At 71.9% G+C, this 57,671-nt stretch carries 46 protein-coding genes and 1 pseudogene (2 of these 47 running past the window's edge); 26 read left to right on the top strand and 21 right to left on the bottom strand.

Going from position 1 to position 57,671, the window contains the following annotated elements; translation table 11 throughout:
* On the bottom strand, positions 1 to 502 hold the 5' portion of the coding sequence (locus ACIBG6_RS02330; RefSeq protein ID WP_399220588.1) for a flavin reductase family protein. The gene continues 5 nt to the left of window position 1, outside the view; the window shows 502 of its 507 coding nt (coding positions 1-502); its start codon is at positions 500 to 502; its stop codon lies off the left edge, out of view.
* A 272-nt stretch (positions 503 to 774) separates the two neighbouring features.
* Between ACIBG6_RS02330 and ACIBG6_RS02325 the strand changes: the two genes are divergently transcribed.
* Both ACIBG6_RS02325 and ACIBG6_RS02320 read left to right on the top strand, forming a co-directional pair.
* Positions 775 to 1,872 (top strand): prephenate dehydrogenase, encoded by a 1,098-nt coding sequence (locus tag ACIBG6_RS02325; protein WP_399220587.1) that lies wholly within the window; start codon positions 775 to 777, stop codon positions 1,870 to 1,872.
* A 104-nt stretch (positions 1,873 to 1,976) separates the two neighbouring features.
* Complete coding sequence (locus ACIBG6_RS02320) at positions 1,977 to 3,071, top strand: phosphotransferase (protein ID WP_399220586.1); 1,095 nt, start codon at positions 1,977 to 1,979, stop codon at positions 3,069 to 3,071.
* 46 nt (positions 3,072 to 3,117) lie between these two features.
* Here the strand turns inward: ACIBG6_RS02320 and ACIBG6_RS02315 are convergent, their stop codons facing one another.
* Entirely contained in the window at positions 3,118 to 4,203 is a 1,086-nt protein-coding gene (locus tag ACIBG6_RS02315; RefSeq protein WP_399220585.1) for an LLM class flavin-dependent oxidoreductase, read from the bottom strand.
* Positions 4,204 to 4,534: 331 nt separating this feature from the next.
* Between ACIBG6_RS02315 and ACIBG6_RS02310 the strand changes: the two genes are divergently transcribed.
* The 12 genes from ACIBG6_RS02310 (at position 4,535) to ACIBG6_RS02255 (ending at position 22,862) form a co-directional block, all read left to right on the top strand.
* Positions 4,535 to 5,134 carry an RNA polymerase sigma factor gene (locus ACIBG6_RS02310; protein WP_399220584.1) on the top strand — a complete coding sequence of 200 codons (600 nt, stop codon included), beginning with the start codon at positions 4,535 to 4,537 and terminating at the stop codon, positions 5,132 to 5,134.
* Between the two features lie 83 nt (positions 5,135 to 5,217).
* Positions 5,218 to 5,493: a hypothetical protein gene (locus tag ACIBG6_RS02305; RefSeq protein WP_399221160.1), complete on the top strand. Its 276-nt coding sequence runs from the start codon at positions 5,218 to 5,220 to the stop codon at positions 5,491 to 5,493.
* 183 nt (positions 5,494 to 5,676) lie between these two features.
* Positions 5,677 to 6,438 (top strand): thioesterase II family protein, encoded by a 762-nt coding sequence (locus ACIBG6_RS02300; protein ID WP_399220583.1) that lies wholly within the window; start codon positions 5,677 to 5,679, stop codon positions 6,436 to 6,438.
* Positions 6,439 to 6,484: 46 nt separating this feature from the next.
* Complete coding sequence (locus ACIBG6_RS02295) at positions 6,485 to 7,276, top strand: class I SAM-dependent methyltransferase (protein WP_399220582.1); 792 nt, start codon at positions 6,485 to 6,487, stop codon at positions 7,274 to 7,276.
* Complete coding sequence (locus ACIBG6_RS02290) at positions 7,273 to 13,284, top strand: amino acid adenylation domain-containing protein (RefSeq protein ID WP_399220581.1); 6,012 nt, start codon at positions 7,273 to 7,275, stop codon at positions 13,282 to 13,284. Before ACIBG6_RS02295 ends, ACIBG6_RS02290 begins: the two co-directional genes overlap by 4 nt.
* 189 nt (positions 13,285 to 13,473) lie before the next feature.
* The gene (locus tag ACIBG6_RS02285; protein ID WP_399220580.1) at positions 13,474 to 14,097 is read left to right on the top strand and encodes a hypothetical protein; all 624 of its coding nucleotides are present in this window, start codon (positions 13,474 to 13,476) and stop codon (positions 14,095 to 14,097) included.
* Positions 14,098 to 14,253: 156 nt separating this feature from the next.
* Positions 14,254 to 16,542 carry an ADP-ribosyltransferase domain-containing protein gene (locus ACIBG6_RS02280; RefSeq protein ID WP_399220579.1) on the top strand — a complete coding sequence of 763 codons (2,289 nt, stop codon included), beginning with the start codon at positions 14,254 to 14,256 and terminating at the stop codon, positions 16,540 to 16,542.
* 236 nt (positions 16,543 to 16,778) lie between these two features.
* Positions 16,779 to 19,496, top strand: a complete 2,718-nt coding sequence (lanL, locus tag ACIBG6_RS02275; RefSeq protein ID WP_399220578.1) for a class IV lanthionine synthetase LanL — start codon at positions 16,779 to 16,781, stop codon at positions 19,494 to 19,496.
* 56 nt (positions 19,497 to 19,552) lie between these two features.
* Positions 19,553 to 19,708, top strand: a complete 156-nt coding sequence (locus ACIBG6_RS02270; protein WP_384153012.1) for a VenA family class IV lanthipeptide — start codon at positions 19,553 to 19,555, stop codon at positions 19,706 to 19,708.
* Between the two features lie 121 nt (positions 19,709 to 19,829).
* Complete coding sequence (locus ACIBG6_RS02265; RefSeq protein WP_399220577.1) at positions 19,830 to 20,897, top strand: ATP-binding cassette domain-containing protein; 1,068 nt, start codon at positions 19,830 to 19,832, stop codon at positions 20,895 to 20,897.
* Between the two features lie 65 nt (positions 20,898 to 20,962).
* A complete protein-coding gene (locus tag ACIBG6_RS02260; RefSeq protein WP_399220576.1) occupies positions 20,963 to 21,811 on the top strand; it encodes an ABC transporter permease in 849 nt (282 codons plus the stop codon).
* A 199-nt stretch (positions 21,812 to 22,010) separates the two neighbouring features.
* The gene (locus ACIBG6_RS02255) at positions 22,011 to 22,862 is read left to right on the top strand and encodes an MBL fold metallo-hydrolase (protein WP_399220575.1); all 852 of its coding nucleotides are present in this window, start codon (positions 22,011 to 22,013) and stop codon (positions 22,860 to 22,862) included.
* Positions 22,863 to 22,986: 124 nt separating this feature from the next.
* Here the strand turns inward: ACIBG6_RS02255 and ACIBG6_RS02250 are convergent, their stop codons facing one another.
* From ACIBG6_RS02250 to ACIBG6_RS02240, 3 genes are all read right to left on the bottom strand, one after another.
* Positions 22,987 to 23,484, bottom strand: a complete 498-nt coding sequence (locus tag ACIBG6_RS02250) for a GNAT family N-acetyltransferase (RefSeq protein ID WP_399220574.1) — start codon at positions 23,482 to 23,484, stop codon at positions 22,987 to 22,989.
* Between the two features lie 114 nt (positions 23,485 to 23,598).
* The gene (locus ACIBG6_RS02245; protein WP_399221159.1) at positions 23,599 to 24,204 is read right to left on the bottom strand and encodes a maleylpyruvate isomerase family mycothiol-dependent enzyme; all 606 of its coding nucleotides are present in this window, start codon (positions 24,202 to 24,204) and stop codon (positions 23,599 to 23,601) included.
* 123 nt (positions 24,205 to 24,327) lie between these two features.
* Positions 24,328 to 24,732, bottom strand: a complete 405-nt coding sequence (locus ACIBG6_RS02240; RefSeq protein WP_399220573.1) for a winged helix-turn-helix transcriptional regulator — start codon at positions 24,730 to 24,732, stop codon at positions 24,328 to 24,330.
* A gap of 102 nt (positions 24,733 to 24,834) precedes the next feature.
* Between ACIBG6_RS02240 and ACIBG6_RS02235 the strand changes: the two genes are divergently transcribed.
* The 4 genes from ACIBG6_RS02235 to ACIBG6_RS02220 all read left to right on the top strand — a co-directional run bounded on the left by ACIBG6_RS02235 (position 24,835) and on the right by ACIBG6_RS02220 (position 26,506).
* On the top strand, positions 24,835 to 25,242 hold the full coding sequence (locus ACIBG6_RS02235; RefSeq protein ID WP_399220572.1) for a RidA family protein: 408 nt from the start codon (positions 24,835 to 24,837) through the stop codon (positions 25,240 to 25,242).
* A 177-nt stretch (positions 25,243 to 25,419) separates the two neighbouring features.
* Positions 25,420 to 25,785 carry a DUF2089 domain-containing protein gene (locus ACIBG6_RS02230; RefSeq protein WP_399220571.1) on the top strand — a complete coding sequence of 122 codons (366 nt, stop codon included), beginning with the start codon at positions 25,420 to 25,422 and terminating at the stop codon, positions 25,783 to 25,785.
* Positions 25,782 to 26,042, top strand: a complete 261-nt coding sequence (locus ACIBG6_RS02225; RefSeq protein WP_399220570.1) for a hypothetical protein — start codon at positions 25,782 to 25,784, stop codon at positions 26,040 to 26,042. Before ACIBG6_RS02230 ends, ACIBG6_RS02225 begins: the two co-directional genes overlap by 4 nt.
* 32 nt (positions 26,043 to 26,074) lie before the next feature.
* Complete coding sequence (locus ACIBG6_RS02220) at positions 26,075 to 26,506, top strand: SHOCT-like domain-containing protein (RefSeq protein ID WP_399220569.1); 432 nt, start codon at positions 26,075 to 26,077, stop codon at positions 26,504 to 26,506.
* A gap of 103 nt (positions 26,507 to 26,609) precedes the next feature.
* Here the strand turns inward: ACIBG6_RS02220 and ACIBG6_RS02215 are convergent, their stop codons facing one another.
* Positions 26,610 to 27,377, bottom strand: coding sequence for an alpha/beta fold hydrolase (locus ACIBG6_RS02215; RefSeq protein ID WP_399220568.1), 768 nt, complete (start codon positions 27,375 to 27,377; stop codon positions 26,610 to 26,612).
* 104 nt (positions 27,378 to 27,481) lie between these two features.
* Here ACIBG6_RS02215 and ACIBG6_RS02210 point away from each other — a divergent pair, with 104 nt between their 5' ends.
* Positions 27,482 to 28,027 (top strand): PadR family transcriptional regulator, encoded by a 546-nt coding sequence (locus ACIBG6_RS02210; RefSeq protein WP_399220567.1) that lies wholly within the window; start codon positions 27,482 to 27,484, stop codon positions 28,025 to 28,027.
* Positions 28,028 to 28,141: 114 nt separating this feature from the next.
* Here the strand turns inward: ACIBG6_RS02210 and atzF are convergent, their stop codons facing one another.
* The 4 genes from atzF to ACIBG6_RS02190 are packed head-to-tail and all read right to left on the bottom strand — an operon-like array spanning position 28,142 to position 34,951.
* A complete protein-coding gene (gene atzF, locus ACIBG6_RS02205) occupies positions 28,142 to 29,836 on the bottom strand; it encodes an allophanate hydrolase (RefSeq protein WP_399220565.1) in 1,695 nt (564 codons plus the stop codon).
* Complete coding sequence (gene uca / locus ACIBG6_RS02200) at positions 29,833 to 33,420, bottom strand: urea carboxylase (protein WP_399220564.1); 3,588 nt, start codon at positions 33,418 to 33,420, stop codon at positions 29,833 to 29,835. Before uca ends, atzF begins: the two co-directional genes overlap by 4 nt.
* Positions 33,417 to 34,091, bottom strand: a complete 675-nt coding sequence (locus ACIBG6_RS02195) for an urea amidolyase associated protein UAAP2 (RefSeq protein WP_399220562.1) — start codon at positions 34,089 to 34,091, stop codon at positions 33,417 to 33,419. The genes uca and ACIBG6_RS02195 overlap by 4 nt, the downstream gene beginning before the upstream one ends.
* The gene (locus ACIBG6_RS02190; RefSeq protein ID WP_399220560.1) at positions 34,088 to 34,951 is read right to left on the bottom strand and encodes an urea amidolyase associated protein UAAP1; all 864 of its coding nucleotides are present in this window, start codon (positions 34,949 to 34,951) and stop codon (positions 34,088 to 34,090) included. The genes ACIBG6_RS02195 and ACIBG6_RS02190 overlap by 4 nt, the downstream gene beginning before the upstream one ends.
* Positions 34,952 to 35,107: 156 nt before the next feature.
* Between ACIBG6_RS02190 and ACIBG6_RS02185 the strand changes: the two genes are divergently transcribed.
* Positions 35,108 to 35,794 (top strand): TetR/AcrR family transcriptional regulator, encoded by a 687-nt coding sequence (locus ACIBG6_RS02185; protein WP_399220559.1) that lies wholly within the window; start codon positions 35,108 to 35,110, stop codon positions 35,792 to 35,794.
* Between the two features lie 65 nt (positions 35,795 to 35,859).
* Here ACIBG6_RS02185 and ACIBG6_RS02180 read toward each other — a convergent pair whose 3' ends face one another.
* Together ACIBG6_RS02180 and ACIBG6_RS02175 are read right to left on the bottom strand one after the other, a co-directional pair.
* Complete coding sequence (locus ACIBG6_RS02180; RefSeq protein WP_399220558.1) at positions 35,860 to 37,440, bottom strand: amino acid permease; 1,581 nt, start codon at positions 37,438 to 37,440, stop codon at positions 35,860 to 35,862.
* A 149-nt stretch (positions 37,441 to 37,589) separates the two neighbouring features.
* Positions 37,590 to 38,141: a DM13 domain-containing protein gene (locus ACIBG6_RS02175; protein WP_399220557.1), complete on the bottom strand. Its 552-nt coding sequence runs from the start codon at positions 38,139 to 38,141 to the stop codon at positions 37,590 to 37,592.
* A gap of 282 nt (positions 38,142 to 38,423) precedes the next feature.
* Here ACIBG6_RS02175 and ACIBG6_RS02170 point away from each other — a divergent pair, with 282 nt between their 5' ends.
* From ACIBG6_RS02170 to ACIBG6_RS02155, 4 genes and pseudogenes are all read left to right on the top strand, one after another.
* Positions 38,424 to 39,152: a tRNA-dependent cyclodipeptide synthase gene (locus tag ACIBG6_RS02170; protein ID WP_399220556.1), complete on the top strand. Its 729-nt coding sequence runs from the start codon at positions 38,424 to 38,426 to the stop codon at positions 39,150 to 39,152.
* A complete protein-coding gene (locus ACIBG6_RS02165) occupies positions 39,142 to 40,362 on the top strand; it encodes a cytochrome P450 (RefSeq protein WP_399220555.1) in 1,221 nt (406 codons plus the stop codon). Before ACIBG6_RS02170 ends, ACIBG6_RS02165 begins: the two co-directional genes overlap by 11 nt.
* Positions 40,363 to 40,654: 292 nt before the next feature.
* Positions 40,655 to 42,511, top strand: a complete 1,857-nt coding sequence (locus ACIBG6_RS02160) for a potassium channel family protein (RefSeq protein WP_399220554.1) — start codon at positions 40,655 to 40,657, stop codon at positions 42,509 to 42,511.
* A gap of 88 nt (positions 42,512 to 42,599) precedes the next feature.
* Positions 42,600 to 43,079, top strand: a pseudogene (locus tag ACIBG6_RS02155) (RNA polymerase subunit sigma-70); the annotation flags it as partial.
* An 18-nt stretch (positions 43,080 to 43,097) separates the two neighbouring features.
* Here the strand turns inward: ACIBG6_RS02155 and ACIBG6_RS02150 are convergent.
* From ACIBG6_RS02150 to ACIBG6_RS02115, 8 genes are all read right to left on the bottom strand, one after another.
* The gene (locus tag ACIBG6_RS02150; RefSeq protein ID WP_399220553.1) at positions 43,098 to 44,138 is read right to left on the bottom strand and encodes an ABC transporter permease; all 1,041 of its coding nucleotides are present in this window, start codon (positions 44,136 to 44,138) and stop codon (positions 43,098 to 43,100) included.
* On the bottom strand, positions 44,135 to 45,727 hold the full coding sequence (locus ACIBG6_RS02145; RefSeq protein ID WP_399220552.1) for a sugar ABC transporter ATP-binding protein: 1,593 nt from the start codon (positions 45,725 to 45,727) through the stop codon (positions 44,135 to 44,137). The genes ACIBG6_RS02150 and ACIBG6_RS02145 overlap by 4 nt, the downstream gene beginning before the upstream one ends.
* 92 nt (positions 45,728 to 45,819) lie before the next feature.
* Positions 45,820 to 46,863 (bottom strand): substrate-binding domain-containing protein, encoded by a 1,044-nt coding sequence (locus ACIBG6_RS02140; RefSeq protein ID WP_399220551.1) that lies wholly within the window; start codon positions 46,861 to 46,863, stop codon positions 45,820 to 45,822.
* A gap of 389 nt (positions 46,864 to 47,252) precedes the next feature.
* Positions 47,253 to 48,593 (bottom strand): ABC transporter substrate-binding protein, encoded by a 1,341-nt coding sequence (locus tag ACIBG6_RS02135; protein ID WP_399220550.1) that lies wholly within the window; start codon positions 48,591 to 48,593, stop codon positions 47,253 to 47,255.
* Between the two features lie 107 nt (positions 48,594 to 48,700).
* The gene (locus tag ACIBG6_RS02130; RefSeq protein ID WP_399221158.1) at positions 48,701 to 49,561 is read right to left on the bottom strand and encodes a carbohydrate ABC transporter permease; all 861 of its coding nucleotides are present in this window, start codon (positions 49,559 to 49,561) and stop codon (positions 48,701 to 48,703) included.
* Positions 49,562 to 49,706: 145 nt separating this feature from the next.
* Positions 49,707 to 50,633, bottom strand: coding sequence for a carbohydrate ABC transporter permease (locus ACIBG6_RS02125; protein ID WP_399220549.1), 927 nt, complete (start codon positions 50,631 to 50,633; stop codon positions 49,707 to 49,709).
* A gap of 315 nt (positions 50,634 to 50,948) precedes the next feature.
* On the bottom strand, positions 50,949 to 51,314 hold the full coding sequence (locus ACIBG6_RS02120; protein WP_399220548.1) for an iron chaperone: 366 nt from the start codon (positions 51,312 to 51,314) through the stop codon (positions 50,949 to 50,951).
* A gap of 70 nt (positions 51,315 to 51,384) precedes the next feature.
* Positions 51,385 to 52,368 carry a LacI family DNA-binding transcriptional regulator gene (locus tag ACIBG6_RS02115; protein WP_399221157.1) on the bottom strand — a complete coding sequence of 328 codons (984 nt, stop codon included), beginning with the start codon at positions 52,366 to 52,368 and terminating at the stop codon, positions 51,385 to 51,387.
* A gap of 376 nt (positions 52,369 to 52,744) precedes the next feature.
* Here ACIBG6_RS02115 and ACIBG6_RS02110 point away from each other — a divergent pair, with 376 nt between their 5' ends.
* Complete coding sequence (locus ACIBG6_RS02110; RefSeq protein ID WP_399220547.1) at positions 52,745 to 54,181, top strand: RICIN domain-containing protein; 1,437 nt, start codon at positions 52,745 to 52,747, stop codon at positions 54,179 to 54,181.
* A gap of 176 nt (positions 54,182 to 54,357) precedes the next feature.
* Positions 54,358 to 56,790 carry an RICIN domain-containing protein gene (locus ACIBG6_RS02105; RefSeq protein WP_399220546.1) on the top strand — a complete coding sequence of 811 codons (2,433 nt, stop codon included), beginning with the start codon at positions 54,358 to 54,360 and terminating at the stop codon, positions 56,788 to 56,790.
* Between the two features lie 104 nt (positions 56,791 to 56,894).
* Here the strand turns inward: ACIBG6_RS02105 and ACIBG6_RS02100 are convergent, their stop codons facing one another.
* Positions 56,895 to 57,671, bottom strand: the 3' end of a protein-coding gene (locus tag ACIBG6_RS02100) for a beta-galactosidase family protein (protein WP_399220545.1). The gene runs 975 nt beyond the window's last position; the window shows 777 of its 1,752 coding nt (coding positions 976-1,752); its start codon lies off the right edge, out of view — the gene reads right to left on this strand; its stop codon occupies positions 56,895 to 56,897.

Genomic DNA, 57,671 nt, shown 5'->3' with positions numbered 1-57,671 from the left:
GGCCGGGGGCGGGGGTGAGCGCCCCGTGCAGGAACACCAGGGGGTCCTGCGGTGCGCGCACTCCGGTGGCCAGCACGGTGCCGATGACCATGAGGTGGTCGCCGACGGTGAACGAGTCGGCGAGCGCGCACTCCAGCCAGCCGGACCCCTCGAAGAGCAGCGCTCCGGTGCGCGGTCCCGGCGCTGCCGGCAGGGCGGCCAGCGCCTCCGTCCGGCTCTCCCGGGAGCCGGCGAGGCGGCGGGCGGTGTCCGCGCCGTCCGCGGCCAGGATGGACACGCCCCACCGCCCGGAGGCGAGGAGGTCGGCGAGGAAGGCCGATCCGTGGCGCAGGGAGAGCGACACGAGCGGGGGGTCGTAGGAGACGGGGACGAGCGAGTTGACCGTGATGGCGTCGTGGCGACGCCCGTCGGGGCCGGGGCCGTCCGGTGCCTCGGTCCAGGTGCTCACCACTCCGACGCCGGTGGCGAAGTGCCGCATCACCGTGCGCAGATCGAGTTCCACGGCGTTCCTCCTTCGTTCGCTGTCGGCCCTTGGCGAGAGCAAGTTAAGGGGCGGCCGCCGGGCGACTGTGCTGTCCCCGCGCATGCGCTCTGTCGCGTTCGCGTATGCCCGAAGTGCGCTGATGCGGCACTTGCCGTGCGCGGTCGGCCGAGTACGGGGCACCCGGTTGCGGTCAGACTGCGACGGTCGCGGAGGTGGAGCGGCCGCCGGTGGGCGTGGAGCCGGGGCGGGCGCTCCCGCGCACCGATGATCCGGCCATGAGGGGGGAACCAGTGATTCGCACTGCGGCAGTGGTGGGGACCGGGCTGATCGGCACGTCCATGGGACTCGCGCTGACCCGCCGCGGCGTCCATGTGCACCTGCTGGACGCGGACGAGTCGGCGGCGCGGGTGGCCGCGGCGCGGGGGGCCGGGGTCTTCGGCGCACCTCCCGGCCCGGTCGACCTGGCCGTCGTCGCCGTACCGCCGACGCGGGTGGCGCAGGTGCTGGCGGACCAGCAGGGCCGCGGTCTGGCCCACGCGTACACCGATGTGGCGAGCGTCAAGTCCGCGACGGCGCTGGCGGTCTCGCACACGGGAGTGCACCGGCCGAGCTATGTGGGCGGCCATCCCATGGCGGGGAGCGAGCGGTCCGGCCCGCTGGCCGCCCGTGCCGACCTGTTCGAGGGCCGTACCTGGGTCCTGACCCCCGACCCGGAGACCTCGTCGGGCACGCTCAACCGGGTGCTCGCCGCGGTCGCGCTGTGCGGTGCCGTGCCCTTGGTGATGGAGCCGGGCGTGCACGACCGGGCGGTGGCCCTCGTCTCCCACGCGCCGCACCTCGTGGCGGCGTTGATGGCGGCGCGCCTCGGCGGGGCGTCCCGGGAGGCGCTCGCCCTGGCCGGGCAGGGCGTACGGGACGTGATCCGGGTCGCCGGCGGCGCTCCGACGCTGTGGACGGACATCGTCCGGTCCAACGGTCCGGCGATCGCGGAGATCCTCGGCGACCTGCGCAAGGACCTGGAGGCGCTGACGCGCGCGCTGAACGCGCTGGAGGTGTCGGGGCCGGAGTCGGAGGAGGCCCTGGCCTCGCTCGAGGACCTGCTGGAGCGGGGCAGGGAGGGCTGGGAGTCGGTGTACGAGCCGGGCGGCCGGGTCCCCGTGGAGCGGGTGACGCTGACGGTCCCGCTCGGCGGCGGACCCGGCGAGGTGGACCGGCTGATCGACGCGGCGGAGGGCTCCGGCATCGACGCGGACGGCATCAGCCTGAGCTGGTCCGACACGGACACGGAACTCTCGGCCCTCCTCGCGGCCCCCGCCCCCACGGCCGAGGCGGTCCGCCGCCGCCTCGCCGACGACGGCTGGCGGGTCACGGTCGCGGCGGGTTCATGACGACGCCGCGGCCGTAGCCGCACTTTCCGGAAACGGCCTGGGCGGACTTCGGCCGGGCCAGGGTGCTCGCTCGCGCGTGCGACGCTCCGGCTACGCTCGTCGGCATGCCGAACCGTGTTCCGTTCCATGAGGCGCTGCTCTCCACCGTGGGCACCCCCGAGCAGGCCGAACTCCTGGACAGCAGCCCCCGGTCACGGGTGTGGCGGGTGCGGCTGGCCGACCGGCGGCTCGTGATCGTCAAGCAGATCACCGACGACGGGGACGCAGGCGCCGACGCGCAGACTCGCTTCGCGCGGGAGGTCGCCGGGCTGCGCCTGGCGGGGCGGCCCTCCGGGCCCGCCGTGGCCTCCGGGCCCGCCGTGGCTCCCGGGCCTGGTGTGGCTCCCGCGGTGCTCGCCACGGACCCGTCCTCGCGGGTGATGGTCATGGAGCACCTGGACGACCTCGGCAGGACGGACGACTGGATGCCGGGGTACGCCGAGTCGCTCGCCCGGCTGCACGCCCTGACCGGGCCCGCCGACGCGGGCGCGCTGCCGGTCGCGTCGGGGCCCACGGCCGCCGACGCGGAGTCGTTCCTCGCCCTGGCCAGGGCGCTCGACGTGCCCGTACCGTCCACGGTTCCCGATGAACTCGACGGTCTCCTCGAGCGGTTGGACCCCACCCCGCACCATGCGCTGCTGCACGGCGACCCCTGCCCCGGCAATGATCTGCGCACCGCCGACGGCGTGCGCTTCGTCGACTTCGAGCGGGCCTCCCTCGGCAACGGCCTGACCGAGCTGGCCTACTTCCGCATCGGTTTCCCCACCTGCTGGTGTGCCATGTCGGTCACCGCGACCCCGCTCACGGAGGTCGAGGACGTCTACCGGTCCACCTGGCGCGGCCTCACCGGGAAGGACGTGCCGGGTGACCTCGCCGACGCGTGCGCGGGCTGGCTGATCCAGGGCGACGCGCTCGTCGAGCGGGCCCACCGCGGGACGGCCGACCAGCTCGCCCGGGTGCCCGCCGAGGACTTCGAGTGGGGCAACGCCTCCGCCCGCGAGCGGCTCGTCCACCGCCTGGGCGTGGTCGCCGACATGACCCGCGACCACGACCACCTCCACGCCGTCGGCCGCCTCAGCTCCGCCTTGGCCGACCGCCTGCTCGTACGCTGGCCGAAGCTCCGTCCGCTGCCCACGCACGACGCCCGCCCCTGGTACTAGGGGGTGTCGTGACGCCGGGCCGGCGCACCGGCCCGGCGTCGGCGCGTCAGCCCGCCGCCGTCGTGTCGGCCGGCAGGCCGTATGCGTCGGCTATGAGCTCGTAGGAGCGCACGCGGAAGTCGGGGCCGTGCGAGTTCATGGCGAGCATCAGCTCGTCCGCTTCGGTCCGCTTCTGCAGCTCGTCCAGGCCGGCCCTGACCTCGTCGGCCGTGCCGTACAGGGCGTTGTCGAGCCAGGTGCCGAGGACCGCGCGATCCTGCTCGGTGAAGACGTGCCGCTCGGCCTCCTCGGGCGTCGGGACGAGACCCGCCCGGCCGCTGCGCAGCCGTACCGTGGCGAGCGCCCCGGTGAGCGCCTGGCGTCGCGCCTCCGCCGCGTCGTCCCCGGCGAAGGCGAAGACGCCGAGCACCACGTACGGCTCGGCCAGGGTCGCGGAGGGCCGGAAGCTCGACCGGTACAGCTCCAGCGCGGGGAGGGTGTTCCGCGCGGAGAAGTGGTGGGCGAAGGCGAACGGCAGGCCCAGCCGGCCCGCGAGGCGGGCGGAGAAGCCGGAGGAGCCGAGCAGCCACACCTGCGGCTGTCCCACCTCGCCCTGCACGGGCCCGGGCACCGCGTGGATGCGCCGGTAGGGGTGTCCGTCGGGGAAGTCGTCGCGGAGGAAGCGGAGGAGCTCGGCCACCTCGGCCGGGAAGTCGTCGCTCTCCGGTCCGCCGGCCCGCCGCAGCGCCGCCGCGGTGGCGCCGTCGGTGCCGGGGGCCCGCCCGAGGCCGAGGTCGATGCGGCCCGGCGCGAGCGCCTCCAGCGTGCCGAACTGCTCGGCGACCACGAGCGGGGCGTGGTTGGGCAGCATCACTCCGCCGGAGCCGAGCCGCAGGGTCCGGGTCTGGGCCGCCAGGTGCGCGAGGATGACGGCCGGGCTGCTGCTGGAGATCCCCGGCATCGAGTGGTGTTCGGCCACCCAGTACCGGAGTAAGCCGCGGGCTTCGGCCAGTCGGGCCAGCCGCGCCGAGGCCTGGAGCGCCTCCCGGGCCGTGGTGCCCTCGCCGACGGCCGCCAGGTCGAGTACGGACAGGGGGACGGGCGCCGTGCCCCGCGCGGTGCCACGGATGAATTCGCTGTTGGACGCAGTCATGCCCGCGACAACGGAAAGCCGGTCGGCAACATTCCCGAGTCACATGGTAGGGAAGAAAATTCGACCGACCACTGCCCATCAGGTCCCGGAGATCCCGGAGATCCCGGAGATCCCGGAACGATGGTGAATCCTTTCCAGGCTTCCCCGCCTCCTATGTGCGTACCGGTCGAACGGGCCGGCGGAACCAGGAGGAGACACCCATGATGGTCACCGGAATCGTCGTGATCGGAGCCCTGCTCGTGGGCGCGTGCAGCTGGCATCTGATGCGCCGCTACCGGAGCCGAGGCTGACCGGCGCGCGCCACGGGGGGCCTTCCGAGTATGAGTAACCCATGAACCGACGCTTCTCCTGGCCGGACGAACGGCTGATCAAGGCCGCTCAGGACGGCGACGTCGCCTCGCTCACCACCGTCGTCGTGCAATCCCAGCCGCACGTGCGCAAGTTCGCCGCGTCCCTGTGCGCTTCGCCTCAGGACGCGGAGGACGCGGCGCAGGAGGCGCTGATCATCCTCTACCGGAAGATCGGCACCTTGCGGGCCACCGGAGCGCTCGCCTCCTGGATGTTCCGGATCGTGCGCAACGAATGCCTCCGGCAGGTCCGGGTGCTCGCCTCGCGGCGAGGCGAGCACCCGGACGAACCGGAGGCCGCCGCGGAACGGTCCGCCGAGGAAGCGGTGCTGCACAGGCTGGAGGTGGAGCGGATCGCGGCGGCGGTCAGCGCCCTGCCCCGTGACCAGCGGCAGGTCCTGATCATGCGGGACATCCAGGGCCTGCCCGGCAGGACCGTCGCCGCTTCGCTCGGTCTGAGCGGCGCCGCGATGAAGTCACGGCTGCACAGAGCACGCACGACCTTGCGTCACTCACTGGCAACGACCGGCCAGGCGCCCGGTCGAGCCGCCGACCGACCCACCGGAGGAGACCCGCGACCGTGAACGCAGTGAGCACAGAAAGCACAAGGGACACCGAGCACACCACACACACCACACACACCACGGAGGCCACCCAACCCACACCACTGGTAAGGGACTTCGCCAGCACGTCCGTCCCGCGGCATCTGGCGCGCGGCGCCGTCGGCTTCGGGCTGATCATCGGCTCGATCGCCCTCGTGCCGGTCGCCGGCCCGGCCACCCTGCTGGCGGCGCCGTTGGCCCTGATCGCCTTCCGCGGCTGCCCCACCTGCTGGCTGGTCGGTCTTGCGCAGACCGTCTCGCGCGGCCGGCTGGAGCGTCAGTGCGCGGACGGCGTCTGCACCCTCGCCAAGGCGCACCCGGCGGCGAAGGCCACGCAGTAACCGCGGCCGACACCGGCGTCCCGGCTTCCACGAACACCAGGTGGAGGCCGGGACGCCCGTGACGTATCACCGCCATCGAGGTCGCACGTGCGACCGGACGGATATCCGTTTCTTTCGGCCCGAGTGATCGTTGCACCCAAAGATCCATTGGGGTGACGCAGCGTCACCGGTGAACGAAAGTGCGTGCAATCCGTGAGTGTCCTCTCCGAGAACCTGTGGCTTCCCCCCGAACGTCCAGGAGCGCCCCGGCTCGATGCCCGGCTCTTCTGTCTCCCGCACGGCGGCGCGGACGGGTCGGCGTTCCGGCACTGGCAGGGCGCGGTGGGCCCGGGAATCGAGGTCGTGCCGGTTCGACTCCCGGGCCGCGGGGTCCGTATGGCGGAGCCTGCCGAGAGGTCGATCGTGCGGCTCGGCGAGCTGCTCGCCGGGCCGATCGCCGGCCGGGCCGACGACCTTCCTTATGTGCTGTTCGGCCACAGCATGGGGGCTCTGCTCGCCTACGAACTCGCCCTTGCCCTCCAGGACGGGCCCAACCCCCCGGCGGCGGTGGTCGTTTCGGGCAGTGTTCCGCCCCACGTACCCCGCAGCACCCCCGCGATGCACCGGCTCGCGGACGAGGAGTTCATCCGCCGCCTCGGCGCGCTGGGCGGTATTCCAACGGAGTTGCTCGCCGAGGAGGAGTGGCTGGAGCTCTTCCTTCCGGTGCTGCGCGCCGACTTCGAGGCGGCCGAGACCTACCGGAGCCGCGGCACGCTGTCGGCCGGTGTGCGGCTGATCGCCCTCGGCGGCTCCGACGACCCGGCGGCCCCGCCCACGGAGGTCGAGCGCTGGCGGGAGCTGGGCACCGACGTCACGGTCCGGACCTTCACCGGCGGCCACTTCTTCCCCTTCGAGTCGAGCGACCAGGTCCTCGCCCTCGTATCGGCCGCCTGCCGTGCCCGCTGATCCGCACCCCCTCCGTACGGACATCGCGAATCAAGGATTGTCTTTCATGAGCAACACATCGTTACGACGACAAGGGCGCTACGGCGTCGACGCCCCGAACTGGCTGCTGGCGTTCGGCGCCGGGGTCGTGGCACCGCTCGCGGCGGTCGCCGCGGGCGGGCCCCGCCGGCTGCTGCGGATCCCGCCGGTTCTGGCCGTCGCGGGAGGGCTGTTCCTGCACGCTTCGGTACGGGGCAAGTTCCTTGTCTGGGAAGAGCAGTTGGACGCGCTCGACCTGCAGGGCGACGAGCGGGTACTGGACCTGGGCTGCGGGCGCGGAGCGGTGCTGACCGCGGTGGCGCGCCGGGTGCCGAAGGGCCGGGTCACCGGGGTCGACATCTGGCGTTCGGTCGACCAGTCCGGCAACGACGAGCGGACCGCGGCCGACAACGCCGAGCTCGAGCGGGTCGCCGACCAGGTCGACCTGGTCACGGCGGACATGCGGCGACTCCCCCTCGCCGACGACCGGTTCGATGTCGTGGTGTCGAGCATGGCCATCCACAACATCACCAGCGCGCGAGGCCGCGAGGAGGCCGTGCGCGAGGCCTATCGGGTCCTCAGGCCGGGCGGTCGGCTGCTCATCGCCGACATCTTCCACGCCCGCCGCTACGTCGAGATCCTGCGCGCGGCGGGCGCGGTCGACACGACCTGCACCGACGCCGGCCCCCGGATGTGGTGGAGCGGCCCCTGGGTCCCGACCCTGCTGGTGAGCGCGACGAAGCCGGCCGACCGCACGGCCGACAGCGACAGCGACAGCGACGCCGACAACGACGACCGAGACGGGACCCAGGAGTCATGAACCTCTCCGCACCCTTCCCGCAGGTGTTCGGCCGACGGCCGAGCAGCTTCGTCGAGCTGCTGCGGTCACGGGCCGCGCACCAGCCCGACCGCCTCGCGTACGTCCTCCTCGACAGCCACGGCGAAGAGGAGGCCCGCCTCACCTACGCGCAACTCGACCACCGCGCACGGGTGGTGGCGGCGACCCTCCAGGAGGACGGAAAGACCGGCGACCGGGTGCTGATCCTGCACCCGCCGGGCCCCGACTACCTGAGCGCGTACTTCGGCTGCTTGTACGCGGGGGCGATCGCCGTACCGTGCTACCCGCCGCACGCGCGCAACCTGGCCCGGCTCCGGGCCGTCGCCGCGGACGCGGCGCCCACCGCCGTACTGACCGGTGACCGGATCACGGCCCGCGTCCGCGAGCAGCTGCTCGACGCGCCCGAACTGCGGGACGTCACGTGGCTGCCGGGCAGCGCCGTCACCGCCGACGCCGAGGAGTGGACCGATCCGCTCGTCGGCACCGACTCCCTCGCGTTCCTGCAGTACACCTCGGGCAGCACCGCCGCACCGAAGGGTGTGATGGTCTCCCACGGCAACCTCCTGTACAACTCCGCCCAGATCCAGGCCCGCACGCGGACCTCGGAGGACTCCCGCATCGTGAGCTGGCTGCCGCCGTTCCACGACATGGGGCTCATCGGCGGCATCCTGCAGCCCCTCGTCGCCGGCTGCACCGCCGTCCTGATGGCGCCGGGCACCTTCGTCCTCGACCCCCTCCAGTGGCTGCGCGCGATCTCCGCCTACGGTGCCACCTCGTCCCCGACGCCCCCCTTCGCCCTGGACCTCTGCGTCGACCGGGTCGATCCCGCGGACCACCAGCCCCTGGACCTGAGCACGCTGGACACCGTGATCGTCGGAGCGGAACCCGTACGGGCCGCGACGCTGGACCGGTTCGCCGACCACTTCTCCCGCTGGGGGCTGCGCAGGGAAGCGCTGCGGCCCAGTTTCGGTCTTGCCGAGGGCACCCTGATGGTGTCCTGCGGGGAGTACCTCACCCCCTCGTCGGCGATCACCGTCGACGCCCCCGCTCTGGAGGCGCACCGCGTCGTCCCCGGCACCGCCGACGCGGGGCCCGGCCGGAGGCGGGAGGTCGTCGGGTGCGGCTCAGCCGTCGGCGGGCAACGGCTGCTCGTCGTCGATCCGGCCACCGCGACCGTCTGCGGCCCCGAGCGGGTCGGTGAGATCTGGGTGGGCGGCCCGAACGTCGCCCACGGGTACTGGGGGCGCCCGGACGAGAGCGCGGCGGCCTTCGAGGCCGAACTGTCCACCGGAGAGGGCCCGTTCCTCCGGACCGGCGATCTGGGATTCCTCCGCGACGGCGAACTGTTCGTCACCGGCCGCAGCAAGGACCTGATCATCATCAGGGGCCGCAACCTCTACCCGCAGGACGTCGAGCGCCGCGCCGAGCAGAGCCATCCCGCCCTCCAGGCCAACTCCTCGGCCGCCGTGGCCGTGGACGACGGCGGCGCGGAGCACCTGGTACTCGTCGCCGAGCTGCGGCGCGGGGCGGAGCTGCCGCCCGTGGCCGAGGTCGCGCGGGACGTCGGCCGGGCGATCGCCGCGGAGTTCGACGTCCGCCTCCACGGCCTGGTGCTCGTGCGTACGGGCACCATCCCCAAGACCTCCAGCGGGAAGATCCAGCGGCGGGCCATCCGGCAGGCCCTCCTCGACGGCACCCTCGCCGTCGTCGGAGAGTGGACCGCCGGAGCGTGGAGCGCCGGAGCGCGGACCGCCGGGGATACGGGCACCCTCCCGGAGCGGCCCCTCGCCGACCGACCCCACGGCGCCGTCGAGGCCTATCTGAGCAGCCTGGTGGCGACCCTGGTGCCGGAGTGCGCGGACGCACCCGACCGGGAGCGGCCGCTGCTCGACCTGGGCCTGGACTCGCTGGCCACGCTGCGGCTCGTCGGCCGGATCGAGCGCGACCTCGGCGTGGACATCGCCGACGACGTGTTCGACGGCGATCCGACCATCACCGCGCTCGCGGCCACCGTCCTCCGGCAGCGCCCGTCCGGACTCCCCCTCACCGCCGAAGGCCAGCTGATCCCGGCCGAGACGCCGCTCACCGCCGTCTCCGCCACCGAGCCGGCGGACTCCTCCGGCGGCTCCTCCGCCTTCGCCCCCTTCCCCCAGACGGACACCCAGCAGGCGTACTGCCTCGGCCGCACGGGCGCCTTCGAGCTGGGCAACGTCTCCACCCACGTCTATCTGGAGTTCGACGCCCCCGCTCTCGACCTGCCCCGGTTCGAGCACGCCTGGCGGCGCGTGATCGACCGGCACGAGATGCTGCGCGCCGTCATGCTGCCCGACAGCAACGAGCAGCGGATCCTCGCCGACGTACCCCCGTACGAGATCGGGGTGACCGATCTGCGCGGCCGCGCACCGCACGAGGCCGAGGCGGCGCTGACGGCCACCCGGGACCGGCTGTCGCACGAGGTGCGTCCCGCCGACCAGTGGCCGCTCTTCGAGGTCGCCGCCACCCGGCTGGACAGTGGCCTGCGCATCCACCTCAGCGTCGATTCGCTGATCGCGGACTTCTCCTCCGGGCGGTTGCTCTTCGACGACCTGTCCCGGTTCTACGACGCACCGGACTCCCAGCCGGCGGCGCCGGAGAGGACCTTCCGCGACCACGTACGGGCCGAGGCGGAGCGGCACGAGGGGGCCGCGTACCGGCGTGCGCGGGACTACTGGTGGCGCAGGCTGCCGGAGCTGCCCCCGGCTCCGCAGCTGCCCGCCGCCGCCCGGGCCGGATCGATCGACCGGCCGCGGTTCACCCGGCGGGAGACGACCCTGCCCGCCGAGCTCTGGCAGGGCCTGAAGGAACGGGCCGGCCGGGCCGGGCTGACCCCGACGGGACTGCTGCTCGCCGCGTACGCCGAGACCATGGCCACCTGGAGCACCAGCCGGCACTTCACGCTCAACGTGCCGCGCCTCACCCGGCCCGTGCACGACCCCGCGTACCACGAGGTGTTCGGCCAGTTCGCGTCGTTCACCCTGCTGGAGGTCGACTTCCGCACCGATGCCACCTTCCGGGACCGGGCACGCGGCCTCCAGCGGCAGCTCAGGTCCGACCTGCGGCACCAGGACGTCAGCGGAGTGGAGGTGCTGCGCGAGCTGATGCGGCTCCAGGGCGGATTCGACCAGGCGCTCATGCCGGTCGTCATGACCAGCAACCTCGCCTTCGCCACCGCGGCGAAGACGCCGCTGGAGCGGCTGCTCACCCCCGTCTTCGCCGTCTCGCAGACCCCGCAGGTCTCCCTCGACGAGCAGGTCCACGAGGAGGAGGGCGCGCTCCTCCTGAACTGGGACACCGTCGACGACCTGTTCCCGGCCGGGCTCCTCGACGACATGTTCGCCGCGCACACGGCCCTGCTGCACCGGCTCGCGACCGACGAGGACGCCTGGTCGCGGAGCGGGCCGCTCGCCCTGCCCCCGGCGCAGGCCGAGCGGCGCCGGGAGAGCGCGGGCCCGACCCGGGCCGTACCGGACATCCAGGTGCAGCACCTCTTCGAGCGGCACGTGGCCGCCCGCCCCGACGCGCCCGCGCTGATCGCCCCGGACCGGACGCTGTCCTACGCCCGACTCGACACCGACGCCCGCCAGGTGGCGGCCTGGCTCCGCGCGCACGGTGCCCGGCCCGGCCGGCTGGTCGCCATCGTCATGGACAAGGGCTGGGAGCAGATCGTCGCCGCCTACGGCGTGCTGTTCTCGGGCGCCGCGTACCTGCCGATCGACCCGGAACTGCCCGGCGCACGTCTCCGCCACCTGCTCGACAAGGGCGAGGTCGACCTCGTCCTCACCCAGTCGCGGCTCGACGACCGGCTGGACTGGCCGGCCGGACCGCTGCGGCTCAGCGTGGACATGCCGCTGCCCGCCGTCACCGACGCGCCGCTGCCCATCGGCGGCAGCCCGGCGGACCTCGTGTACACGATGTTCACCTCCGGCTCGACGGGCGAGCCGAAGGGCGTGATGGTCAGTCACCGGGCGCTCGTCAACTGCCTGGTGGAGACCATCGAGTCGTACGGTATCGGCGAGGGCGACCGCGGTCTCGGGGTCACCGCGCTCCACCACGACCTGTCCGCCTTCGACGTCTTCGGCGTGCTGGGCGCGGGCGGCACACTGGTCGTGCCCGCCGCCGCCGACCGCCGCGACCCGGTGCACTGGAGCGAGCTGATCGCCACCCATCGGGTCACGCTGTGGAACTCGGTGCCGGCGATGATGGAGATGCTCCTGGAGAGCGGGGGCGAAGGCGACCGGCTCGCCTCGCTCCGACTGGCCGTGCTCGGCGGCGACTGGATCCCGCTGGCAGTGCCGCCCCGGCTCGCGCAGGCAGCGCCCGGCGTCGAGGTGCTCGCCATCGGCGGACCGACCGAGACGACCGTGTGGAGCATCTGGCACCGCGTCGCCGAGGTCGATCCGGCCTGGCGGAGCATCCCGTACGGCACTCCCCTCGCCAACGTCCTCTACTACGTGCTCGACGAGCGGCTCCAGGAGTGCCCGGACTGGGTCACCGGCGAGATGTACGTCTCCGGTGTGTGCCTCGCCGACGGCTACTGGCGCGACGCCGCGCGCACCGACGCGGTGTTCGTCCCCCACCCCGTCACCGGGGAGCGGATGTACCGCACCGGGGATCTCGGCAGGTGGCGCCCCGACGGCACCATCGAGTTCATGGGACGGGCCGACTTCCAGGTCAAGATCCGCGGCCAGCGCATCGAACTCGGCGAGATCGAGGCGGCGTTGCTCGCCCACCCCGCCGTCGCATCGGCCGTCGTCACCGCGACCGGCCGGCCCGACCGGCCCGGCCACGACGGCCTGGTCGCGTACGTCGTCACCGGCCCGGACGCGGCCGACGTCGAGGAGGCTCGCCGCAGCGGCGTCACCGTGCTCGACCCGCTGAGCCGGGCCGCGTTCAAGCTCGCCCGGCACGGCCTGCGCCGGGAGCCCGAACGCCCCCGGGTCGTCCTCCCGCGCGTGCCGGACGAGCCGTCGCGGCGGCGCAGCGACCGGGACTTCCTCACCGAGCCGGTCAGTCTCGCCGAACTGGCCGACTGCCTCGGCGTGTTGCGACAGGACGAGTCGGACGGGCTGGCCAAGTGCCGCTATCCGTCCGCCGGCGGCCTCTACCCGGTACAGACGTACGCGTACGTGAAGGCCGGTGCCGTGGCGGGGCTCCCGGCGGGAACGTACTACCTCGACCCGACGGAGAACGCGCTCGTCACCCTCGACGAGGACGCGACGGTCGACGCCGCGATCCACGCCCCGCACAACCGCGCCCTCTTCGAGGCGTCCGGTTTCAGCGTGTTCCTCGTCGCCGACCTCGACGCGATCGAGCCCATGTACGGCTCGATCGCCCGCGACATGTGCCTGCTGGAAGCCGGATACATGGGCCAGCTCCTCATGGACAAGGCGGCGCGCACCGACATCGGCCTCTGCCCCATCGGCGCGCTCTCCTTCGACCCGGTCAGGCCGCTGCTCGCGCTCGGCGAGCGCCACGTGCTGGTCCACTCCCTGCTCGGCGGTCGTGTGGACCGCGACGCGCCCGCCCGACCCGCCGAACCGGCCGAGCCGCTCACCGAACGGCTCCGGGTCTGGCTCGGCGACCGGCTGCCGGCGCACATGGTCCCCGACCACGTACTGGCGCTGGACAGCTGGCCGCTCAGCGCCAACGGCAAGCTCGACCGGCGCGCGCTGCCAGCCCCCAGGCAGGCCGGTGACGCGCCGGGGTTCGTCGCACCGCGCACCGAGACCGAGGAACGGCTCGCCGCGCTCTGGTGCGAGGTCCTGGACCTGACCCGGGTCGGAGTGAGCGACAACTTCTTCGAGCTCGGCGGGAACTCCCTGGCCGCGACCCGGCTGGTCGCCCGGATCCGCGACGGGTTCCGGGTGGCGATCGGCCTGCGGGAGATGTTCACGTCGCGGACGATCGCGGAGCTGGCGGTCACGGTCGACAAGCTCAGGAGCAAGGGGTGAGGGAACGAGAGGGGTGAACAAGGAGGCAGGTAGGCGGACGATCCGGTAGTCGGGTCGTCGCCAGTGACGGGATCCGTTGTCCGGCGCTGTCGGATCCCGTCGCAGGTCGCCGTCCCCAGCCCGAGGGAGCCGCCGGGGTGTCCTCGGCGGGCTGCGTAGAGTACCCGTGGTCATCGAACGGAGAAGACGTTGGACACGGTCGAGTTCCCTCTCAGTGCCCGGGTACGCCGGGCCCGGCGCGGGCTCGTGGCCACCACCGCGGCGGGTGCCGTACTCGTGGGAGCCACCGTGGCATCACTGGTCGCCGACGCCTCCGGCTGGATGCCGGTGCCGCGGGCGGTCCAGGTGCTCCTGGTGCTGGTGGTGATCCTCGCGCTGCCCGGCGCATGGGTGGGAGCCCACGCCGTGTGGGCACTGCGCGGGCGGGCCGAGCTGTTCGCCGCCGCCGAGAAGCATGCCCGGCGACGTCCCATCGACCGCCAGATGCTCGACCACCTGCGCGACGAGCACCCGCTCACCCCGCTGTGGTGGATCGTGGCCGTACTCGGCGGCCTCGGCACTCTCTGCCTCGGGTTCGCGTTGCCGTTCACCCTGGCAGACGGCGCCGTTCGTGCGGGTGTCCTCCTCGGCGCCGGTCTGGCCACCTCCCTGGTCGCCCTGGCCCTCGCCGTGCCCGGGATCCGTCGCGCCGAACGCCAGGGCCTGGAGGACCGGAAGCGGCGCACCGCACTGTGGTCCCCGCCCCAGGCCCTCGAACGCAAGCTCACCGTCCCCGTCCTCGGCGCGGGCGACGGGGGACACACCGGCGTCTGAGCACAGCTCGCCGCCGCCTGCCGCACTCTCCGCGCCGTCCACTCCGCGGACGCCCACCCGACGGCCGACCGGCCCTGACGCGGGGCCTCGGCGGGTTGTCAGTGGGGCGCTGTAGCTTCGGAATTGTTCGAGAGCGTGTGCGAGAGAGGTGGATTCGTGGGTGTCGAGCGTGCGTTGAGGGTCGTTCTGGTCGATGTCAACGACGAGGTGGTGGCGGCCTGGCGGTCCGCTTTCGCGGACACGCCCGCGGTCGAGATCCGGAGAGGTTCCCTTCTCGATGTGGACGTCGACGCCTGGGTGTCGCCGACGAACGCACGGGGCCGGATGGACGGCGGTGTCGACGCGCTCGTCAAGCGGCACTTGGGTGCCGGGATCCAGGTGCGGGTGCAGCGGGCGATCCGCGACGGGTTCGGCGGAAGCCTGCCCGTGGGCAGCGCGGTGTGCGTTCCGTCCGGGGCGGCCGTACCGCGGTATCTGATCTCGACGCCGACCATGTGGCAGTCCTCGCAGAACGTCAGCGACACGATGAACGTGGCGCTCGCGTGCGCGGCCGCGTTCCAGGCGGTGCACCTGCAGAACCGGGCCAAGCCCGGCAGCATCCGGTCCGTGGCGCTCGTCGGGATGGGCGCGCGGACGGGGCGCGTGCCCGCGACGGTGTGCGCGAATCTGATGTGGACGGGCTACACCCTGTTCCACGACCACGGGTTCGCGGACTACGACGCGCTGCGGGCGGCGGTGCTCGGGCAGCTCGACGACATCGAGGGCGCCGGGCCGGCACAGCGGGTGCGGATCAACGTACCGGAGGGGCCTTCGGGGCCTTCCCCCTCCGCCGGGGACCCGTTGGGGCTGGCCGAGCTGTTCGCCGGCGGCGGTGAGCCGTGGCTGCCGTTGCTCGGTCCGGTGATCGAGGCGCAGCCGGGAGCGGCCGACTTCATCGGTCCGAAGCGGAGCCCGGAGGTCGTTCCCATACGGGAGTTGACGTTCCAGGCGTTGAAGCCGCATCCGCCGCAGAAGTGGAAGGTCGTCGCCTTCGGACAGAACCCGTACCCGCGGGCGGAGAGCGCGACCGGCATCGCGATGTTCGACAACACCTTCGGCGACTGGAAGGACAGCCAGTTCGGCCGGGTGGTCAGCATGCGCTGCATCATCAAGGCGGCCGCGATGTGGAAGTACGGCGTCGCCAAGAAGACGCCGATCGCGGACATCCGAGCCCTGCTGAAGAAGGAGGACACGGTCCAGCCGCCGGAGTGGTTCCAGGCGATGCTCACCCAGGGCGTGCTCCTGCTGAACGCGTCCCTGACGGCGAGTGCGGACGGGGCGGTGCCGACCGATCGGCACACGTCGTTCTGGCGGCCCGTGGCCGAGCAGATCGTCGAGGAGATCCTTCGGGCGAAGCAGGCTGCCGCGGAGGAGGACCGGGGTGTGGTCTTCGCCTGGTGGGGCGCGCACGCCCGGAGCCTGAAGCGGGTCGTCCAGCGGCTGGAGAAGAAGTACCCGGGGGTCGAGGTCCGGCACCTGGACCACGCGAACCCGGCGGCGCAGGGTGACATCTTCTGCGAGGGAGACCACTTCGCCCAGGTGAACGACGCCCTGGCCGCGGTCGGGGCCGAGCCGGTCGACTGGTTGCCCCGGAAGGGCTGGGACCAGGACGCGGCGGGGACGGGCGGGACGGCGGGCGGTGGCGTCTCGGAGCGGATGGGGGCGTTCATCGCGTCGACGATGGAGCTGCACCAGCTCTATCTGGAGCGGCTCACGAGCGTCAAGGACGAGGGCCTCGTCCTGCCGCCGATCACCGGGGTGTTCGACACACCGGTGATGGACTTCCGGAAGGCCGTCGAGCCGGTGTCGCAGGTGCTCGCGAACCTGGACCGGCACATCGAGCGGTCGAGTCGGTTCGCGGAGGCCAAGGTCGCCGAGGCCCAGGCCGCGGTGGAGACGGGGGTACCGTCCGCGGCCGGGTTGTCCGCCGACGCGATCTCCGCGCTGTACCTGTACACGTGCGAGTCGGCCTTCTACCGCGAGATCAACGCCGTGCTGCGGTCCCCTGACCGGGAGCGGCTGGTGCCGTATCTGCCGTACCTGCGCCTGCTGTTCTCGGCGGTGGCGGGGCTGCCGGCGAGGACGGAGCCGTTGTGGCGCGGTGTGGCACTGGACCTGCGGTCCCAGTACCCGCTGGGGCGGACGGTGACGTGGTGGGGCGTGTCGTCGTGCACGTCCGAGTTGGGCGTGGCCCGGGCGTTCCTCGGCAACCGCGGCAAGCGGACGTTGTTCGAGGTGACACCCGTACGTGCCGTGGGGATCCGTCGGTTCTCCGCGTTCACGGGCGAGGAGGAGTACCTCCTCACTCCGGGCACGCAGCTGACGGTGACCGAAGTGAAGGCGGAGCGTGGGGGGTTGTGCACGGTGCGGCTGACCGAGCTGGAGGGGCAGGGGCTGGTGTCGTAAAGCGGGGGTGAGGGGCGGGGGCCGCGGGGCGCGGGGCGGGTAAGCCCGGTTGGGCGCTCGGTGGCGGACGGCGGGGCCGGTATCGTGCGCCGCCGGCCGCGCCGGGCGCGCCCGCGGAGGGTTCGGCAGCGCTGTGCGCTCGCCGGATCAAGTGAATCCGGGCGCCTGTGTGTTGGTCCGCTCATGTCACCGGGCACGTTCCGACCAGCGGTTCTCACCGTTGAGAGGGACAGTCAATGACGAGCCACGTGACCGAAGTCGAGCTGGAAGACCTCCTCCGCCAGGCCCTGCACGCCGCGGATGCCGACGCGCGCTGGACGTCCGGTACGGACGAGATGTGGTGCCGTGTCGCGCCCCTGACCGGGGTGCGACGCGAGCAGGGATGGAAGCTGCACGTGTCGGCGACGGCCGCCTCCGCGCCGGCCGTCCTCGGGAAGGCCCTGGAGGTGTTGCTGCGGGAGGAGTCGGCGTTCAAGTTCGCCCGGTCGCTGGATCAGGTGAGCGCGCTCAACTCCCGCGCCACGCCGAGGGGAAGCTCGGGCAAGTTCATCACCGTCTACCCGCGCTCCGACGCCGACGCGGCTCGGCTCGCCCGGGACCTGCACCGGGCGACGGCGGGGCTGACCGGCCCCCGGATCCTGTCCGACCAGCCCTACGCCGCGCACTCCCTGGTGCACTACCGGTACGGCTCCTTCGTCGGCCGGCGCCGGCTGTCGGACGACGGCCTGCTCGTGTGGTTCATCGAGGACCCCGACGGCAATCCCGTAGAGGACAAGCGCACCGGCCAGTATTCCCCGCCGTCCTGGGCGGTCTGCCCGTTCCCCCCTTCCGTGCCCGTCGCGCCACGGTCCGCGGACACGAGGGATCCGGAGGCCACGGCGAATACCGCGGGCTTGGCGGGCACGGCAGGCACGGCGAGCGGACCGGTGCTGCTCGGCGGTCGCTTCGCCGTACGGGAGGCGATCCGGCACACGAACAAAGGCGGCGTGTACCGGGGCAGCGACGTCCGCACCGGCGCACCCGTGGTGATCAAGGAAGCCCGCCCGCACGTGGAGGCCGACGCTTCGGGCCGCGACGTCCGCGACTGGCTGCGCGCCGAGGCCCGGACGCTGGACAAGCTGCAGGGCACGGGGCTGGCTCCGGAGCCGCTTGCCCTGTTCGAGCACGGCGGACACCTGTTCCTGGCCCAGGTCGAGGTGCCGGGCGTGACCTTGCGTACCTGGGTCGCCGAGCACTTCCGCGACGCCGGAGCCGAGCGCTACCGCGCCGACGCGCCGGCTCAGGTCCTGCGCCTGGTCGAACTCGTCGCGGCGGTCCACGCCCGCGGCTGTGTCCTGCGGGACTTCACCCCCGCCAACATCATGGTCCGCCCGGACGGCGAGCTGCGCCTCGTCGACCTGGAGCTCGCCGTCATGGAGGACGAGCCCGCTCTGCCGACCCGCGTGGGAACGCCCGGCTTCAGCGCCCCCGAGCGTCTGACCGACGCACCCGTCCATCCGACGGGCGACTACTACAGCCTCGGCGCCACCGCGTGCTTCGTCCTCGCGGGCAAGGTGCCGAACCTGCTGCCCGAGGAGCCTGCCGCGAGAGCAGCGGAGCAGCGGCTCGCCGGGTGGCTGGCTTCCTGTACGGGTCCGCTCGGTCTGCCGGACGGCCTGGCGGAGATGGTCCTCGGGCTGATGAAGGACGATCCCGCCGAGCGATGGGATCCCGCCAGGGCGCGCGAGGCTCTCCGGCGGGCGGCGTCGGTGCGACCGGGGAACCGCGCCGTCCCTCACTCCGCACACAACGACGGGCCCCATGATGCGGTGACCGGCCTGGTGGACCACCTGGTCGATTCGATGACTCCGGCGGACGACGGGCGGCTGTGGCCCGTGTCCACCATGGCCGGGGAGAGCGATCCGTGCACCGTCCAGCAGGGCGCGGCCGGTGTCCTGGCCGTCCTGACGCGGTACTGGGAACTCACCGGCGACGCACGCCTGCCCGGCCTGATCTCCACGGCGGGTCACTGGATCGCGGCCCGCACCGATCTCCACTCCCCACGCCCCGGCCTGCACTTCGGCGGCCGTGGCACCGCCTGGGCGCTGTACGACGCCGGGCGGGCCGTCGACGACCGCGGGCTCACGGACCACGCGCTGGCCCTGGCGCTGGCCCCGCAGCAGGTGACGCCCCATCACGACATCACCCATGGCACGGCGGGCAGTGGGCTCGCCGCCCTCCACCTGTGGCACCGCACCGGCGATCCGCGCTTCGCCGAGCTGGCCGTCGGCGCGGCCGACCGGCTGACCGCCGCCGTACAGCGTGCGGCGACGGGCGTGAGCTGGCCGGTTCCCGCGGAGGCCGCTTCCTCCGAGGGCGGCAAGCGGTACCTCGGCTTCGCTCACGGAACGGCCGGCATCGGCTGCTTCCTCCTGGCCGCTTCGGCCGTCTCACAGCGCCCGGAGCACAGGGAACTGGCCCTGGAGGCCGGCGAGCAGTTGCTGGCCCACGCCGTGCTCGCCGGCGAGGCCGCCCAGTGGCCCGCCCAGGGCTCGGACGTGCCCACGGCCCCGTACTGGTGTCATGGTGCGGCAGGAATCGGAGCGTTCCTCGTCCGGCTGTGGCAGGCGACGGGCGACGACAGGTTCGGCGACCTCGCCCGCCGCAGTACCCACGCCGTCATGGAACGTGCCTCCCGCGCCGCCCTCACCCAGTGCCACGGACTGGCGGGCAACGGCGACTTCCTCCTCGACGTGGCCGACGCCACGGGAGACCCCGTCTACCGCGCCATGGCCGAGGACGTGTCCCGCCTCCTCCTCGGTGAGCGCGCCGAACGGCACGGCCACGTGGTCTTCCCCAACGAGTACGGGGACGTCTCGACCAGCTGGAGCGACGGATCCGCCGGAATCCTGGCCTTCCTCGTACGGCTCCGGCACAACGACCCCCGGCACTGGATGGTCCAGGTGCCGGACTGAGCGACGGGAAGTCCGCCGCTCCCCCCACAGGAAAGAACAAAAAGAAGGAGAAAATCATGGAGAACAAGGACCTCGAACTGCTGGCCCGGCTCCACGCCCTTCCGGAGACCGACCCCGTCGGCGTCGACGGAGCCCCGTTCGCCGCGACGTGCGAGTGCGTCGGCCTGCTGACCCTCCTCAACACCGTCTGTATCGGCATCAGCTGCGCCTAGGACAGCCGGCAACATCCGGCCGGCGGCTGTCCCGGGACAGCCGCCGGCCGGAGCGACGGCCTGAAGCGCCGCGTACGCCGGGAGGCCGCGGTGGGCGTATCCCGACGAGAGGACCGGACCCATGCAGCTCCCCGCAGGCGATGACGCCGTGGCCCCGGCAGCACTCACGACGACGACCGTCACCGACACGCACGCCACCCCACACACCCCCGAGCCCGCCCAGGCCATCAGCACGCGCGGCCTGGTCAAGAGCTACCCCGGCCCGCAGGGCACCACGACCCGTGCCGTACGCGGCCTGGACCTGGACGTGGCGCAAGGCGAGACCTTCGCCTTCCTCGGTCCCAACGGAGCGGGGAAGTCCACGACCATCGCCCTCCTGTGTGCCCTGGCCCGCCCCACCGCCGGGCACGCCACGGTCGCCGGCGCGGACGTGCTCACCGAACCGGACCAGGTACGGCGCCACGTCGGCATGCTCTTCCAGCACAGCACGCTGGACGCGGACTTCACGGCCGACCAGAACCTCCACATCCATGCGCGTCTCTACGGAATGCCCCGCCGCCGAGCCCGCCGACGCGCCGCGGAAGTACTCGAGACGGCCGGCCTCACCGACCGGCGACACGCCCCGGTACGCACCCTCTCCGGCGGCATGCGACGACGGCTGGAGATCGCCCGTGCCCTGCTGCACTCCCCCCGGGTGCTGTTCCTCGACGAACCGACGACGGGCCTCGACCCCCACGCCCGCGCCCAGGTCTGGGAACACCTGCGCGCGCTCCGCGACCGGCACGGCAGCACCCTCTTCGTCACCACCCACTACCTGGAGGAGGCGGAGAACTGCGATCGCATCGGCATCATCGATCGCGGCCGCCTGGTGGCACAGGGAACGCCCCTCGCGCTGAAGGCCGCGATCGGAGACGACCGGGTGGTACTGCGTACGAGCGACGACCCGACGGCACGGCGGGTCGTGCGCGGCATCGCGCCGCCGGGCAGTGCCGTCACCGTGGACAGCGGCGGAATCTGCCTGCGGGTGCCGGACGGCAGCGCGTGGATTCCCCGGCTCTGCGCGACGCTGGAGCACCACGGCATCGCCGTCCACGCCGCATCCGCGTCCCGGCCCACGCTCGACGACGTCTTCTTCCATCACACGGGCCGCAGCCTGACCACAACCGCGGGAACCGGCGGCAGCCAATGACCAGTTCAGCCCAGCGAGTCCCGGACACCGCTCACGCCACGCACGCCATGCACGCCGTGCACGCCATGCACGCCACTGAGGCTTCTGGCATCTCCCGCCACGGACGGCGGGCCCGCCTCCGGCACGAACTACGCGCGATCCACGCCCTGGTCCACCGCGACCTGCTGCGTCTGGCCGGCCAGCGCGCCCACACCGCGCTGATGCTGCTCCACCCCGTGCTCTATCTGCTGATCCTCGGGGGCGGACTGGCCGCCCTCATCCCCCGGTCCTCCCTGGGCGTCGGCTACCAGACCTACCTCTTCCCGGGCATGCTGATGATGACAGTGCAGACACCGGCCATCATGGTCGGCATCCGCCTGATCACCGACCGGCAGAGCGGCTACCTGCGAGAACTCCTCATGGCCCCCGTCAGCCGCTCGACCCTCCTCCTGGGCAACTGCGCCGGCGGCACGCTGACCGCCACGGCCCAGGGCGCCGTCCTGCTCGGCCTCGCCGGAGCGGTCGGCCTGCCCTACGACCCGCTCCTCCTGGCCACGCTCCTCGCCGGCATGATCCTGGCGTCCTTCACGATCACCGCCCTGGCGCTGGCTCTGGCCGTGACCCTCCGCAGGGCCGAGACGTTCCACACGCTCCTCGGCCTGGTGATGATGCCGCTGTTGTTCCTCTCCGGCGGCTTCTTCCCTCTGGACGCGCTGCCCGGCTGGGCCCGCACACTCGCCAACGCCAACCCTCTCGCGTACGCGGTGGACCTCCTCCGGCGCTGCATCGCCCACCACGTACCCTCGGGGCAGGCCGTCCCCGGCATCGAGTGGGCAGGCCGGCAACCCCCGCTCCTCCTCGAAGCGGCCGTCCTCCTGGCAAGCGGCGCCCTCGCACTGCTGTGGGCCTCGCGGCGCTTCAACCGCCCGGAATGACCCACCGCTTCGGGGACTGCCCGAAACCCCACAGGATCTTCTGACCACGGGCCGGGACGGCCGGCGCCGACCGTGCACGCCTCGTCGCTCACCGAAGCCGACCGGCACGGGTTCCGCGTTCTGCGTTTGACGACAGCCCGGCCCGGGGCTGCACTGGAATCATGGACGCTGCGGCGACTCCGTCCTAGGGAGAGCAGCGATGACAACCATGGAGAGTTTCGACCTTCTGCAGCCGTACAAGATCGCCGAGGAGACGTTCGTCATCCCGTGGGCCCTTGAGGCTCCGCCGGTCGGCCACTTCCCGATGAATTCGATGGTGATCCGAGGAACCGAACCGGTCCTCGTCGACACCGGGGCGCCCGCGGTGCGCGCCCAGTGGCTTGAGGCAGCCTGGTCCGTCGTGGATCCCCTGGACGTACGGTGGATCTTCCTCACCCACGACGACCGCGACCACGCCGGCAACCTCCTGGCGGTCCTCGCCGAATGCCCGAACGCGACCCTGCTGACGACATGGTTCTCCATCGGCCGCATGGCCGAGGAATGGGAGACCCCCATCAACCGGTGCCGCTTCATGACCGACGGCGACACGATCGACGTGGGCGACCGCACCCTGGTCGCCAAGCGACCGCCCCTGTACGACAACCCCACGACCCGCGCCCTCTTCGACTCGAAGGCCAAGGTCCTGTGGGCCGTGGACACCTTCGCCACGAACGTGCCGACGCCCATGCCCGAAATCGCGGCGCTGTCGCCGGACGAATTCCGCGACGGCCAGTTCTTCGGCGGAAGCCTGGTCTCCCCGTGGGTCGCCCTGCTGGACGCCGAAAAGTTCGGGACGGTCGTCACCGACTTCCAACACCTGGACGCCGAGGTCATCGCCGGCTGCCACTGCCCGGTCCTCCGCGGAGCCCGGATCCCCGAGGCCTACGACCTCCTCCGCCGGCTCCCCGGAATCCCACCGTGGACAGAGTTCACGCAGACCGACCTGGACCAGTGGATGGCGGTTGCCGAGAGCTCGGTTCCGCCGGAGCAGCCGCGGCCGTCGGCGACGTGAGCGGCGCTGCCGCGCGGCGTTGGGGTCTGCTGCCTTCCGGCGCCAACGACCACTGAGACCGGCATCGACGAGATCGCCCGTGACCTCACGATCTGGATGGCCGCCCGCGACTCCCCCGGACGGATCACCCAGCGCCCGGGACGTCCAGGACCATCGTGTCCGAGCCGCCGTTGCGCCCGGCGCGGGTGAATCCGAGGGAGGTGTAGAGGCGCACGGCGGGGTTGCCGTCCTCGACGCTGAGGCTGAGTCGGGTGACCGGTTCCGGCTGTTCGGCGGCGGCCCGGATCAACGCCTCCATGAGTGTTCGGCCGTGGCCGCGGCCGCGGTGTCCGGGCAACACGCCGAGGGTCAGCTCGGGGACGTCCGTCGCGACGAATCCGTACCCGGGCTCGTCCTCGGGCAGGCGCCGCGCCCACGCCGCGCCGATCGGTTCGCCGGCATCGGTCTCGGCGACGACCCCGAAGTCGTCGGTGCGGGGCCAGCCGGCGAGGTAGCGCACGGCGTGCGGGTCCGCGGCGAGTTCTTCGACGGTGAACCGTTGCTCGCCGTTCCAGTTGTACGCCTCCCGCAGGATGTCCCACAGGAAGTCGGCATCGCGAGCGGCGGCGGGGCGGACAGGCACGGGCGGTCTCCCAGGCAGCAGCGGGGCACGAGCGGTGCGGGACCGGCCGACGGTAGACCGTCGTCGACGGCACGGGCAAACAGGAATTGGCGCCGGGAAAGACCTATCGCGGCGTCAGCCGTCCTCCCCCAGCGCGGCGACTCCCGGCCCGCTGAGGTCGTCCAACGCCACCCGGCGCCCGGATACGGCCAGGAGCAGGGAGAGTGCGGGGCCGCTCGCCTCCGGGCCGGTCCCCACCGTCAGGTCGGCGTCCGTCGCCGTGAGCCGGACGCGGGCCATCAGCTCCTTGGCGCCGCCGAACGAAGCCGGGGTCCGGGTCTGCAGGCGAAGTGACCTGGCCACGGCGTCCGCCGGGTAGGTACGGGTGAGGCCCAAGGGGCGCCGGATGTCCTCACCGTGGACGACCTCCTCGACGAGCCGACTGTCGAGGGGCGCCGGCGGGGTCGATGTCCGCGAGGCCACCCGGCGAAGACGGTCCAGGGTCTCCTGCGGTGTGGTCCCGCGCTCACGGGCCACACCTACGGAGTTCTGGCGGTCGAAGTCGAACCGCGCCCGGGCGAGGCCGACGACGAAGCCCAGGCGTGTCGTCCGGTACGTGTCGACCAGGTGGGCGACCACGTCGTGGACCGTCCACCCGGCACAGAGCGAGGGCTGCTCCCACTGCCGGTCGTCGAGGTGCGAGAGGTCCTCGATGAGCGCCGCACGCTCCGCATGGACCATCGACCAGACGTCATCCGTCACGACTTCTCCTTCATCGGCCACAGCGCCCTTCCGATCATCGGTCCGCAGTACCCATCCTGCGGGATGGCGATACCTGCGACGGGCCGCATCACGATCATGCGCTCAGGTTCGGCCTCGTGGAGCGATCGCCGCGTCGTCGAAGTCGCGACGCGCCGTCTCGATGTGCCCGAGGTGTCGGTGCGTCCAGTCGCACAGGCCGTCGATCGTGACCCGTAGGGCCTGACCCGGCTCGGTGAGCGCGTACTCGACCCGCGGCGGCACGACCGGGTGCACCGTCCGCACGAGCAGCCCGTAGCGCTCCAGCATGCGCAGGTTCTGGGTGAGCATCTTGTGGCTGATGCCCTCGATCTCGTCACGCAGCTCGCTGAAACGCAAGGTGCCGTCACCCAGCGCCTCGATGATCAGGAGCGCCCACTTGTTGGCGACGTCCGAGAAGATCTCCCGCGCCAGGGAGTCCGCGCGCCGGACGTCCGCGTCGTCGGGCGAGCCGCTGAACTGCTTGGTCACCGCTTGGTTCCCCCGTCACCGAAAAGTGCGTTCTTCCCTGCCGGCAGCCACTCTCCTACGGTTCCTCAGTCACCACAAGAGAGTGCAACGAAGGGCGGGAACATGACCATCAGCCTGGTGAACCCCAGCGGACTTCCGGAGATCCCGGTGTACCGGCAGGTGTCGGTCGCGACCGGAACGAAGCTGGTCTTCGTCGCCGGCCAGGTCTCATGGGACGCCGACGGAGTCACCGTCGGCGCAGGCGACCTCGCCGCACAGGTCGAGCGCTGCTACCTCAACGTCGGCACCGCGCTGGCCGAGGGCGGCGCCTCCTTCGCGGACGTGGCGAAACTGACCGTCTACGTCGTCGACTGGACCCCCGACAAGATGCCACTGGTCCTGGACGGCATCGCCCGGGCGTCCGCGCGGCTGGGCATCACCCCGCAGGCGCCCGCCACGCTGATCGGCGTGGCAGCACTGCACGTACCCGACCATCTCGTCGAGCTCGAAGCGACCGCCGTCATCGACTGACCGGCGGCTCCGAACGGTCCGCCGGAGGATCACGCCTCCCCACCGCGAGTGCGGCGCGCAGTCGAGGATCAGCCATTCGAAGGCTGGATTGAGAATCTTAACGTTTGAGCGTTGTCATCTTAAGAATCTCAAAGTACAACTGAACGACAGGCTCGCATCGAGAGTAAGGAGCCGAGCGTGGACTGGCAGGAACTGACGGACCTGACACAAGGGCAGCCGTTCGTGGTCGAGCGGGTCCGTCTCGCCGGCAGCGGAATCGCCATCGAGGGGCAGTTCGAGCCGCCCCAGCTGGCTCAACTCGGCATCGACGACCAGGTGTTCGTCGCCGCCTTCGTACGGTCCCACGGTTCGATCAAGGAGATGGAGCGGATCTTCGGGGTGAGCTACCCGACGGTCAAGTCCCGGCTCAAGCGGATCGCCGAGCACCTCGACTTCGTCGACACCGACCCCGCGCCCACCCGCGCCGCCGACATCGTCGACCGCCTGCGACGAGGGGACATCAGCGCCCAAGAGGCGCTGGCCGAGCTGGAGGAGACCCGATGATCCCGCAGCTGGTGACGGTGCGCTACCACCGCCCCAGCGGCCGCCCACGGCGGCTGTACGTCCCGCTGTTGCCGGTCGCGCTCGCGCTGTCACCGTTACTCCTGCTCGCCGCACTGGCCGGACTGATCGCCTGCCTCGCCACCCGGGTCGACCCCGTGGGCGCGCTGCGCGGCACCGGGCGACTGCTGTGGGCGCTGCCCGGCACCCTGTTCGAGCTCGAGCAGGGCCGAACCGCCGTACTCGTAAGCGTCAAATGAGGCAGAACCGCCAGAGGAGCGAGGAGTTTCCCATGAACGAGCAACGCCGACAGGTCCTGCAGATGCTGGCCGAGGGCAGCATCACCGCCGACGAGGCCGAGCGGCTGATCGACGCCCTCGAACGCGACCGGCCCGAGCCGCCGCCGCGCGCCTCGTCCGCCCCGAAAGCGCGCCCCAAGTACTTGCGCGTCGTGGTGGACGCGGCGGACGAAACAGGCGGCGACGGCGCGAGCCGGGTCAACATCCGGGTCCCGCTCCAGCTGCTGCGCGCCGGCGTCCGGCTCACCAGCCTCCTCCCTCCGCAGGCGGTCGCCAAGGTCAACGCGGAGCTGAACAGGTCCGGCGTACCGATCGACCTCACCGAGCTCAAGCCGCAGCACCTCGAGGAGCTCATCGAGCACCTCGACGACATCGTCGTCGACGTCGAGGACACCGACGCCAAGGTGCAAGTGTTCTGCGAGTGACACCGCCACGGCGCCGGCCACCCGCCCCCGACCACGAGGGCGGACGGCCGGCGTCGAAGCATCCAGAGCGGAACGCCTGCCGCGGGTCCTACCGCGGCCCGCGTCAGCCGCCGTTCAGTGCGTCGGCGGCCGCGTGCGCGAACGCCTCGGGGTTGTCGAACATGATGTTGTGGCCGCAGTCCGGGATCGCCCGTACGGTCACGCCCGAGGCCCGCAGTCCCGCCGCGTCGGCCGGCTCGCCGTCGGCCTCCGGGTGCAGGCAGGTGCGGGGGACGGACAGGCCCGCCAGGTGCTCCCGCAGGGACGGGGCGGTTCCCCGCGACCGATGGACCGTGGTGCGGTACAGGGCCTCGCGTCCCGCGAGCCGCATCGTGGACCACCAGAGCGGACCGACCCGCTCCTCGGTCCGCTGCCAGCCGTCGGTCAGGAACTCCTCCTCCGTGTACGCCGTGATGCCGCTGCTGCCGTGCGCGGGCACCGGCGGGGCCGGGTCCAGGACGGAGTCCACGAGGAGCAGCTTCGCGACCAGGCGCGGATGCCGGGCCGCGAGCAGGATCGCCACCGCCCCGCCCAGACTGTGCGCGACGACCTCGGCGCCCGTCACGTCGGCGGCATCCAGTGCCGCCGCCACGGCGTCCGCGTGCGCCTCCAGCGTGTAGGTGAAGTCCGTGGGCCGGTCGCTGATACCGAAGCCCAACAGGTCGAGCAGCAGTGAACGGCGACCGGCCAGCAGAGGGTGCGCGGCAGCGGCGGCCCAGTACACCGGCGAGGTGGCGCCGAGTCCGTGCAGGTAGAGCCTGGTGGGCTCGGTGCCGGGGATCTCCACCCATCGGATCCGGTCGCCGTTCGGGGTGACGGGGGCATGGCGCATGGCCGACTCCTTGCTCGCGGGATGACACCCGACGATACCTCGGAGTCGAGGTATCGCGGAACCGATATATCTCGACCGCATGGAGGACCTGACAGCATGGGGCCATGCTCAAGCTCGCGATTCTCGGGTTCCTTCGGGACCGGCCCATGCACGGCTACGAACTGCGCCGGCACCTGTCCGCCCTGACCGGCCACATCCGCCCGCTCAGTGACGGCACCCTCTATCCGGCGATCAAGCGCCTCGAAGCCGACGGGCTGCTGGTCCGCGAGACCGAGCCCGGATCGACCGCCGCGCCCCGGCACACCCTGCACCTCACTCCGGCCGGGCGGTCGGCGCTGCTCGAACGGCTGCGTACGCCCGAGCAGCTGGACATCAGCGACGAGAACCGCTGGTTCACCGTGCTGGCCTTCCTCCGCCACCTCGACGACTCCGCCGAGCAGGCCGCCGTGCTCCGCCGTCGGCTCGCCTTCCTCGAAGAGCCCGCCAGCTTCTTCTACGACGAGGCACGGCCGCTCGGCGCCGAGGAGGTCACCGACCCGTTCCGCAGCGGCATCCTGCTGATCGCCCGGGCCACGTCCCGGGCCGAACTCGCCTGGCTGCACGACATGATCGCCACCCTGGACCACCGATCCGGCCCGCCGGCGCCGTAGGAAGCGCGGTCGGCCTCGTCGAGCGCCCCTCCGCGGGGCGCACAGGGCGCGCTCGGACGGGGACCCGCGGCCTCGATCGCCGCCCACGACCACGACGCGTCCTGGCGCCGGGTCCTACGTCGGGAGGCGACGCGGGTCCTCAGCGCGGGGGACGGCGGCGGGCGCCGCGAGCGCGGCGCGCCAGCCACCGTACGACGTGATCTCGCGGGCGCCGTCCAGCGCCTCCGGCTCGCAGAGGAAGCCGGGTACGGACGTTCCGTCCGCGAGTTCGACGCTGCCCAGCGCCATCGGGCGGGGCAGCGCGGCGAGGAGCGCGCCGAGCCCCTCGGCCGGCAGCTGCCACACCTCGGCCTCGATCGCGGCGCCGCCGTCGCGGGCCCGGACGAGGCCCGGCTTGGGCGGGACCGTGTCGAGCGCGTACAGCCGATAGGCGGGCGCCGTCGTGGTCGGGCGCACCAGTCGCCCGCCGAGACCGAGCAGTTGCCCGTTCAACGGCTGCCCGGACAGGTGCGCGCCGACCACCGCGAGAGGCAACGGCGGGGTGGTGAGCAGACCGGCGACGCGCGCGAGCCGCTCGTCCGTGAACGCCGGGCCGATCAGCATGACGCCGAACGGCAGCCCGTTCACCTCGCCGGCCGGGACGGCGACCGCCGCCAGGTCGAACAGGTTCGTCGAGTTGGTGAACCGGCCCAGCCGGGCGTTCGTGCCCAGGGGGTCGGCCGCGACCTCCGCGAGGGTCGGGTGGCCCGGGGTCGTCGGCAGGAGCAGCGCGTCCGCGTCGCCCAGCGCGGCCAGGGCTCTCGTACGGAGGGTGGACAGCTTCTCCCGGTCCGCGTACAGCCGGTGGGCGGGGATGTCCCGGGCGCGGGAGATGATGCCGGCCACCGTCGGGTCGAGGTCCGCCGAGCCCGCACGTGCGTCGACGAAGGTGCCGACGGCGGTGTAGCGCTCGGCGACGAACGCGCCCTCGTACAGCATCGCGGCCGCCTCGGTGAACGGCGTCAGGTCGACGGGCAGGATCTCGGCGCCCGCGTCGGCGAGCCGGGTCGCGGCCGACCGGAACGCTTCCGCCCACCCCTTGTCGAGTTCGCCCAGTTGCCCGGGTTCGGGCACGGCGATCCGCCACGGCCCCGGGCGGCGCTGCTCCAGGGCGGGGAGCTCGCGCGCGGACGGCGCCGCCAGGAACGACAGGGCCCGCTCGGCCTCCGGGAGCGTGCGGGCGAAGACCGTCACGCAGTCGAGCGACGCGCAGGCCGGGACGACACCGTCCGTGGGGACCAGGCCGATCGTCGGCTTGAGACCGACGATGCCGTTCAGGGCCGCCGGGACCCGGCCCGAGCCCGCGGTGTCCGTGCCGAGCGCGAAGTCCGCGATGCCGAGAGCGACCGCGACCGCCGATCCGGACGAGGAGCCGCCGGAGACGTACACGGGGTCGACGGCGTTGCGGACGGCGCCGTACGGGCTGCGCGTGCCGACCAGGCCGGTCGCGAACTGGTCGAGGTTCGTGGTGCCGAGGAGCACCGCGCCCGCCGCCTTCAGGCGCGCCACCGCCGGGGCGTCGGCTTCCGGCCGGTAGGCGTACGCGGGACAGCCGGCGGTCGTCGGGAGTCCTGCCACGTCGATGTTGCCCTTGACCGCGAAGACCGTCCCGGCGAGGGGCAGCCGCTCGCCGGCCGCGGCCCGGGCGTCGACCGCGGCGGCGTCCGCCTCCGCGTCCTCCCAGGCACGCAGGTCGATCCACACCTCGGGCCGGTCCGCCCTCGCGATGCGGGCGTACGCGGCCCGTACGCGCTCCACTGCCGTGATCATGCTGTCGCCTCCACGGTCTCGACGGGAGCGAGGACGACGAGCGCGGTGCCCGCCTCGACCTGGCTGCCCGGCTTGATCAGGACCTCCGCGACGATGCCGTCGGCGGGTGCCGGTACCGGCGCCTCCATCTTCATGGCCTCGAGCGCGACCAGCTGCTGACCCGCCGACACCCGGTCCCCCACCTGGACGTCGACCTGCCAGACGCAGGCGGTGAACTCGGCCTCGACCAGGCGGCCGCCCTCGGGCACCGCGATGTCGGCGGCCGGCGGCGTGACCTCGGCGGCGGCCTCGGCGCGGGCGAACTCGCCGGCGGCCTCCCAGGCGTCGCGTTCGGCGCCGAACGCCGTGCTCTGCCGGGCGCGGAAGGCGGCGATCGACTCGGCGTTCCGGTCGAGGAACGCGCGGTACTCGGCGAGTGAGAAGGTGCCTTCCTCGGTCTTCGGCACGAAGCGGCCGGAGGTGATGTCCGCGCGCAGTTCCAGGAGTTCGTCGGCCCCGACCGGGTACCACGTGATCCGGTCGAAGAAGCGCATCAGCCAGGGCTTGCCGGGTGCGAAGGCGCCGCGCTGCTGCCAGCCCGACCACACCTGCGTGGTGCGGCCGACGAACTGGTAGCCGCCGGGTCCCTCCATCCCGTAGACGCACAGGTACGCGCCGCCGATGCCGACCGAGTTCTCCGCCGTCCAGGTGCGGGCCGGGTTGTACTTGGTCGTGACCAGCCGGTGGCGCGGGTCCAGGGGGGTGGCGACGGGCGCGCCGAGGTAGACGTCGCCCAGGCCCAGGACCAGGTATTCGGCGTCGAAGACCGTGCGGTACACGTCGTCGGTGGTGTCCAGGCCGTTGACGCGGCGGATGAACTCGATGTTCGAGGGGCACCACGGGGCGTCGTCGCGCACGCCGGCCGTGTAGCGGGCGATGGCCTCGCGGGTCGCCGGGTCGTCCCAGGACAGCGGGAGGTGCACGGTCCGGCTGGGCACCACCAGCTCGTCGGTGGCGGGGAGTTCCTCCTCCACGCGCAGGACGGCGTCGAGGAGGGCCTGCTGGGACAGCACGTCGGGGTTCGTCTGGATCTGGAGCGAGCGGATGCCGGGGGTCAGGTCGACGACGCCGGGCAGTTCGCGCGCGGCCAGTGCCTCCGCGAGCGCGTGGACGCGCATGCGCAGCGCCAGGTCGAGCTGCATGGGCCCGTACTCGATGAGGAGATTGTCGTCGCCGCTGCGCCGGTAGGTGACCGCCGGTCGGCCGTCGTTCTCCGCCAGGCGTGCGAGGACTCCGCCGTCGACGACGGCCGCGCGGTCGGCCCGCGGGGCCGCGGCGGGGTTGCGCCGCAGCTCTCCGGCCTCCTCCGCGGTGACCGGTACGAAGCGGACCGTGTCGCCGGGCCGGAGCTGGCCGAGCTTCCAGCGCTGCCCGGTGACGACCGTCGCCGGGCAGACGAAGCCGCCGAGGGAGGGCCCGTCGGGACCGAGGAGGACGGGCATGTCGCCGGTGTAGTCGACGGCTCCGACGGAGTACGGCGTGTCGTGGATGTTGGACGGGTGGAGGCCCGCCTCGCCGCCGTCCGCGCGTGCCCAGCGCGGCTTGGGGCCGACCAGGCGGACGCCGGTGCGCGCCGAGTTGAAGTGCACCTTCCAGTCGGCGGCATAGAAGTCGCGGATGTCGTCCTCGGTGAAGAACTCGGGTGCGGCGTGCGGCCCTTCGACCGCGCCGATCCGCCACGTCCCGCCGAGGACCGGGCGCTCGTCGAGGGGGACGACGGAGGTCTCCGTACGGGCCTCGCCGCCGTGCAGGACGTCGGCGGCGCGCAGCGCGCGGCCGCCGTGTCCCCCGAACCTGCCGAGGGTGAACGTGGCCGCGCTGCCCAGGAACTCCGGTACGTCGAGGCCGCCCGCGAACAGCACGTACGTGCGCAGGCCCCGCTCGTCGGGGGCACCGACGGCGAGGGTCTGTCCGGCGTCGACCGTGACCGGCTCCCACTGCGGTACGGCGGTGCCGTCGATCGTCACGTGCGCGGGGGCGCCGGTGACGCAGACCGTCGTCGGGTGGGTGAACCTCAGGGAGGGACCCTGGAGGGTGCACTCCAGGCCGGGGGCGCCCTCGTCGTTGCCGAGGGCGGTGTTGCCGAGCCGGAAGGAGAGGTCGTCCATCGGGCCGCCGGGCGGGACGCCGACCTGCCAGTAGCCGGTGCGTCCCGGCCAGTCCTGCACGGTCGTCAGGGTGCCCGGCGCGACGACCTCGATGCGCGGCGTCGGGTCGCCGATCGTCGCGAGCGAGGCGGTCGAGTGCACGGCGGAGCGCACCGCGGCGTCCCGGAGCGCGGCCCGCACCAGGCCGAGGTTCGTCTCGATGCCGTCGACGCGGGTCGCGGCGAGCGCCGCGTCCAGCCGGTCGAGTGCCTCGGCGCGGTCGGCGCCCTGCGCGACGACCTTGGCGAGCATCGGGTCGTACGCGGTGGTGACCTCCGTGCCGGTCTCCACCCAGGTGTCCACGCGGACGCCCGGGGGGAAGGCGACGCGGGTCAGCAGGCCCGCGCTCGGGCGGTGGTCGCGGGAGGGGTCCTCGGCGTAGATACGGGCTTCGACGGCGTGTCCCGCGGGCGCGGGGGGTTCGGTGACGACCGCGGTGTCGCCCTGGGCGAGCCGCAGCATCCACTCGACCAGGTCGACGCCGTGGATCTCCTCGGTGACCGGGTGCTCGACCTGGAGGCGGGTGTTGACCTCCAGGAAGTACGCCTCCTCGCGGGCGGCGTCGTACACGAACTCGACCGTGCCGGCGGACCGGTAGTCCACCGAGGCGCACAGGTCCCGGGCGGCCGCGGCCAGTGCGCGGCGGACCCGGTCCGGAAGGCCGGGCGCCGGGGCCTCCTCCAGGACCTTCTGGTTGCGGCGCTGGAGCGAGCAGTCCCGGTCGCCGAAGGTGACGACCTTGCCGTGCCCGTCGCCGAAGACCTGCACCTCGACGTGGCGGGCCCGCTCGACGAGCCGCTCCAGGAAGACGCCGGCGGAGGAGAAGGAGGCCGCGGCCACGCGCTGCACCCGTTCCCAGGCGTCGGCGAGGTCGTCCGCGCCGTGACAGGCCCGCATGCCGATGCCGCCACCGCCACCGGTCGCCTTGAGCATCACCGGATAGCCGATGCCCTCGGCCGCCGCGAGGGCCGCGTCCACATCGGGGAGGAGCCCGGTGCCGGGCGCGAGCGGCACCCCTGCGGCGTGGGCGGCGGCGCGCGCGGTGTGCTTCGCCCCGAACAGCTCCAGCTGGTCGGGGGTGGGGCCGACGAAGACGATGCCGGCGTCGGCGCAGCGGCGGGCGAAGTCGGCGTCCTCGGACAGGAACCCGTAACCGGGGTGGACGGCGCCGGCGCCGGTGTCCTTGGCGGCCCTCAGGACCAGGTCGGCGTCGAGGTAGGACTCCTTGGCGGGCGCGGGCCCGAGCCGGACGGCCTCGTCGGCCAGCCGGACGTGCTCGGTGCCGCGGTCCGCGTCGGAGTACACGGCGACGGTACGCAGGCCGAGGCGCCGGGCGGTGCGGATGACGCGTACCGCGATCTCTCCGCGGTTGGCGACCAGCAGGGTGTCGTATGTCATCGTGTGCCGACCTCGTCGCTCTCGTCGCTCTCGTCGCTCTCGTCCGGCCCGGTGATCGTCATCCGTACGGCCGTCGGTGCGAATCCGTTGCAGGGGTTGTTGATCTGCGGGCAGTTGGAGAGCAGCGCGAGGACGTCGGTCTCGGCACGCAGCACGACCCGCAGTCCCGGGGCCGAGAGGCCGTCGACGATGCCGAGGGTGCCGTCCTGCTCGACCGGTACGTTCATGAACCAGTTGATGTTGGAGACCAGGTCGCGCTTGCCGAGCCCGTGCCGGGCGCCCTCGGCGAGGAAGTTCTCGACGCAGGCGTGCTGCGACCAGGTGTGGTGGCCGTAGCGGAGGGTGTTGGACTCCTTGGAGCAGGCGCCACCGATGGTGTCGTGACGTCCGCAGGTGTCCTCGACGACGGTCATCAGCGGGGTGTGCTCGTTGGACAGCAGCACCGAGCCGGTGGTCAGGAAGACGGCCCCCTGGGCCTGGATCGTGTCGGGGGCGCTGTAGCGCACGGAGGTGTCGTGCGCGTCGTAGAGGAGGAAGTCGGCGGCCTGGTTCCCGTGGAGGTCGGTGACGGTCAGCGACTGGCCCGTGCGGACGATCGCGGACCAGGCGGCGCGGGCGGGGACGATGTCGTCGGAGACGACGCGGCCCGGCGGACCGACGGCGGTGGTCATGCGATCCCCCGGGCGGTGAGGTGGTCGGCGGTGTTCAGGAAGGCGCGGCGGCCTTCGGGGGTGGCGTCCCACAGCGCGTCGCCGGGTGCGGTCGGGCCTGCCCGGTAGGCGAGGACGCCGAGGTTCCCGCAGCGGTAGTCGGGGCGCGGGTCCAGCGGGTGCGGGACGTTGGCGAGGAGGACGGTGACGTCCTGTTCGGCGCGGAGGGTGACGCTCCCTCCGGGGCCCGCGGAGCCGGTGAACCGGGTGGTGCCGTCGTCGTCGACCCGTACGCCCTGGAAGAAGGAGACGGAGGGCGGGAGGTCGCGCGGGGCCAGGCCGTTCTTCAGGGCGGCGAGCTTGAACAGCTCGCGCCCCGCCGGCGAGGCGGACTGCGGGGTCCCGTCCCCGTACCGCTCGGTGTTGCGCACGAGGGTGGAGGTGCCGGTGAGGGCGTCGTGGCGGCCGGAGGTGTCCTGGACGAGCGAGGCGAGGACCCGGCCCTGGTCGGACAGGAGCAGATGCCCCTCGCCGAGGTACGCGTTCCAGAGCACCTTGACGGTGTCGGCGACGTTCAGCCGCTCCCACGGGCGGTCGGCGCTGTGGAGCAGCAGGTGCGCGCAGGCGTCGCCGGTGAGGTCGGTCAGCCGCAGCTCGGTTCCCCGGGCGAGGACCTTGTGGGTGTAGTTGCCGCCCGCCACGGTCTCGGCCCACACGACGTCCTCGGCGGCCACGCCCTCGGGAGGCGCCGGGCAGCCGCTCGCGGGCAGGACGGGCATGGCGTCGACCCGTGTGCCCTCCTGGGCGCGGGCATGGTCGCGCGCGCCGTGCGTCGACGCTGTCTCTGAGGGCGTCGACGCTGTCGCTGACGGTGTCGCCATCGCTCAACCTCCGGTCGGGATTGATTTCTGTCGCTTGACAGAAATTAGGGACCGGGAGCTTCGCGGCCATTGCCCGCGCGTTTCGCGTCGGTAACCGGAAACTCACCCGAGGGCTCGGCCCGGAGGGAGCCGCCGGCCCTGTGCGAGGATCACGGAGTGACCACGCCCACCAGCAGGAAAGTCGGCCGACCACGGGTCCAGGAGCGCCCCGCGAGCGGCCTGGAGCCACGCGCCGAAGTCCTGGCCGGGGCCGCCGAGCTGTTCACCACCCGTGGCTACACCGCGACCTCCACCCGCACGATCGCCGAACGCGCCGGGCTGCGGCAGGCGTCCCTCTACCACTACTTCGACGGCAAGGAAGCGATCCTCGCGGAGCTCCTCGAAGGGACCGTCCGCCCCTCGCTCGAGGTGGCGCGCGGGCTGGTGTCCGGCGGGGAGGCCGCCCCGGAGGCGCGCCTGTGGGCCCTGTGCCACTCCGACGCGGCACTGCTGTGCGGCGGACCGCACAACCTCGGGGCGCTCTACCTGCTGCCCGAGGTGCGGACGGACCGCTTCGCCGCCTTCCATCGGGTCCGGTCCGAACTCAAGCAGTGTTACGGGGAGTTGCTGGCCGCCACGGAGCCGGGCGCGGCGCTCGGCGCGGAGGACCTGGCGCTCCGCACGGACCTCCTCTTCGGCCTCACCGAGAGCGTGATCCTCATCCGGCGTGCCGACCCGGCGCGCGACGCACGGGCCCTGGCGGAGGCGACGGCCGACGCGGCGCTTCGGGTCGCGGGCGTGCCGCAGCGCTCCCTGGCACGGCTTCGCCGCGAGGGGCAGCGGCTCCTCGCGGCGGATGCCTGACCCGGCGCATCGGGCGGTGCGCCGGTCGGTTCATCGGGGCATGAGGCGGTGCGTCACACGGCGCGTCACGCCATGAGGCGGGAGTCCCGCTTCGGCTTCCGACCGGCTTCCCCGCGGCGCCGGTACCAGCGGTACGCCGCACCCGTCGCGACCGTGGCGGCGACCATCAGGACGGTGAACCACTGGAAGTACCAGTGGCCGCCCTCCGGGTCGTACACCTCGGCGCGCGGCCAGGCGAGGTTGACCGTCATGAAGAGGCCGTAGCCGAGCGCGAGCGCGTTGACGGGAAGTCCCCAGCGGCCGAGGGAGAACAGCGGCCGGCCGAGCTCGTCGCGGTCGGCTTCGCCGCCGGGGTCGCCGTCGGCCGCCGGCGGCCACTCGCCGCGCAGCCGCCGGACCAGCATGGGGCCGGTGACCATCGCGTACGCCAGGTACACCATCGCGATGCACGTCGTGCCGATGGCCAGGAACGCCTGCGGTGAGGCGAGGTTGAGCAGGAGCAGCAGCGCCGCGCCGACGCCGACCACCACCGCGGCCGTGCCGGGCATCCCGGTCCGCCGCGGCACCCGGGCCAGCCGCGCCGAGCGCGGGAGGACGCCGTCGCGGGCCATGGAGTAGAGCATGCGGGTCGCCGAGGTCTGGATCGCCAGGGTCGCCGCGCAGATGGCCAGGGCCACGTCGGCGAGCAGGACCCTGCCGAGGTCGTCCCCGAGGGTGCTGGTCAGCACGTACCCCAGGCCCTCGCCGGCGAGGCGCCCGTCGGTGAGGCTGGGTGCGGCGAGCAGCCCGCCGAGCAGGAGCAGCCCACCGCAGACGCCGGACGTGGTGAGCGCGCTGAGCGTCGTACGGGGGGCGACACGCCGGGGGTTGACGGTCTCCTCGCTCATCTCGCTCGCGCTCTCGAAGCCGATGAGGACGTACGCGGCGGTGAACGAGCCCACCAGGAGCGCCGTGATCAGCCCGCCTTCGCCACCGGTGTGCAGGGTGATGCCGGGATCGCGCTCGGCGTGGGTGGCGAGGAGGGTGACGATCAGGGCGACGCCGGCGATCTCGGCGGTGACGCCGACCGTGTTGACGGCCGACAGCGCGCGGTTGTCCAGGACGTTGAGCAGTGTCGTGAGCGCGAGCAGGGCGAGGCCGAGGACGGCGGCGTTGGCGGCGCCGGTGGTGGTCGTGGGTGACGGGTCCCCGCCGACGATCTGGAAGCCCGGCCAGACGGCGGGCAGGACGACCTGGAGAGCGAGCGCGGCGGCCGCCACGACCACGATCCGGCCGGTCACCATGATCCAGCCCGCGTACCAGCCGAAGGCCGGGGTGCCGAGGCGGCTCGCCCACTGGTAGATCGCCCCCGCGATGGGCAGCCGGGCGGCGAGCTCGGCGAAACAGGCGGCGACGAGGAGCTGGCCGGCGAGGACGGCGGGCCAGGTCCAGAAGAAGAGCGGCCCCCCGAAGGAGAAGCCGAGGGAGAAGAACTGGAAGACCGTGGTGAGAACGGAGATGAACGAGAACCCGGCGGCGAAGGACGCGTACCGGCCCATCCGGCGCCGCAACTCCTGGTGGTAGCCGAACGCGGCGAGCGAGCCTCCCTCGGCCGCGGCGCCGGGCGAGGGCGGTGCCGGCGGAGTGGGATCGGTGGTGACGGTCATGGCGGTCCCCTGTCGCGGAGGCGAGTGCCTGCGAATACCTGTCGGACGACAGAAATTAGGGACGGCCGGTTTCCGCCGCGTATCGCGACCGTGTCTCCGCCGTTAGTGACTCCTCTCCCGGCGGCTCCGCTCGGGCTCGGCGGAACGCGTCAGGCCAGTGCGGCGGCGCCGAAGGACACGTCGAAGCGGTCGCACCAGATGGTGACGCTGGTGAGGGCGGTCAGGTCGGCGTCCGCGGGGACGGCGTAGTTCTGATCGCCCTTGTTGCCCTTCAGCTTGCCGAGAGCGACGTGCGTACCGTCGTCGAAGACGCGCCAGCCGGCGGTGCCCTCCTTGACGGGGGCGTCGGTCAACCAGACGCGCAGGTCGGGGCCGTTGCTGGTGTCGAGGTTCTCCAGACGCACCGTGTGCGAGCCGTCGGACAGCCGGATGAGCTTCACCGTCCCGGAGGTCGTGTGCTCGTGGCTGATGAAGGTGCCCTGCGCCACGACGGTCGGGCCGGCCGGCGCAGCGGGCTCCGTCGCGGTCGCGGTCGCCCCCGTTGTTGCTGACGCTGTCGCTGTCACGGAAGGCAGCGCCTCGTGTACGGTCTCGTCGACCCAGAGGGCCCAGGGCTTGAACCACACCGCCCCGGCCACCGCGACGGCCACACCCAGTACCGCCGCCCCTGCCCACCACTGCTTCCGCGCGACACGCCCCACGGCGCACCTCCTTCATCCGCTGCCACTGCTCCGGCCATCCAACGCGACGGGGCGGCGACGCGGGACACCGGGCCCGATGACGGAAGTCCTACGGCCCGGCACGGACATCGTGATCACCCCGACCCACCCGTCGCCGACACGGGAAGTTGGTGATCACAGGCAACTCACGTCTCCTGAGACAGCGTTGACACGCTCCGTACTCGATAGCTAACTTCACGTCGTCGTCGCCACACCAGGAGCACCAGGCTCCATCGGGACTTGCGACGCGGAGGACACTCTCCGTTGACGACGTTGACCACCACGACAACCAGAACCCCTTCCGCCGAACTCTTCGACGTTCGGCCCTACACCCCCCATTGCCAGGTGATCCAGGCAGCGGGAGACCACGCCCTCATCGGCATCTCGCCCGGCAACAGCTACTTCTCGGCCCAGCGCGTCCAGGACCTGGGCCGCTGGGGAGCCGAGAACTTCCACCGGGTCGACATCCTCTACACCGACCTGTACGTGGCCGAGATGTACGAGGCCTTCGGATACGACCCGATCGACGCCCAGCGCAAGGCCGTCAAGAACCTGCGCGGCGTCCGGGCCAAGGTGAACAACGCGGCGGCCGCGCTCGATCAGGGCGACGGCACGATCCGGGCCCGCGCCCTGTCCGAGTTCACCGACCACGAGGCGTACCGCGAGATCCACGCCCGGATCCTGCGACTCCTCGACTCCGACCACGAGTTCCGCCGGATCTGCGAGGAACTCGCGACGTACTTCCTGTCGACCAAGGCGGACGGCCCCAGCACGCGGCGGCAGCGCGAGGTCTGCCTCGACTACATCTGCGCCGAGGCCCCGCTGTTCCTGGACACCCCCGCAATCTTCGGGGTCCCGTCCTCGCTCAACTGCTACCACCAGCTCCTGCCCATGGCGGAGTTGCTGTTCTCCCGAGGCGCCGGCTTGCGCGCCTCCCGCAACCAGGGCCACGCCATCATCACGCCCGCCGAAGGAGCCCCCGATGTCCGTTGAGACCCTGACGTCCCCTGAGGCCCTGATGCCCGCCGCGGCCCCGATCGACTTCCCGTTCGACTGGCGCGGTGACCGGCTTCCCGCCGAGATCGAGGCGCTGCGCTCGGAGCCGGTCAAGAAGGTCCGTACGATCGCGGGCGACGAGGCCTGGCTCGTGTCCTCCTACGCCCTGTGCAAGCAGGTACTGGAGGATCCCAGATTCAGCCTCAAGGAGACCTCGTCCCCGGGCGCGCCCCGGCAGTACGCCCTGACGATTCCACCCGAGGTCGTCAACAACATGGGCAACATCACCGGGGCCGGCCTGCGCAAGGCCGTACTGAAGGCGATCAACCCGAAGACCGAGGGCCTGGTCGAATGGATGCGCGCGCACGCCGCCCGGCTGATCGACGAGATCGTCGCCACCGGTGCGCCGTCCGACCTTCGCGCCGCGTTCACCGGGCCGTACTCGGAGGCGCTGCACTGCCGGATCCTCGGCATCCCGTTCGAGGACGCGCCGAGGCTGGCGGCCAGTCTGGACATCGCGTTCATGAACTCGGCTTGCCCGGTGACCGGCGCCCGGCTCAACTGGGACCGTGACATGGCCTACATGGTGGACCGGCTGGACGACCCCGCCACCACCGGGCTGATGGCCGAGCTCGCCGCGCTGCGCGAGGACCCGGAGTACGCGCATCTGACCGACGAGATGCTCGCGACGGTCGGTGTGACGTTCTTCGGCGCCGGTGTGATCTCCACGATGGGCTTCCTCACGATGGCGGTCTTCGCACTGCTGCAACACCCGGAACTCCAGGCGGAGTTGCTGGCGGACCGGTCGAAGATCCCGGCAGCCGTCGACGAGTTGCTGCGGATCAACCTGTCCATTGCCGACGGGCTGCCGAGGCTGGCCACGGAGGACATGGAACTGGGCGACGTCCTGGTGAGGAAGGGCGAGCTGGTCCTGGTCCTGGTCGAGGCCGCCAACTTCGACCCGGACGTGTTCGAGAACCCGCACGAGGTCGACCTGACGCGGCCGAACAACCACGCGCACCTGTCCTTCGGGCTGGGCGGCCACTACTGCCCGGCGACCGCGCTCGGCAAGAAGCACGCCGAGGTCGCCCTGGAGGCGCTGCTCGACCGGATGCCGGAACTGCGACTCGCGGTGCCGGTCGACCAACTGGTGTGGCGTACCCGCTTCATGAAGCGTCTCCCGGAGCGCCTGCCGGTGATGTGGTAGTCCGCGTAGTCCGCCCCGCCTGAACGCAGGCGGGCGGATACCCGTCCGGACGGTACGGTGCGCTGCGATGCGGCTCCTGGTTCTCGGTTCCGGCGACGGCCTGTCCGGCGTCGGCGGAGCCGGACTTGCCGAGAAGCGGCACCGCACCGGCCGGACTTGCTTCCACCCCGAGGCAGTGCCGACGGGCGGGTGACACGGGAGGATTGACCCGGCGGACACCGCTCGACGTCACGGGGGACACATGGTCACACTGCCACGCCAGGGAAACGGCGAGCCACGCGCCAGAGGGCACATGGTCGTGTGCGGAGACGACGGGCTGGCGCGCCGGCTCGCCTCAGAACTACGGGAGGTCTACCGCCAGCGGGTGGTGCTCGTCATCCCCGCCGAGCAGGCCGAGCACGCCGAGCGACACGTGGCCGACGCCGGGACGGCGGTGACCGACACGATGAGTGGCGCCATGGTCCTCCCCATACGGGTGGAGACCGCGCGGGCCCCCACGACGGAGGTACTCCTCGACGCGGAGGTCGACAGAGCCGCCGCCCTCGCCCTGCTGTACGAGGACGACGAGACGAACCTGCGTGCCGCGCTCGCCGCCCGTCGTCTCAGTCCCGGTCTGCGTCTCGTGGTCCGCATGTACAACCGCAAGCTCGGCCAGCACCTGGAGGAGCTGCTCGACGAGGCGGCCCTCGTGGCCGTGCCCGGTATGGACAGGGCGGCGTTGGACGCCTCCACGACCGTACTCTCCGATGCCGACACCGCCGCGCCGGCGCTCGTGGCCACCGCCATCGCCGACACCAACAAGGTGGTGCAGGCCGACGGTCTGCTCCTGCGCGCCGCCGAGCGCCCGGTGCCGGGCCGGGGCGAAGTGCCGGATCCGGGACTGTGCACGCTGGCCCTGCTGTCCTCGACGGCGGCCGACCCGGCCGGCGCCGAGGGCTCGGACACGAGCGGGACGCCCGCCCCGGAGCTCCTCCCCGACGACCGGACCGTGCACGGCACTTCGGGGCGCGGCACCGTCGTCCTGGAGGCGGTCCGCCGCGACGGACCCGCGATGCCCGCGCGCCGCCTGTCCCGACGGGGCGTGCCGCTCGGGGAGGTGATCTCGGCCCGCCTGCGGTGGGCGCTCGCCGGCATCGTCGCGGCGGTGCTCGCCCTCAGCGTCACCACCACCGTCCTCACGGACGCGGACCCGGTACACGCCACGTACCTGACCCTCCTCGACCTGTTCTCCATCAACGACCCCGCACTCGAGGACTCCACCACCCGGCAGATCCTGCAACTCCTGTCCGGCCTGGTCGGACTGGCCCTGCTGCCCCTTCTGGTGGCCAGTGCCCTGGAAGCCCTGGGCACCTTCCGCACCACCGGGGCACTGCGCCGCCCGCCCCGCGGCCTGTCCGATCACATCGTGCTGCTGGGCCTGGGGAAGGTCGGGGCACGCGTCCTGGCCCGGCTGCGCGAGCTCGACATCCCTGTCGTCTGCGTCGAGAAGGACCCCGACGCACGCGGCATCGCGCTCGCGCGCGACCTGGGCGTGCCGGTGGTCGTCGGCGACGTCACCGAGGACGGTGTCCTGAACACGGCCCGTATCCACCGCGCCGCCGCCCTCCTCGCCCTCACCAGCTCCGACACCACCAACCTGGAGGCCACCCTCGCCGCCCGCGTCATCAAGGGCGACGTGCGGGTGGCGCTGCGGCTGTACGACGACGACTTCGCCACCGCGGTCTACCGCACGCTGCGCTCCGCCCACCCCGAAGCCGTCACCCGCAGCCGCAGCGTCTCCCACCTGGCCGCCCCGGCCTTCGCCGGCGCCATGATGGGGCGGCAGATCCTGGGAGCGATCTCCGTCGAGCGAAAGGTGCTGCTCTTCGCCGCGCTCCCCGTCGCCGGACATCACCAGTTCGAAGGCCGTACGGTCACCGAGGCCTTTCGGGCCGGCGCGTGGCGGGTCCTGGCACTCGACACGGCGGGGCCCGAGGCCCGCTCCCCCGACCTCGCGAACACGGGCCAGGACGGCCACCCCTCGCTGCTCTGGGACCTCCACCCGGGACACGTCCTGCAACCCCAGGACCGTGTCGTCATCGCGGCGACGCGCCGAGGACTCGCGGAGCTGCTCGACCCCTCCGCATCGTCCAGGCGGACCGCACGGTGACGAGTCCGGGTTACGTGTGCCCTTCCGGGCCCGACATCCCCCATGACGGAGCAGCGCCGAGGAAGGTAACGACATGCCCGACACCAGCCTGCGATCCCGCCGGGCGCGCCCGGAGGCGTCCTACGGCGATCGGCAGCCCGAGTTCGTGGTGACACTCGACGACGGTCCCGCGCCCGAGGACGACGCGGTGCTCGCCGACTCGGTCGGGCTCGCGCTCCTCGTCGTCCTGGAGTCGCTCGGACCGAGTGAGCGCCTGGCGTTCGTCCTGCACGACCTGTTCGCGGTGCCGTTCGACGAGATCGGCCGAATCCTCGGCAAGTCCCCCGACGGCGTGGTCGTCGCCCTCGGCGTCACCAAGGTCGCCGCGGGCGCGCACGTGTCCGCCGGCGCGGCCGCGCAGGGACGAGCGGTGCTCGTCGACGGCCTCCCGGGGATCGTTTCCCGGCACGAGGACGGCACCCCGCTCTCGGTCCTCGCGTTCACCGTCGTCGGCGACCGGATCACCGCCATCACGGTCGTGATCGACCCGGCCGAGCTCGCCCTGATGGACCTGCCGGATCCCGCGTGAGTTCCTGCCGGCGGGCCGTCAGTGGGGTAGGCCGACCGCGCGTTCGCCGCTGCGGCGCTGCTGGATGACGACGGCGATGACCAGCAGCGCGCCCTGGGCGACGTTCTGCCAGAAGGTGTTGATGCCCTCGACCGTCAGACCGTTCTCCAGACATCCGAGCAGGGCCACCGCGAGCAGGGTGCCGCCGATGCCGCCCTTGCCTCCCTTGAGGGCCGCGCCGCCGAGCGCCGCGGCGGTGATGGCCTTCAGTTCGAGGCCCTCGCTGCCGGAGACCGGCTGACCGGAGCCCGTACGGGCGGTCAGCAGGATGCCCGCCACCGCGGCCACGACACCGATCAGGGTGTAGACGCAGATCAGGTACTTGTTGATGCTGATGCCGGCCAGCCGTGCGGCGGTGTCGTTGCCGCCGATCGCGTAGAGGTTGCGACCGATGTCGGTGTACTTGAGCAGCAGGTGGACCGTCGCGGCCACGACGATCAGGATCCAGACCATGGCCGGGATGCCGGCGATCTTGCCACGCCCCAGGAAGACGAAGATGTCGTCGTTGAGGACGTAGCCCTGGGCGCGGCCGTCGGACAGCAGCTGGGCGAGGCCCTTGTACGCGGCGAGGCCGGCGAGCGTGGCGATGGTGGGATTGACCCGTCCGTAGACGATGACCAGACCGTTCAGCGCGCCGACGAGAACACCGACGCCGACAGCGGCGGCCATGCCGAGCAAGGCGCTCGAACCGGTCGTCGTGAACACCATCGCGCTGACGACCGACGCGACGCCGACCTGCGAGCCGACGGAGATGTCGAGTCCGCCGCAAATGATGACCACGGTCTGCACGATGGCGAGCAGTCCCGTGATGGTGGCCGCTTCGGCGATCACCTGCATGTTGGACAGGCTCAGGTAGTTGTCGTTGAGGAGGCCGAACAGGGCGAGGACGACGACGAGTGCGCCGATGAGGCTGATGTTCTGGCCGTCGACGCCGGCAAGGAACCTGGGCCGGCGCGAGGCGCGGCCGTCACGGTCCCGGGGGTTCTTCGCGGCCGGTACGGGGGTGCTGGTGAGGGTCATGACGATGCTCCGGTGCCGGCTCCGACGATGTCGTCGGCCATGGCGAGTTCGAGGATGGCTGCTTCGGTGGCTTCGCCGCGGTCGAGTTCGCCGGTGATCCGGCCGCCCTGCATGACGACGACCCGGTCGGCGAGGCCGAGGAGTTCGGGGAGTTCGGAGGAGATGACCAGTACCGCGACGCCCTCGGCGGCCAGGTCCGCGATGATCTGGTAGATCTCCGCCTTCGCGCCGACGTCGATGCCACGCGTCGGCTCGTCGAGGATCAGCACCTTCGGTTTGCGCGCCAGCCACCGGGCCAGCACGACCTTCTGCTGGTTGCCGCCCGACAGCTTGCGCACCTCGTGGTCGATCGACGGGGTGCGCACCCTGAGCCGATCGGAGTACTCCTGGGCGAGCCGCCGTTCGGCCGTCCGCCGGACGAACCGGAAGCGCCGCAGCCGGTCCAGTACGACGAGGGTGGCGTTGTCCTTGACGGACTGCTGGAGGAACAGCGCCTGCGCCTTGCGCTCCTCGGGCGCGAGACCGAGTCCGGCCCGGATGACGTCCCCCGGTCGGCCGCTGCGCAGCGGCACCCCGTCCAGCGTGGCGGTGCCACCGCGGACGGGCAGGTCGCCGGCGAGCGCCAGGGCGAGTTCCGAGCGTCCGGCTCCGATCAGGCCCGCCAGGCCCACGACTTCACCGGCGTGCACACGCAGCGAGATGCCGGTCACGTCGTCGGTCGTCAGGTTCCGGACGTCGAGGACCAGCCGGTCCGTGGCGACCCGCTGCCGTACGAACAGGGCGGAGAGATCGCGGCCCACCATCAGGCGGACGAGCTCGCTCTCGTCCGTGGTCCGGGCGTCCTGGACACCGACGAGGCTGCCGTCGCGCAGGACCGCGATGCGGTCGGCGAGCTGGAAGATCTCCTGCATGCGGTGCGAGACGTACACGATCGCGATGCCCTCGTCGCGCAGCCGCCGGATGAGCGCGAACAGCGCGTCGACCTCGTGCTCCGACAGGGAGGACGTGGGTTCGTCGAACGCGATGAGCCGGGCAGGGGTGCCACCGGTCAGCGCGCGCATGATCTCGACCAACTGCCGCTGGGCCGGGGTGAGCTGAGAACCGGTCAGGTCGGGGTCGAGTACGTGCGCGAAGCCCAGGCGGTCAAGGTCCGCCCTGATCCGCCGGTCGAGCTCAGCCCGGTCCAGGACGCGCCCCCGCTTGCGGGGCAGGGCGCCGGCGTAGACGTTCTCCGCGACCGAGACGTGCGGGACGATCTCGGGTTCCTGGGGGATGATCCTGATGCCGGCGGCTCGGGCACGGGCCGGGGAGTCGAGCGCGACGGGCTCCCCGTTCACGAGCACGTGCCCCTCGGTGGGCTGGTGGTCGCCGGTGAGGATCTTCAGCAGCGTGGACTTTCCCGCGCCGTTCTCTCCCATCAGGGCGGTGACCTGTCCGGCGGGGAAGTCGAGCGTGACGCCGCCGATCGCCCGCACCTCGCCGAAGCGCTTGACGATGCCGGACACCCCGACGGACGAGGAGGGGGATCCCGCGGGTGGCGGGCCGTCGTGGGATCCCGCGGCGGAGGCCGGGTGATGCGATGGGCTCATGTCTCGGTTCACCTCGAAGGCAGAAGGGAGAAGGCAGACGGGGGTGGTCACCGGCCGGCGGCGCTTCCGTGGTGGCCGCCGGCCGGGAACACTCACCCGCAGGTGAGTCCGGCGCTCTTCCACGAGCCCTTGTCGACCATGGTGGTCGGGGCGAAGACCTCGGCAGGGAAGTCCTTGCCGCTCTTGAGCTTGTCGTACATGGTCTGGACGGCCAGGGCGCCGACGTCCTTGCCGTTGATGAAGAGCGCGGCCTTCATGCCGGACGGCTTGTCCGACTGCCACTCCTTGCAGGCCAGGTAGGCGCCCAGGCCCACGCCGACGACGCGGTCGGGGCTCACTCCGGCGTTGGCGAGCGCGGTGACACCACCCATCACGTTCTCGTCGTTGCAGCCCCAGACCACCCAGTTCTTCACGCCCGCGTTGGCGGTGACCGTCGCGGCGATCTTGTCCTGGGCTCCGGTGGGCGTGTTGTCGGTGGGGACGTCGATGGTCTTCACGCCGGGCACGGCCGCGTCGAACGCCTTCTTCGCGCCCGCGACCCGGTCACCGCAGACCGTCACGTCCTGCTTCCAGGCCGAGACGACCCGGGTGTCGGCGGCCGTCCAGCCGGCCTTCGCGAACTCGGCGGCGGCACGCTTGCCGACCTCCTCGCCCATCTGGGCACCGCTGAACCCGATCCGGGGAACGAGGTCGCTCTTGCCGCAGGCGGCGGGGTCGGGGCCGGTGGTGCAGATCTGGTCGTCGGAGGTCAGGAGCGCGACCTTGCCGTCCCGCGCGGTCTGGACGACCTGCGGGCCGACGGCCGGGTCCGGTACGACGATGATGACGCCGTTCGTCTTCTGGGCGATTGCCGACTGCACTTCGCTGACGGTCTTGTTGGCGTCGTTGCCCAGGTTGACGACCTTGAGGTCGATGCCGAGCTCCGCGGCCTTCGCCTTCGCGCCGGCGGCCTCGCCGATGAAGTACTCCTGGTCGCCCTGCTTCTGGAGGTACGTGATCGAGATCTTGCCGTCGACCTTGGCGACCTGGTCTCCGGTGGCGCTGTCCGCCGTCTGGCCGGACGAGCAGGCCGTGCTCAGTCCGAGCGTGACGAGAAGTCCGGCGGCGGCCGTGCGACGGGGGGCGGATCGGAACATCGGGGCTCCTTGATGCGGGCAGCGACCGGCGCGCCCGGGGGACGTGCGGGGCCGGTCGGGGAGGGAGGAGAGGAGAGGGAGGGAAGGAGAGGAGCGGGCCGGGAGGCGCGGGGCGCCTCACCAGAGCATCACAAACCCTCGAACTCAAACAAATTCAAACGCTCAGCTCCATGACACAACGCAACACCCGAGCCGTCAAGGGTTCCGACAAGCCCGAGACGAGTCCGTAATTCACCGCCTGGATTTCTCAACACCCCAAGGGAATGGGAGAGTTGACGCACTGGCATGCTCATGACATTCTTTCCCGAAAAATCAAACAGGAAACACCACTGAGCCCACCCGACTGGCTCCGGCCGCCCCTCCCGGGGAGACCGGAGCCATGAACGCGCCTACTTGTTGACGGCGAAGCCCTGGTCCTTTCCGTACGTGACGCTCGCGTCCTGCCAGGCCTTCAGGCCGTCGGAGAGCTTGGTCGGGGAGACGTAGGCCTTGCCGACGGTGTCATTGAAGATCGAGTTCGCGTACACCTGGTAGGGCAGGTAGTTCCAGTCGGCGCCGACGTTGCGGGCGGACTCGGCGAAGATCCGGTTGGCCTTCTGGCCGCCGAAGTACGGGAACGGGGCGTCGAGGAACTCCTTCGACTCCAGGTCGGCCCGGGTGGCCGGGAAGGCGCCCGCGGCGACACGGGCGCTCGCGCCGGCTCCCGTGGTCGCGAACTCCGTGAAGGCGTAGGCGAGTTCCTTGTTCTTGGCGGCCTTCGGCATGGCGAGCGAGCTGCCGCCGTTCTCCGCGCTCGCCTTGGCGCCCTCCGTCCACTGCGGGAGCGGGGCGACCCTCCAGTCGCCGGAGGCGGAGGCGACGCCGGACGTGAGGTTGGCCGGCATCCAGGCACCGATGGAGAGGGTGGCGATGGAGCCGTCGGCCAGGCCCTTGTACCAGGCGTCGCTCCAGGAGCTGATCGGCGCGACGAGCTTCTCGTCGAGGAGCTTCTGCCAGGTCGCGGTGTACGTCGCGGTGCCCTCGTCGCCGAAGTTCACGGTGACGTCGGTGCCGTCCGTCTTGTACGGGCGGCCACCGGCCTGCCAGATGAGACTGGTGGTGGCGCCGGCGTCGCCCGTGTCGTTGGTGATGAAGATCTTCGGGTCGGCCTTGTGGAGGGCGCGGGCCGCCTCCACGTACGCGTCCCAGGTGGTCGGCACCTTGATGCCGTGCTTGTCGAAGACCTTCTTGTTGTAGAAGAACGCCATCGGACCGGAGTCCATGGGCAGCGCGTGGATGGCCTTGTCGTCGGAGACCGCGTTCCACGGGCCGGGCGTGAAGCTCGTGCCGTACCGCTTGGCGCCGTAGGGGGAAAGGTCCTCGACGGACTTGCCGATCGTGAACTGACCGAGGGCGTAGTACTCGATCTGCGCCACGTCGGGGGCGCCGGAGCCGGCGGCTATCGCGTTCTGCAGGGCGGTGTACTGCTTGTCGCCGGTACCGGCGTTGACCAGCTCGATGTCGACCTTGGGGTACTTCTTCTCGAAGTCCTCGGCGACCTTCTTGAGCGTGGGTTCCCAGGCCCACACCGTCACCTTGCCGCCCTTCTCCAGGGCTGCCTTGACGTCCTTCGGGCCGCCGCCGGCGCCACCGCCGTCCGAGGCGTCGGAGCCGCAGGCCGTTGTGGTGAGGGCGAGGGCGGAGATGGCGGCGAGCGCGGCGAGGAGTCTGCGGGTGGTGCGAGTGCTCATGGGGTGTGCTCCTGGTCGGTGGTGCGGGCATGCGGGGCGGGAGGGTGCGGGGCGGGGCGAGAGGTGTGCGGAGGGCGGTGCCGGGAGTGCGGGAGGGGGCGGAGCCGTCATTCCTTGACGCTGCCGGCGGCCAGGCCTGACTGCCAGAACCGCTGGAGCAGCAGGAAGATCGCGACGATCGGAACGATCGTCAGCAGGGAGCCGGTGATGATGAGGTCGAAGACGGCCTCGCCGCCGGCCGTCTGGGCCTGGGCGTTCCAGGCGTTGAGGCCGAGCGTCAGCGGGTACCAGTCGGGGTCCTTGATCATGATCAGCGGCAGGAAGTAGTTGTTCCAGGTCGCGACCATCGAGAACAGCAGCACCGTGACGGTGCCCGGCATCAGCAGCGGCAGCGCGATCGTGAAGAAGGTGCGCAGCTCGCCCGAGCCGTCGATGCGTGCGGCCTCCAGGAGCTCGGCGGGGACCGCCTCGGCGGCGAAGACCCACATCAGGTAGAGCCCGAAGGGCGAGATCAGGGACGGGATGATCACCGCCCAGGGGGTGTTGGTCAAGCCCATGTTGCTGAACATCAGGAAGGTGGGGACGGCGAGCGCGGTGCCGGGCACGGCCACGGCCCCGAGGACCACCGCGAAGACCGCCCGGCGGCCCGGGAACTGGTACTTGGCGAGGGCGTACCCGCCGAGGACGGCGAGGACGGTGGCGCCGCCCGCGCCGGCGGCGACGTACAGCAGGGTGTTGAGCAGCCAGCGGACGAAGACGCCGTCGTCGTACGTGAGGGTGCGGGTGATGTTGTCCCAGAGGTGCGTGTCGTCGGCGAACCAGAGGCCGAAGGAGTCGAGCAGTCCGTTCTGGTCCTTGGTGGCGTTGATGAGGAGCCACGCGAGAGGGAGCAGGGTGTAGACGAGGACCAGGCCGGTGACGGCGGTCAGCGGGATGCTGGGCCGGGGGTTGAGCGGGGTGCGCGGCATCCGCCGCTTCCGGCGCCCGGCCGCCGGTGCGGCCGAGGCGGAGCCGTCGGCGGAGCCCGTAGTGGACGCCGTGCCGGAGCCCGTGTCGGAGGCCGAGGTGGACGCCGTGGTGGACGCCGTCGTCGCGAGGGAGGTGTTCATCGGCTCAGCCCTTCCGCATGCCGCGCAGCTGGACCGCGTAGGCGATGATCGCGGTGATCACGCCCATCACGATCGCCACGGTCGCCGCGTAGTTGTGCTGCTGGCCCGCGAAGGACAGCGAGTAGGTGTAGAGGTTCGGGGTGAAGTCACTGGTGATCGCGTTCGGGGCGAGCTTCTGGAGGATGCTCGGCTCGTTGAACAGCTGGAAGCTGCCGATGATCGAGAAGATCGTGGCGATGACGAGCGCGCTGCGGATCGCCGGCAGCTTGACCGAGGTCACGACGCGCCACTCCCCCGCACCGTCGATCGCCGCCGCCTCGTAGAGCGAGCGGGGCACGACCTTGAGCGCCGAGTAGAAGATCAGCATGTTGTAGCCGACGAACTCCCAGGTCACGATGTTGCCGATGGACGCGAGGACCAGCGAAGGCGAGAGCGGGTCGGGCAGCGTGATCCCGAATGCGTCGTTGATGTTGCCGACGAGGCCGAACCGCGTGCCGTACATGAAGCCCCAGATGAGGCTGGCGACGACGGCGGGGACCGCGTACGGCAGGAAGACCGCCACCCGGAAGAAGCTCTTGCCGTAGAGCCGGCCGCTGTCGATCGCGAGGGCGACGAGCAGCGCGATGCCGAGCATGACCGGCACCTGGATCAGGAGGAACAGGCCCACCCGGGCAAGTCCGTCCCAGAAGCGCGGATCGGTGAGCGCCTCGCCGTAGGCGTCGAGTCCGACGAAGGAGGTGCCGCCGATGAGCCGGTCCTTGAAGAGGCTCAGGTACAGGGCGTATCCGATCGGCGCGAGGAACACCAGGCCGAAGACCGCGACGAACGGGCCGACGAAGCCCCATCCGACCAAGGCCTCCTTGCGGAGGCGGGAGCGGGCTCGGCGGCGGGGCGGCGGGGCCGCCTGTGCTGACGTCGACAGGAGCGTCATGGTGGTTCCTTGCGTCGGTGACCGACCGGTCGGGAACGGAGCGGGGAAGCAGAATCTCCGGGCCGGAAGGCTGGAAGAAGACTGAGCCGATGAGTCGATGTTTACGTAATCATCGATGGCCTGATGTTTGCACCACCCTCAGATGGGCGTCAAGCACAAGGACGTAGCGATCAGGCGGAATTCGGCTGCCGAGCGCCGACAGGCCGCGGATTCATGCCGTCGAGGCGGCCGCGCGGCACCTGGCGACCCCGCGAAGGCGCGAGGAAGGACCGCAGGTCGGAACGGGCGGGGACGGCACTCCCCGGCCCGGCGGCGTCAGCAGATCGCGCCGGGCCGGGCCGCGGTGGCCTTGAGGAGCTCCCGCAGCAGGCCGAAGTCGACGCTCTCCGGCGTGCGGAACCGCAGACAGCCCTTGCCCATGTCGTGACCGGCCAGCCGTTCCTCGAACGCCTCACGAACGTCACTGCGCATGAGATAGAAGGAGATGTACTGCTTCTGGCTGGCAAACGCGATCTCGCAGGCGCCGTCCCGCTCGTATGCGGGCATCCCGTACGCCATGACCTCGCCGAAGCCCACCAGCTCCTCTCGGCACAGCCGCCGCATTCTGGTCAGCGCGTCCCTGCGTCCCTCAGGGACCTCGGCCAGGTAGCCGTCGACGTCACTCGCCTTGCTCTGCACCATTCCGTGAGGCTATGCCGGATTCGGAGCGACCATCAACACGTCACCCGCCTCCCGGCGCCGCCGGGGTCCGTCAGGCGGGCGGAGGTGCCGTGCTGCCCCGGACCACGAGGGTGGGCTCCACGGCGAGTCGCCGGGGGCCGCCGCCTCGGCGTTCGATCTGTTCGAGCAGCAGGGTCACACAGTGCCGGCCCACGACGTCGAAGTCCTGGTGGACCGTGGTCAGCGGCGGCTCGAAGAAGGGAGCCTCGGGAACGTCGTCGAAGCCCGCCACGCTGATCTCGCCCGGCACGGACCGCCCCGCCTCGTGCATGGCACGCAGGACCCCCAGCGCCATCTGGTCGTTCGCCGCGAAGACCGCCGTGGCGTCGGGGATCTGCGCGAGCGTCCGCCCCGCCAGGTAGCCGGACTCTGCGGTCCAGTCCCCGTACAGCGTCGGGCGTACCGGCGCGCCGGCGGTGACGAGGGTGCGCTCCCACGCTTCGGCGCGCCGCCGGGCGGCGAAGGAGTCCCGCGGGCCGCTGACGTGGTAGACGGTCTTGTGGCCGAGTTCCAGCAGGTGGCCGACCACGCTCTGGGTGCCGCGGGCCTGGTCGAAGTCGACGTTCGGGTACTCGTGCCCCGTGTCGCCGTCGGCGACCACCACCGGCATGGTGGGCGGCAGGTGCAGCGACGGCGTGTCGAGCATCTGCGACTCGACCAGCACGATGCCGTCGACCGACTGGAGCATGAGGTGCCGGAAGGCCTGCCGTACGGCGGCTTCGGTCTGCGCCCGGATGCCCATGAAGTTGACCGAGAAGCCCGCCTCACGCGCCGCGTCCGCGATGGCTCCGAGCGTACGGGCGTTGCCGTGCGCGCCCACGTCGAAGCTGACCACGCCGATCGCGCCGAACTTGCCGGTGACCAGGGCGCGCGCCGCCGCGTTGGGGCGGTAGCCGAGCTCCTGCATCGCGGCCAGCACCTTCGCCCGCGTCGTCTCGTCGACGTTGTCGTGGTTGTTGGCCACGCGCGAGACCGTCTGCGAGGAGACGCCGGCTCGCGCCGCGACCTCCGCCATGGAGGGCCACTTGCGGGGCGGGCGCGAGCGGGGCGTTCTCGTTGCCTTGTCCGCCACGATCGACCGTTCCTTCCCCGGGGGCCTCAAGGACGCATGCCGACGCGCCCCATCAAGCCATGTTGACGCAAACAGGGTCCCGGGGTCAAAACCCTGATCTCTTTCGTCCGAATCCTTGACAGGCTCCCGGGCTCCTCCGAAACTTCCGGCTACACCGTGTTTACGAAAACATTGCGTAGGTCGCGGTGTTCCACACGGTCTGAACGACCGGTGTCCCCCTCCAGGCGCCGCACCGCTCCGGACCCCTTCCGGCGCGGTCGTCCGCCGCACTCTCCGCGCGGAGCGCCCGGTCCGACGCAACACCACGAGGTATCGCGCCATGCGACTCACGATCTCCGGGACGGCGGCATTCCTGTGCGCCCTCCTCCTGTCCCTGGTCACCGCCGCGGGCACCGCCCACGCCGCCCCGATGTCCCTCTCGAACGGCACCCAGTTCACCGATCCGGCCGGCAACCCCGTGCACGCCCATGGCGGCGGCGTGCTCAAGGTCGGCCAGTTCTACTACTGGTTCGGCGAGAACCGGAACACGGACAACACCTTCCGCTACGTCTCCGCCTACCGCTCCACCGACCTGAAGAACTGGGAGTTCCGCAACCACGTCCTGACCGAGGCGTCCGATCCGGAGCTCGACTGGGCCAACATCGAGCGTCCCAAGGTCGTCTACAACAGCTCCACGCAGCAGTTCGTCATGTGGATGCACAAGGAGAACGGCTCGGACTACGGGGAGGCGCGCGCCGCCGTCGCCGTCTCGTCCACGGTGGACGGCGACTACACCTGGCGCGGCAGCTTCCGCCCCCTGGGCCACATGTCCCGGGACATCACGACCTTCGTCGACACCGACGGCACCGGCTACATGATCTCCGCCGCCAACGAGAACGCCGACCTGCACGTCTACCGGCTGACCGCGGACTACACGGCCGTGGAGTCGCAGGTCCAGCGGCTGTGGGCGGGCAACTGGCGCGAGGCACCCGCCATGTTCAAGCGGGGCGATGTCTACTTCCTCCTGACCTCCGGCGCCACCGGCTGGGCCCCCAACCAGCAGAAGTACGCCACCGCCACCAGCGTCACCGGCTCCTGGAGCGACCTGAAGGACGTCGGGGACGGGACGACCTTCCGCAGCCAGACCGCCTACGTCCTGCCGGTCCAGGGCACGAAGGGCACGAGCTACCTCTACATGGGAGACCGCTGGGGCAACTCCATGGGCGGGATGGTCAACGACTCCCAGTACGTGTGGCTGCCGCTCACCTTCCCCACCAGCACCACCATGACCATGGACTACTCGCCTCAGATCACCGTCGACACCGCGGCGGGGACCGTCAGCGGCATGAACGTGCCCTGGGAGTCGCTGGCCGCCCGCAGCAGCGGCAAGTGCGCCGACGTGGCGAACTTCGACTCGGCCGACGGAGTCCGACTCGTCCAGTGGGGCTGCGGAAACGGTGTGAACCAGCACTTCTGGATCAAGAAGCTGGGCACCGGATACGTCCAGATCATGGCCCGGAACAGCGGTAAGTGCCTCGACATCGCCGGGGCCTCGGCCGCGGACGGCGCGCTCGCCGTACAGAACACCTGCAACGGCTCGGCCTCCCAGCAGTGGAAGGTCCGGACGACGGACGTCGCCGGGTACGTCGAACTCGTCGCCCGCCACAGCGGCAAGTGCCTCGACGTGTCGAACTGGTCGGGCGCCGACGGAGCCGCCCTCGCGCAGTGGACCTGCAACACGGGCGACAACCAGAAGTGGCGGCGCTCGGCGGCCTGACCGCCGCGTACGCCGTGAGACCGCCGCGTAACGCCATGAGACCGACGCGTACGCCATGAGACCAGCGCGTACGCCGTGAGACCGACGCGGGGCGGCCACCGTCCCCGGCCGCCCCGCGTCACCGCCCCTCATCTCCCCCTTCTCCCCCCCCTCTCCCCCTCTCGAAGGAGCAGGTCGTGTTCCCCACCCGCCACCGAACGGCGTCACTCCGCCGCCCTCGGCCCACCACGCGCCTGGCCGCCCTCGGCGCCGCCACGGCCCTCGTCGCCACGGCCTTCAGCGCGGTGGGGCCCGGCTCGATGCCGGCGAACGCCGCGGAGACCCCCGCGGCCCTGACCGTACGGCTCGACCCCGGCTACCAGCACCCGGCCTTCCAGGGGTGGGGCACCGCGCTCGCCTGGTTCGCCAACGTCACCGGCGGATGGCCGGATGCCCAGCGCGACGCGCTCGCGGACGCCCTCTACGGCGCCGACGGCCTGGGATTCACGATCGCCCGCTACAACATCGGCGGCGGCGACAGCCCCGAGACCGCGCCCTACATGCGGGCCGGCGCGGCCGTACCCGGCTACTGGAACCGGCCCGGCGCGGAGGCCCCCGACTGGTGGGACCCGAACCGCGCCGACCACTGGAACCCCGGTGCCGACGCCAACCAGCGCTGGTGGCTCACCGCCGCCAAGGCGCGCGGAGCCACCACCTTCGAGGCCTTCTCCAACTCGGCGCCGTACTTCATGACCAACAGCGGCCTGGTCTCGGGCGCGGTCAACGGCTGGCAGGACAACCTCCGCTCCGACCAGTACGACCGGTTCGCCGCCTATCTCACCGGCGCGCTCCAGCGGGCCCAGTCCGCCACGGGCGTCACCTTCGACTCCCTCTCGCCGATCAACGAACCGGACACGGACTACTGGCACGCGGGCGGCCGCCAGGAGGGCTCGCACTGGGACCTGGCCTCCCAGGCACGCATGATCACGACCATGCGCGCCGCGCTCGACGCGAAGGGCGTGACGACGCCGATCGCCGGGATGGACGAGACGAACCCGGGGAAGTTCCGCTCCGACTGGGAGGCGTACGCCCCCGCCGTCCGGGACGCGGTGGGCCGGCTCAACACGCACACGTACGGGACGAACGGCCGCACCGGCGTCCGGGACATCGCCAAGGGCGAGACCACGCCCCTCTGGATGTCCGAGGTCGATCTCGGCGGCAGCGTCCCCCAGAGCTTCACCTCCATGAGCCCCGCGCTCGACCTCGCCCAGCGCATCAACGACGACATACGTGAGCTGGAGCCGAGCGCCTGGGTGCTCTGGCAGGCCGTCGAAGACTACGAGAACATGACGCCGGGCCGCGAGAACTCCAACTGGGGCCTGATCCAGACCGACTTCACCCCAGACGACGCCGCGACCGAGCCCCTGCGCAAGAACAAGAAGTACTGGGCGATGGCGAACTACAGCCGCTTCGTCCGCCCCGGCGCGCGCATCGTCGACACCGACGACCCGCACACACTGGCGGCGGTGCGGCCGGGCGGGAACGGCGTGGTCGTCGTCCACACCAACCCGACCGGCGAAGAGCGTGAAGTCACGCTCAACCTCGACGGCTTCCAGACGGCCGCGGCAGGACCCGTCGAGCGGTGGACGACCGACGCGACGAAGAACCTCCAGCGTGACGGCGACGCGGCCGTGAGCGGCCGGACGCTCAAGGCCACCGTCGGCCCCGGCTCCGTCACCACGTTCGTCCTGCCCACCGTCACCGGCGTGAACCCGGCGACGACCACCGCGCCCACCGGCACACCGCGCCTGCTGCTCAACGACAACAGCGGCAAGGCGCTCGCCGTGGCCACCGTGGGCGGCAAGAGCACCGTCGTCCAACGCACCTCGGCCCCGGCGGACAGCGCGCAGCAGTGGACCTTCACCAGGCTGTCCGCCGCCGACTGGGGAAGCACCGCCGCCTTTCGGATCACCAACGCCAAGACCGGCAAGGCGCTCTCCGTCTCCGACGGCGCGCTGACCTTCGCGTCGCCCGGATCGTCCACCGCGCAGCAGTGGATCCGCTCGACCACGGGCGACGGCCACAGCACCCTGATCAACGCGGCCGGCGGCAAGCTCCTGGACGTCACGGGCGCCTCGACCGCCGACGGGGCACCCGTCGGAATCCACCAGCCGACGACCGGCGCCAACCAGTCCTGGACCTTCCCGGGCGCCGCACCGGACGTCTGGCGGACGCTGTCCTTCCGGCACAGCGCCAAGTGCCTCGACGTCAGCGGTGCCGGCTCGGAGGACGGCGCGTCCGTCGTCCAGTACGGCTGCAACGCCGGGCCCAACCAGCAGTGGTCGCTCCGCTCCACCGGCGGCGGATACGTGAACGTCGTCGCCCGGCACAGCGGCAAGTGTCTCGACGTGAGCGGTCTGTCCACGGCCGACGGCGCCGACGTCTTCCAGTACGCCTGCAACGGAGGCCGCAACCAGGAGTGGGCGGTCCGGAGCACCGGCGACGGACACCTCACCCTGACGGCCCGGCACAGCGCCAAGTGCCTGGCGGTGAGCGGCGCCTCCACGGCGGACGGCACGGTCGTGGAACAGCGGACCTGCGACGGCACCGCCGCACAGCAGCTGAGCTGACACGCGAGGAGCCGGGCTCGGACGGAGGAGCCGGGCCACCGACGCACGAGCCGGGCTCCCACCGAAAGGTCGGAGCCCGGCTCTTCTCGCGCCGCCCTCCGTGGCTACTCCTCGGTGGGCCCGAGGTCGGCCGCGTCGCGGAAGTGGACCGTACGGGCCCGGTGCGCCGCGTGGAGCTCCAGGACGACGACCTCGTTCGTACCGGAGCGGAGCACCGGCGCCGGCACGTACAAGGAGCGCTGCGGGCCGCGGGACCAGTAGCGGCCGAGTGCGAAGCCGTTGACCCAGGCGTTTCCCTTGGTCCAGCCGTCGAGGTGCAGGAAGGCGTCGGCGGGGTCGGTCACCTCGAAGGTGCCGCGGTGGAAGGCCGGTCCGACGACCGTCGCGGCGGCAGGCGCGAAGGGGACGTCCTGCGGGTCGGTGAGCGGGAGCGGGCGGCTCGTCCAGCCCGCGAGCTCCGTGCCGTCCAGCAGGACCTTCCCGAGGAGGCCCTTGCGGTCGTGGATGCCCTGGCCGTAGTTCACCCGGCCCTGGTTCTCGACGAGGACGGTGAGCGTGCTGCCGGCCCTGGGCACCGTGAAGGCGAGGGCGTGCTCGTGGTTCTCCCGCTCCAGGACGCCCACGGGGCGGCCGTCGACGAACACCTGGGCCCGGTCGCGGACGTGCTCGACCTCCAGGAGGGCCGGGCCCGTGAGCGGCAGGATCGTCTCGTACAGGACGAAGCCGAAGTCCTGCTCCAGCTCCTCCATGGTGAGGGGCCGGCGCGCCTCGACGGCGTTCCCGAGGGCCGCGGCGTGGGCCAGCAGGCCGGCGGTCTCGGTCAGGGGCACGCTCAGCGGGGCGAGCTTGGGGCCGGGCGGCGGGACGGGGGCGTCCGGCAC

Origin of the sequence: Streptomyces sp. NPDC050842 (assembly GCF_044456565.1) — a bacterium.
GTDB lineage: Bacteria > Actinomycetota > Actinomycetes > Streptomycetales > Streptomycetaceae > Streptomyces.
The sequence above is the reverse complement of the archived record's forward strand: the minus strand, read 5'-3'. Positions and strand labels throughout refer to the sequence as shown.

Coding starts and splice junctions, on each gene's coding strand:
- ACIBG6_RS02210 (WP_399220567.1), top strand. CDS start 27,482: ATGCTCAAGCTCGCGATTCTCGGGTTCCTTCGGGACCGGCCCATGCAC.
- uca (WP_399220564.1), bottom strand. CDS start 33,420: ATGACATACGACACCCTGCTGGTCGCCAACCGCGGAGAGATCGCGGTA.
- ACIBG6_RS02255 (WP_399220575.1), top strand. CDS start 22,011: ATGACAACCATGGAGAGTTTCGACCTTCTGCAGCCGTACAAGATCGCC.
- ACIBG6_RS02110 (WP_399220547.1), top strand. CDS start 52,745: ATGCGACTCACGATCTCCGGGACGGCGGCATTCCTGTGCGCCCTCCTC.
- ACIBG6_RS02125 (WP_399220549.1), bottom strand. CDS start 50,633: ATGACGCTCCTGTCGACGTCAGCACAGGCGGCCCCGCCGCCCCGCCGC.
- ACIBG6_RS02245 (WP_399221159.1), bottom strand. CDS start 24,204: ATGGTCCATGCGGAGCGTGCGGCGCTCATCGAGGACCTCTCGCACCTC.
- ACIBG6_RS02140 (WP_399220551.1), bottom strand. CDS start 46,863: ATGTTCCGATCCGCCCCCCGTCGCACGGCCGCCGCCGGACTTCTCGTC.
- ACIBG6_RS02310 (WP_399220584.1), top strand. CDS start 4,535: ATGAACCGACGCTTCTCCTGGCCGGACGAACGGCTGATCAAGGCCGCT.
- ACIBG6_RS02235 (WP_399220572.1), top strand. CDS start 24,835: ATGACCATCAGCCTGGTGAACCCCAGCGGACTTCCGGAGATCCCGGTG.
- ACIBG6_RS02130 (WP_399221158.1), bottom strand. CDS start 49,561: ATGCCGCGCACCCCGCTCAACCCCCGGCCCAGCATCCCGCTGACCGCC.
- ACIBG6_RS02120 (WP_399220548.1), bottom strand. CDS start 51,314: ATGGTGCAGAGCAAGGCGAGTGACGTCGACGGCTACCTGGCCGAGGTC.
- ACIBG6_RS02115 (WP_399221157.1), bottom strand. CDS start 52,368: ATGGCGGAGGTCGCGGCGCGAGCCGGCGTCTCCTCGCAGACGGTCTCG.
- ACIBG6_RS02290 (WP_399220581.1), top strand. CDS start 7,273: ATGAACCTCTCCGCACCCTTCCCGCAGGTGTTCGGCCGACGGCCGAGC.
- ACIBG6_RS02180 (WP_399220558.1), bottom strand. CDS start 37,440: ATGACCGTCACCACCGATCCCACTCCGCCGGCACCGCCCTCGCCCGGC.
- ACIBG6_RS02265 (WP_399220577.1), top strand. CDS start 19,830: ATGCAGCTCCCCGCAGGCGATGACGCCGTGGCCCCGGCAGCACTCACG.
- ACIBG6_RS02220 (WP_399220569.1), top strand. CDS start 26,075: ATGAACGAGCAACGCCGACAGGTCCTGCAGATGCTGGCCGAGGGCAGC.
- ACIBG6_RS02165 (WP_399220555.1), top strand. CDS start 39,142: ATGTCCGTTGAGACCCTGACGTCCCCTGAGGCCCTGATGCCCGCCGCG.
- atzF (WP_399220565.1), bottom strand. CDS start 29,836: ATGATCACGGCAGTGGAGCGCGTACGGGCCGCGTACGCCCGCATCGCG.
- ACIBG6_RS02190 (WP_399220560.1), bottom strand. CDS start 34,951: ATGGCGACACCGTCAGCGACAGCGTCGACGCCCTCAGAGACAGCGTCG.
- ACIBG6_RS02270 (WP_384153012.1), top strand. CDS start 19,553: ATGGAGAACAAGGACCTCGAACTGCTGGCCCGGCTCCACGCCCTTCCG.
- ACIBG6_RS02145 (WP_399220552.1), bottom strand. CDS start 45,727: ATGAGCCCATCGCATCACCCGGCCTCCGCCGCGGGATCCCACGACGGC.
- ACIBG6_RS02215 (WP_399220568.1), bottom strand. CDS start 27,377: ATGCGCCATGCCCCCGTCACCCCGAACGGCGACCGGATCCGATGGGTG.
- ACIBG6_RS02260 (WP_399220576.1), top strand. CDS start 20,963: ATGCACGCCACTGAGGCTTCTGGCATCTCCCGCCACGGACGGCGGGCC.
- ACIBG6_RS02295 (WP_399220582.1), top strand. CDS start 6,485: ATGAGCAACACATCGTTACGACGACAAGGGCGCTACGGCGTCGACGCC.
- lanL (WP_399220578.1), top strand. CDS start 16,779: ATGACGAGCCACGTGACCGAAGTCGAGCTGGAAGACCTCCTCCGCCAG.
- ACIBG6_RS02225 (WP_399220570.1), top strand. CDS start 25,782: ATGATCCCGCAGCTGGTGACGGTGCGCTACCACCGCCCCAGCGGCCGC.
- ACIBG6_RS02320 (WP_399220586.1), top strand. CDS start 1,977: ATGCCGAACCGTGTTCCGTTCCATGAGGCGCTGCTCTCCACCGTGGGC.
- ACIBG6_RS02160 (WP_399220554.1), top strand. CDS start 40,655: ATGGTCGTGTGCGGAGACGACGGGCTGGCGCGCCGGCTCGCCTCAGAA.
- ACIBG6_RS02135 (WP_399220550.1), bottom strand. CDS start 48,593: ATGAGCACTCGCACCACCCGCAGACTCCTCGCCGCGCTCGCCGCCATC.
- ACIBG6_RS02150 (WP_399220553.1), bottom strand. CDS start 44,138: ATGACCCTCACCAGCACCCCCGTACCGGCCGCGAAGAACCCCCGGGAC.
- ACIBG6_RS02315 (WP_399220585.1), bottom strand. CDS start 4,203: ATGACTGCGTCCAACAGCGAATTCATCCGTGGCACCGCGCGGGGCACG.
- ACIBG6_RS02195 (WP_399220562.1), bottom strand. CDS start 34,091: ATGACCACCGCCGTCGGTCCGCCGGGCCGCGTCGTCTCCGACGACATC.